Origin of the sequence: Photorhabdus hindustanensis (genome assembly GCF_002968995.1) — a bacterium.
GTDB lineage: Bacteria > Pseudomonadota > Gammaproteobacteria > Enterobacterales > Enterobacteriaceae > Photorhabdus > Photorhabdus akhurstii.
In genome coordinates, this window is the sequence record NZ_PUWT01000018.1 from 115,344 (window position 1) to 173,014 (window position 57,671).

Annotated in this window: 46 protein-coding genes, 3 tRNA genes and 1 pseudogene (2 of these 50 cut by a window edge); 33 read left to right on the forward strand and 17 right to left on the reverse strand. The window is 44.0% G+C overall.

Annotated features, from left to right (window positions below; all coding sequences use genetic code 11):
- The 8 genes from C6H66_RS07630 to C6H66_RS07665 form a co-directional block, all read left to right on the forward strand.
- Positions 1–1,821: the 3' portion of a type I secretion system permease/ATPase gene (locus tag C6H66_RS07630; RefSeq protein ID WP_181150159.1), read on the forward strand. The gene continues 315 nt to the left of window position 1, outside the view; the window shows 1,821 of its 2,136 coding nt (coding positions 316–2,136); its start codon lies off the left edge, out of view; it ends in the stop codon at positions 1,819–1,821.
- 120 nt (positions 1,822–1,941) lie between these two features.
- Positions 1,942–3,357 carry an HlyD family type I secretion periplasmic adaptor subunit gene (locus C6H66_RS07635; protein WP_105395260.1) on the forward strand — a complete coding sequence of 472 codons (1,416 nt, stop codon included), beginning with the start codon at positions 1,942–1,944 and terminating at the stop codon, positions 3,355–3,357.
- A 120-nt stretch (positions 3,358–3,477) separates the two neighbouring features.
- Positions 3,478–4,005: a DUF5625 family protein gene (locus C6H66_RS07640; RefSeq protein ID WP_105395261.1), complete on the forward strand. Its 528-nt coding sequence runs from the start codon at positions 3,478–3,480 to the stop codon at positions 4,003–4,005.
- A 58-nt stretch (positions 4,006–4,063) separates the two neighbouring features.
- Positions 4,064–4,558: a DUF5625 family protein gene (locus C6H66_RS07645; protein ID WP_105395262.1), complete on the forward strand. Its 495-nt coding sequence runs from the start codon at positions 4,064–4,066 to the stop codon at positions 4,556–4,558.
- A gap of 174 nt (positions 4,559–4,732) precedes the next feature.
- The gene (locus C6H66_RS07650; RefSeq protein ID WP_105395287.1) at positions 4,733–5,254 is read left to right on the forward strand and encodes a DUF5625 family protein; all 522 of its coding nucleotides are present in this window, start codon (positions 4,733–4,735) and stop codon (positions 5,252–5,254) included.
- Positions 5,255–5,320: 66 nt separating this feature from the next.
- Entirely contained in the window at positions 5,321–5,851 is a 531-nt protein-coding gene (locus tag C6H66_RS07655) for a DUF5625 family protein (RefSeq protein ID WP_105395263.1), read from the forward strand.
- A gap of 48 nt (positions 5,852–5,899) precedes the next feature.
- Entirely contained in the window at positions 5,900–6,430 is a 531-nt protein-coding gene (locus C6H66_RS07660; RefSeq protein WP_105395288.1) for a DUF5625 family protein, read from the forward strand.
- A gap of 34 nt (positions 6,431–6,464) precedes the next feature.
- A complete protein-coding gene (locus C6H66_RS07665; RefSeq protein WP_105395264.1) occupies positions 6,465–12,602 on the forward strand; it encodes a S8 family serine peptidase in 6,138 nt (2,045 codons plus the stop codon).
- Between the two features lie 527 nt (positions 12,603–13,129).
- On the opposite strand, the gene argA is transcribed toward C6H66_RS07665, so the two are convergent.
- On the reverse strand, positions 13,130–14,464 hold the full coding sequence (gene argA, locus C6H66_RS07670) for an amino-acid N-acetyltransferase (protein ID WP_040153196.1): 1,335 nt from the start codon (positions 14,462–14,464) through the stop codon (positions 13,130–13,132).
- A 246-nt stretch (positions 14,465–14,710) separates the two neighbouring features.
- On the opposite strand from argA, the gene amiC reads away from it, so the two are divergent.
- Complete coding sequence (amiC, locus tag C6H66_RS07675) at positions 14,711–15,955, forward strand: N-acetylmuramoyl-L-alanine amidase AmiC (RefSeq protein WP_105395265.1); 1,245 nt, start codon at positions 14,711–14,713, stop codon at positions 15,953–15,955.
- 77 nt (positions 15,956–16,032) lie between these two features.
- Here amiC and C6H66_RS07680 read toward each other — a convergent pair whose 3' ends face one another.
- The gene (locus C6H66_RS07680) at positions 16,033–16,332 is read right to left on the reverse strand and encodes a helix-turn-helix domain-containing transcriptional regulator (RefSeq protein WP_036812155.1); all 300 of its coding nucleotides are present in this window, start codon (positions 16,330–16,332) and stop codon (positions 16,033–16,035) included.
- A gap of 49 nt (positions 16,333–16,381) precedes the next feature.
- On the opposite strand from C6H66_RS07680, the gene C6H66_RS27600 reads away from it, so the two are divergent.
- Positions 16,382–16,693: a hypothetical protein gene (locus tag C6H66_RS27600; RefSeq protein WP_181150160.1), complete on the forward strand. Its 312-nt coding sequence runs from the start codon at positions 16,382–16,384 to the stop codon at positions 16,691–16,693.
- Positions 16,694–16,825: 132 nt separating this feature from the next.
- Here C6H66_RS27600 and C6H66_RS07690 read toward each other — a convergent pair.
- From C6H66_RS07690 to C6H66_RS07700, 3 genes are all read right to left on the reverse strand, one after another.
- Positions 16,826–16,902 (reverse strand) — tRNA-Met (locus C6H66_RS07690).
- Between the two features lie 29 nt (positions 16,903–16,931).
- Positions 16,932–17,008 (reverse strand) — tRNA-Met (locus tag C6H66_RS07695).
- 28 nt (positions 17,009–17,036) lie between these two features.
- Positions 17,037–17,113 (reverse strand) — tRNA-Met (locus C6H66_RS07700).
- Positions 17,114–17,337: 224 nt separating this feature from the next.
- On the opposite strand from C6H66_RS07700, the gene mltA reads away from it, so the two are divergent.
- Together mltA and tcdA are read left to right on the forward strand one after the other, a co-directional pair.
- Positions 17,338–18,435 (forward strand): murein transglycosylase A, encoded by a 1,098-nt coding sequence (mltA, locus tag C6H66_RS07705; protein WP_105395266.1) that lies wholly within the window; start codon positions 17,338–17,340, stop codon positions 18,433–18,435.
- Positions 18,436–18,483: 48 nt separating this feature from the next.
- Positions 18,484–19,296: a tRNA cyclic N6-threonylcarbamoyladenosine(37) synthase TcdA gene (gene tcdA / locus C6H66_RS07710; protein WP_046396052.1), complete on the forward strand. Its 813-nt coding sequence runs from the start codon at positions 18,484–18,486 to the stop codon at positions 19,294–19,296.
- Here tcdA and csdE read toward each other — a convergent pair.
- Positions 19,268–19,747, reverse strand: coding sequence for a cysteine desulfurase sulfur acceptor subunit CsdE (csdE, locus tag C6H66_RS07715; RefSeq protein WP_105395267.1), 480 nt, complete (start codon positions 19,745–19,747; stop codon positions 19,268–19,270). The genes tcdA and csdE overlap by 29 nt on opposite strands.
- A 4-nt stretch (positions 19,748–19,751) precedes the next feature.
- Positions 19,752–20,990: a cysteine desulfurase CsdA gene (csdA, locus tag C6H66_RS07720; protein ID WP_105395289.1), complete on the reverse strand. Its 1,239-nt coding sequence runs from the start codon at positions 20,988–20,990 to the stop codon at positions 19,752–19,754.
- Between the two features lie 556 nt (positions 20,991–21,546).
- On the opposite strand from csdA, the gene C6H66_RS07725 reads away from it, so the two are divergent.
- The 8 genes from C6H66_RS07725 to C6H66_RS07760 all read left to right on the forward strand — a co-directional run bounded on the left by C6H66_RS07725 (position 21,547) and on the right by C6H66_RS07760 (position 31,611).
- Entirely contained in the window at positions 21,547–22,467 is a 921-nt protein-coding gene (locus C6H66_RS07725) for a transcriptional regulator GcvA (protein ID WP_046394375.1), read from the forward strand.
- Between the two features lie 63 nt (positions 22,468–22,530).
- Entirely contained in the window at positions 22,531–22,926 is a 396-nt protein-coding gene (locus C6H66_RS07730) for a DUF423 domain-containing protein (RefSeq protein WP_036781562.1), read from the forward strand.
- The gene (gene rlmM / locus C6H66_RS07735) at positions 22,919–24,019 is read left to right on the forward strand and encodes a 23S rRNA (cytidine(2498)-2'-O)-methyltransferase RlmM (RefSeq protein WP_105395268.1); all 1,101 of its coding nucleotides are present in this window, start codon (positions 22,919–22,921) and stop codon (positions 24,017–24,019) included. The genes C6H66_RS07730 and rlmM overlap by 8 nt, the downstream gene beginning before the upstream one ends.
- 1,099 nt (positions 24,020–25,118) lie before the next feature.
- Positions 25,119–26,579, forward strand: coding sequence for a serralysin (gene prtA, locus C6H66_RS07740; RefSeq protein WP_265340023.1), 1,461 nt, complete (start codon positions 25,119–25,121; stop codon positions 26,577–26,579).
- Positions 26,580–26,632: 53 nt separating this feature from the next.
- Complete coding sequence (locus tag C6H66_RS07745; protein WP_082300783.1) at positions 26,633–27,037, forward strand: protease inhibitor Inh/omp19 family protein; 405 nt, start codon at positions 26,633–26,635, stop codon at positions 27,035–27,037.
- Between the two features lie 62 nt (positions 27,038–27,099).
- Positions 27,100–28,830, forward strand: a complete 1,731-nt coding sequence (locus C6H66_RS07750; protein WP_046394372.1) for a type I secretion system permease/ATPase — start codon at positions 27,100–27,102, stop codon at positions 28,828–28,830.
- A 76-nt stretch (positions 28,831–28,906) separates the two neighbouring features.
- Entirely contained in the window at positions 28,907–30,235 is a 1,329-nt protein-coding gene (locus C6H66_RS07755) for an HlyD family type I secretion periplasmic adaptor subunit (RefSeq protein ID WP_181150161.1), read from the forward strand.
- Between the two features lie 2 nt (positions 30,236–30,237).
- Positions 30,238–31,611 carry a TolC family outer membrane protein gene (locus C6H66_RS07760; RefSeq protein ID WP_105395270.1) on the forward strand — a complete coding sequence of 458 codons (1,374 nt, stop codon included), beginning with the start codon at positions 30,238–30,240 and terminating at the stop codon, positions 31,609–31,611.
- Positions 31,612–31,626: 15 nt separating this feature from the next.
- On the opposite strand, the gene xni is transcribed toward C6H66_RS07760, so the two are convergent.
- From xni to queF, 3 genes are all read right to left on the reverse strand, one after another.
- Positions 31,627–32,385 (reverse strand): flap endonuclease Xni, encoded by a 759-nt coding sequence (gene xni / locus C6H66_RS07765; RefSeq protein WP_036781543.1) that lies wholly within the window; start codon positions 32,383–32,385, stop codon positions 31,627–31,629.
- A 63-nt stretch (positions 32,386–32,448) separates the two neighbouring features.
- Positions 32,449–33,816, reverse strand: coding sequence for a nucleotide 5'-monophosphate nucleosidase PpnN (gene ppnN / locus C6H66_RS07770; protein ID WP_105395271.1), 1,368 nt, complete (start codon positions 33,814–33,816; stop codon positions 32,449–32,451).
- 122 nt (positions 33,817–33,938) lie between these two features.
- Complete coding sequence (gene queF / locus C6H66_RS07775) at positions 33,939–34,787, reverse strand: NADPH-dependent 7-cyano-7-deazaguanine reductase QueF (protein ID WP_046394368.1); 849 nt, start codon at positions 34,785–34,787, stop codon at positions 33,939–33,941.
- Positions 34,788–34,934: 147 nt separating this feature from the next.
- Between queF and syd the strand changes: the two genes are divergently transcribed.
- Positions 34,935–35,489, forward strand: a complete 555-nt coding sequence (syd, locus tag C6H66_RS07780) for a SecY-interacting protein (RefSeq protein ID WP_046394367.1) — start codon at positions 34,935–34,937, stop codon at positions 35,487–35,489.
- Positions 35,490–35,819: 330 nt separating this feature from the next.
- Here the strand turns inward: syd and C6H66_RS07785 are convergent, their stop codons facing one another.
- Together C6H66_RS07785 and C6H66_RS07790 are read right to left on the reverse strand one after the other, a co-directional pair.
- Positions 35,820–36,953, reverse strand: coding sequence for a hypothetical protein (locus C6H66_RS07785; RefSeq protein ID WP_046394366.1), 1,134 nt, complete (start codon positions 36,951–36,953; stop codon positions 35,820–35,822).
- A gap of 836 nt (positions 36,954–37,789) precedes the next feature.
- A pseudogene (locus C6H66_RS07790) lies at positions 37,790–37,969 on the reverse strand (IS481 family transposase); the annotation flags it as partial.
- A 746-nt stretch (positions 37,970–38,715) separates the two neighbouring features.
- On the opposite strand from C6H66_RS07790, the gene C6H66_RS07795 reads away from it, so the two are divergent.
- Together C6H66_RS07795 and truC are read left to right on the forward strand one after the other, a co-directional pair.
- Positions 38,716–39,048, forward strand: a complete 333-nt coding sequence (locus C6H66_RS07795) for a YqcC family protein (RefSeq protein WP_105395272.1) — start codon at positions 38,716–38,718, stop codon at positions 39,046–39,048.
- Between the two features lies 1 nt (position 39,049).
- Positions 39,050–39,820, forward strand: a complete 771-nt coding sequence (gene truC, locus C6H66_RS07800) for a tRNA pseudouridine(65) synthase TruC (RefSeq protein ID WP_105395273.1) — start codon at positions 39,050–39,052, stop codon at positions 39,818–39,820.
- Between the two features lie 114 nt (positions 39,821–39,934).
- On the opposite strand, the gene C6H66_RS07805 is transcribed toward truC, so the two are convergent.
- Positions 39,935–41,110, reverse strand: coding sequence for a hypothetical protein (locus C6H66_RS07805; RefSeq protein WP_105395274.1), 1,176 nt, complete (start codon positions 41,108–41,110; stop codon positions 39,935–39,937).
- A 500-nt stretch (positions 41,111–41,610) separates the two neighbouring features.
- Between C6H66_RS07805 and C6H66_RS07810 the strand changes: the two genes are divergently transcribed.
- Positions 41,611–42,060, forward strand: a complete 450-nt coding sequence (locus C6H66_RS07810; RefSeq protein WP_105395275.1) for a flavodoxin — start codon at positions 41,611–41,613, stop codon at positions 42,058–42,060.
- 57 nt (positions 42,061–42,117) lie between these two features.
- On the opposite strand, the gene C6H66_RS07815 is transcribed toward C6H66_RS07810, so the two are convergent.
- The 4 genes from C6H66_RS07815 to map all read right to left on the reverse strand — a co-directional run bounded on the left by C6H66_RS07815 (position 42,118) and on the right by map (position 47,173).
- Positions 42,118–42,504 (reverse strand): DUF3461 family protein, encoded by a 387-nt coding sequence (locus tag C6H66_RS07815; protein ID WP_036781518.1) that lies wholly within the window; start codon positions 42,502–42,504, stop codon positions 42,118–42,120.
- A 214-nt stretch (positions 42,505–42,718) separates the two neighbouring features.
- Positions 42,719–43,543 carry a 2,3,4,5-tetrahydropyridine-2,6-dicarboxylate N-succinyltransferase gene (gene dapD / locus C6H66_RS07820; RefSeq protein WP_105395276.1) on the reverse strand — a complete coding sequence of 275 codons (825 nt, stop codon included), beginning with the start codon at positions 43,541–43,543 and terminating at the stop codon, positions 42,719–42,721.
- 47 nt (positions 43,544–43,590) lie between these two features.
- Positions 43,591–46,239 (reverse strand): bifunctional uridylyltransferase/uridylyl-removing protein GlnD, encoded by a 2,649-nt coding sequence (gene glnD / locus C6H66_RS07825; RefSeq protein ID WP_105395277.1) that lies wholly within the window; start codon positions 46,237–46,239, stop codon positions 43,591–43,593.
- Between the two features lie 136 nt (positions 46,240–46,375).
- Positions 46,376–47,173: a type I methionyl aminopeptidase gene (gene map / locus C6H66_RS07830; RefSeq protein ID WP_036812107.1), complete on the reverse strand. Its 798-nt coding sequence runs from the start codon at positions 47,171–47,173 to the stop codon at positions 46,376–46,378.
- A 428-nt stretch (positions 47,174–47,601) separates the two neighbouring features.
- Between map and rpsB the strand changes: the two genes are divergently transcribed.
- The 9 genes from rpsB to bamA all read left to right on the forward strand — a co-directional run.
- Positions 47,602–48,327 (forward strand): 30S ribosomal protein S2, encoded by a 726-nt coding sequence (gene rpsB, locus C6H66_RS07835; RefSeq protein ID WP_036781258.1) that lies wholly within the window; start codon positions 47,602–47,604, stop codon positions 48,325–48,327.
- Positions 48,328–48,477: 150 nt separating this feature from the next.
- Complete coding sequence (gene tsf / locus C6H66_RS07840) at positions 48,478–49,329, forward strand: translation elongation factor Ts (protein WP_046394359.1); 852 nt, start codon at positions 48,478–48,480, stop codon at positions 49,327–49,329.
- Positions 49,330–49,482: 153 nt separating this feature from the next.
- Positions 49,483–50,211: a UMP kinase gene (gene pyrH / locus C6H66_RS07845; RefSeq protein ID WP_036781253.1), complete on the forward strand. Its 729-nt coding sequence runs from the start codon at positions 49,483–49,485 to the stop codon at positions 50,209–50,211.
- Between the two features lie 119 nt (positions 50,212–50,330).
- Entirely contained in the window at positions 50,331–50,888 is a 558-nt protein-coding gene (frr, locus tag C6H66_RS07850) for a ribosome recycling factor (RefSeq protein ID WP_105395290.1), read from the forward strand.
- A gap of 141 nt (positions 50,889–51,029) precedes the next feature.
- Positions 51,030–52,226: a 1-deoxy-D-xylulose-5-phosphate reductoisomerase gene (gene ispC, locus C6H66_RS07855; RefSeq protein WP_036812102.1), complete on the forward strand. Its 1,197-nt coding sequence runs from the start codon at positions 51,030–51,032 to the stop codon at positions 52,224–52,226.
- Positions 52,227–52,509: 283 nt separating this feature from the next.
- Positions 52,510–53,205 carry a (2E,6E)-farnesyl-diphosphate-specific ditrans,polycis-undecaprenyl-diphosphate synthase gene (gene ispU / locus C6H66_RS07860; RefSeq protein WP_236548292.1) on the forward strand — a complete coding sequence of 232 codons (696 nt, stop codon included), beginning with the start codon at positions 52,510–52,512 and terminating at the stop codon, positions 53,203–53,205.
- A 9-nt stretch (positions 53,206–53,214) separates the two neighbouring features.
- Entirely contained in the window at positions 53,215–54,063 is an 849-nt protein-coding gene (cdsA, locus tag C6H66_RS07865) for a phosphatidate cytidylyltransferase (RefSeq protein WP_105395278.1), read from the forward strand.
- 28 nt (positions 54,064–54,091) lie between these two features.
- The gene (gene rseP, locus C6H66_RS07870) at positions 54,092–55,447 is read left to right on the forward strand and encodes a sigma E protease regulator RseP (protein ID WP_105395279.1); all 1,356 of its coding nucleotides are present in this window, start codon (positions 54,092–54,094) and stop codon (positions 55,445–55,447) included.
- Between the two features lie 34 nt (positions 55,448–55,481).
- Positions 55,482–57,671 carry the 5' portion of an outer membrane protein assembly factor BamA gene (gene bamA, locus C6H66_RS07875; protein ID WP_105395291.1) on the forward strand. The gene runs 204 nt beyond the window's last position, so only the first 2,190 of its 2,394 coding nucleotides appear in the window; the start codon lies at positions 55,482–55,484; its stop codon lies off the right edge, out of view.

Here is a 57,671-nt window from a genome sequence, read left to right on the forward strand (position 1 = left end):
TCGGCGCGTCCCGAAGTTATCAGCTTCGAGCAGCTTGAGCAGCGTTGGACAGGGCAACTGGTGCTTGTGCGTTCCAGTAACAGTCTGTCCGGAGAGACTTCTCGCTTTGACTTCACTTGGTTTATCCCGGCTATCGTCAAATATCGCAAGTTGTTGGGGGAAGTTTTGCTGGGGTCTTTTGCCTTGCAGCTGTTTGCCTTGGTGACGCCGTTGTTCTTTCAGGTGGTTATGGACAAAGTACTGGTGCACCACGGCCTAACCACACTGGATGTTGTCGCGGCAGGATTGCTGGGCATCATGCTGTTCGAGTCGGCTCTGAGCGGTTTGCGTAGCTATGTGTTTGCTCATACGACCAGCCGTATTGATGTGCAGTTGGGATCGAATCTTTTTCGGCACTTGATTAATCTGCCGCTGGCTTACTTCCAGGCCAGGAGAGTCGGTGATTCTGTGGCTCGTGTACGCGAACTGGAAAACATCCGCAGCTTCCTTACCGGCAACGCCATTACCTTGATGCTCGACGTGCTTTTTTCTCTGGTGTTCATCCTTGTGATGTTCTATTACAGCGGCTGGCTGACTCTCGTTGTGGTGTTATCATTGCCGCTCTATGCACTCGTTTCGGGGTTGGTTACACCTCTCTTGCGTAAGCGATTACAGGATAGCTTCACACGCAACGCTGAGAATCAGGCATTCCTTGTCGAAACGGTCAATGGCATCGATACCCTAAAGTCAATGGCGGTTGAACCGCAGGCCATCCGCAAGTGGGACAATCAACTGGCGGCTTATGTTGCCGCAGGTTTCAAAACACAGACCTTATCCACCCTCGCCAATGAAAGCGTCTCGCTTATCGGCAAGTTAGTGACGGTCGCCACACTCTGGTTCGGCGCCCGCCTCGTGATAGAGGGGCAGCTGTCGGTGGGGGAACTGATCGCATTCAATATGCTGGCTGGCCGTGTCAGCGGCCCGATCATGCGCCTGGCGCAACTGTGGACCAGCTTCCAGCAGACCGGGGTCTCGGTGCAGCGTCTGGGAGACATCCTCAATTCCCGTACTGAATTGTCTCAGGCTACACGTAGCACAGTACCGCCGCTCAAGGGGCGGGTAGAGTTCGAACAGGTGCATTTTCGTTATCGGGCTGATGGTTCTGAGGTGTTGCACGGCGTCAATTTGGTCATTGGCGCGGGAGAAATCATTGGTGTGGTGGGCCGCTCCGGTTCCGGCAAAAGTACTCTGACCCGCTTGTTGCAGCGGCTCTATGTTCCAGAGCGCGGACGGGTCATGGTTGATGGCATGGACTTGGCATTGGCTGATGTGTCCTCGCTGCGCCGGCAGATTGGCGTGGTGTTGCAGGACAATATGCTATTCAACCGCAGCATTCGTGAAAACATTGCCTTGAGTGATCCGGGTGCGCCGCTCGAAGTGGTCATGCATGCCGCCCGCATGGCTGGTGCCCATGAATTCATCCTTGAACTGCCCGAAGGTTACGACACCATTGTGGGTGAGCACGGCGCGTCACTTTCGGGCGGTCAACGGCAACGGGTGGCCATTGCCCGAGCTTTGATCGGCAATCCTCGCATTTTGATTTTTGACGAGGCGACCAGTGCGCTGGACTACGAATCTGAACGGGTGGTGCAGCAGAACATGCAAAGCATTTGCAAGGGGCGTACGGTCATCATTATCGCTCATCGGTTGTCCGCTGTACGCGACGCGCATCGTATCCTTGTGATGGATCGCGGGCAGATCGTTGAACAGGGAGCCCACGCCGAGTTACTGGCGCGTCAGGACGGCCACTATTCACGACTGTATCGAATGCAGCAAGGCTGAAAGGTTTCCATTTCCAGAACGTACGATGAAAACGCTAATAACGTAATCAATGGTTAATAACACAATCAGAGGTGATGTGACCAAGATAAACATACTCCGATTCAAGGAAAATAACTTCGAATGAGCGCCACCCTTTCCTTATTGCAGCGTTATCGTCACGCATGGCGTGAGTCTTGGCGCCAACGTAAAAACATGGACGTGTCGCCGCGACTTGCTCATGAATTACAGTTTTTACCGACGGCTTTGGAGTTGCAGGAAACACCTGTTCACCCAGCGCCGAGGATTTTCACCTGGGGCATTATGGGTTTTGCTGTATTGGCGTTGCTCTGGGCCTACATTGGCAAAATCGAGGTAGTGGCTATCGCTCCGGGAAAGGTTGTTCCCAATGGCAAGACCAAGTTGATTCAACCCAGTGAAACGGCGGTGGTCAGAGCGATCCACGTCAATGACGGTCAGACGGTGAAAGTTGGTGAGTTGTTAGTCGAGCTCGACCCGACGGCGGCGAGCGCCGACGTCAGCCGGATTCAGAGCGAGCTGCTGGCTGCTCGTATCGACAGTGCGCGGAGTGCCGCCATGCTCGACGCGATCAATCAACAAAAGTCGCCGGCTTCGCTGGTAGGAACGATTGACAACGCCAACCCTGAGCAGGTGCTCAGTGCCCAACGCTGGCTTCAAGGACAATACCAGGAATACCGCAGCAACCTGGAGTTGGTGGATGCAGAAATCCTCCAACGCAGCGCCGAAATCCAGTCAGCCCAATCCCAGGTGGCTAGCCTGCGAAAAACGCTGCCGATTGCTACACAATTGGCCGAGGATTACCAACGATTACTGACGAAACAGTATGTGTCGCGGCATGAATATCTGGAGAAAGAGCAGACGCGACTGGATTTGCAACGCCAGTTAAGCGTACAACAGGCCAGTGTCTTGCAGTACACCGCCGCTCAGGACGAGGCGCGGCGTCGGCGTGAAACTGTTGTCGCGCAAAATCGTCGCGCCATGCTCGACCTGCAACAGGAAGCCAACAAAAAAGCGGCGACCTTGATTCAGGAGCTGGCGAAGGCCCGTTATCAGGAAACCCTGACCAGTCTTAAAGCCCCGGTGGCCGGCACAGTTCAACAACTCGCTATCCATACCGTTGGCGGCGTGGTGACGCCGGCTCAGCCGCTGATGGTCATCGTCCCCGCGGACCAACCGGTAGAAGTGGAGGCCATGTTGGAAAACAAGGATGTAGGTTTCGTCCATGTTGGTCAACCGGTCACCGTCAAGGTGGAAACCTTCACTTTCACCAAGTATGGCACCGTTGACGGCGAAGTGCTGAACGTATCGAACGACGCTATCGAGGACGAAAAGCGTGGACTCATCTATAGCAGCCGTATTCGCTTGAAGTCTGATCACGTGCTGGTCAATGGTCAGCGAGTCCCACTGTCTCCGGGCATGTCGATCACGGCAGAGATAAAAACTGATCAACGACGAGTAATCGATTACTTCTTGAGCCCATTGCAGCAGCATCTGGATGAAAGTTTGAGAGAACGGTGAGAAAAAGGAGGTTCGTGAGGGTAGCTCTGTGAACCCGGTTCGCCATATTCACCGTTTTCCGGGTTTGAGATAAATGACCGTTAATGTTTTTAGCAGCCTTACTTTATTTGGAGTGATGAAATGAAAGTATTACGTATACACGAAAGGTTCAAAAACTGGCGCAATATGATTATTTTCATGAGCTGCACCTTGTTAATGGCATGCTCTAAGCCGATGGATATATATAAACCGATTGATGTGTCGCATGCTGGGAAATCCGTAGAGATTAATTTTGAACTCAGCAAGCGCAAAGCTGGTAATTATCAGTTTGCCCTGCTATTTGCCAATGGGGATGATTTTGCTGAAATGCAAAGGCGGGATAAGTTGTTCGGAAATATTGATAAGGATGGGGTTGCTGTCCCCGTTTCGCTTCGTCTGGTTAAAGACGGTAAGGTTTTTTTTGATAAGGAAATAAATACGGTGGGAAGCGAAGGAATACAATCCTTTTATTACAATGAGAGAAGGATAAATACGACGGTGCGCGATATTAAAACACTTGTATTACCCCCCGGACGTTATTCTGTTGTCATTACCACTTTGGAGGATGTGCCTGATTTTAATGGCATTCAGAGTTTTGTACAGCTCACGTATTTTAATCCGAAGATTTAGGAAGGTTTAAAATGGTATCAGTACAAACAAAGGAAATATCAAAATTTGGAGTGACGAAATGAAAGTATTACGGGTACATGAAAGGTTAAAAAACTGGCGAAATATTATTATTTTTATGAGTTGCGCCTTATTAATGGCCTGCTCTAAGCCGATGGATATATATAAACCGATTGATGTGTCGAAGTCTGGTCAGTCAGTCAAGATTGATTTTGAAATCAGTAAGGTTAGAGATTATCAGTTTGCTCTACTGTTTGCAGCTGGGGATGGTCATGATGAAATGGAAAGGCGATTTAAGTTGTTCGGTGATATTGGTAAGGATGGGGTTGTTATTCCCGTTTTGCTTCGTTTGGTTAAAGACGGTCAGGTTCTTTTTGACGGGGAAATAAAAACGCTGGGGACTGGTTGGGAGCACACCATTCATTATAGAAAGAGAAAGATAAATACGGCAGTGCGCGATATTGAAATATTTAAGTTACCCCCTGGACGTTACTCTGCGGTAATTACCACCCTGGAGGATGTGCCTGCTTTTCATGGCATTGAGAGTTTTGTATAGCTCACGCATTTTCCGAATGTTTAAAATAGTATCAGTATATACCACATAAATTTCAAGTTGCAGCTCGCAAGATGAAAGTTGCTTATTATTTCCCTGAGCTACGGAGAGATAATAAATGCATATTCAGGTATGACAAGTATAAACAAAGGAAATATCAAAATTTGGAGTGACGTAATGAACGTATTACAAGTACACGAAAAGTTCAAAAAATGGTACAAGATGATTATTTTTTTAAGTTGTGCCTGGTTGGCGGCTTGCTCTGAGCCCATTGATATATATAGGCCGATTGATGTGACGCAATCTGATCAATCAGTCAAGATTGATTTTGAAATCAGCAAGATTGGAGATTATCAGTTTGCCCTGATGTTTGCTACTGGGCGTGGTCATGATGAAATGGACAGGAGATTTAAGTTGTACGGGGATATTAATCACGATGGGGTTGCCATTCCCGTTTCGCTTCGTCTGGTTAAAAACGGCGAGGTTTTTTTTGACGAGAAAATAAACGTAGGGGAATGCTGTTGGGGGCGAACCGTCTATTACAAAGCAAGAAGGATAAATACGGCAGTGCGCAATATTAAAATACTTGAGTTACCCCCCGGACGTTACTCTGCTGTCATTACCACCTTGGAGGATGTCCCTGCTTTTAATGGCATTGAGAGTTTTGTTGAATTCACCTATTACGATCCGAAGATTTGATTCGTATCTGTAAAAAACAAGTATGGGAAAGAAATTTCGCAGCCTTACTTTATTTGGAGTGACAAAATGAAAGTATTACGTATACATGAAAGGTTTAAAAATTGGCGCAGCATTATTGTTTTTATGAGTTTCACCTTATTAATGGCCTGCTCTAAGCACATTGAGACTATACGCAAACCGATTGATGTGTCGCATTCTGGTCGAACCGTCGAGATTAATTTTGAACTCAGCAAGAGACAGGCTGGAGATTATCAGTTTGCCCTGCTGTTTGCTACCACGGATGATTATGATGAAATGAAAAGGAGATTTAAGTTGTTCGGGAATATTGATCATGATGGGGTTGCAATCCCCATTTCGTTCCGTCTAGTTAAAGATGGTAATATTTTTTTTGACAAGGAAATAAACGTAGTGAGGCTTGATGGTGTGCAAGCCTTCTATTATGAAGAGAGAAGGATAAATACGGCTGTGCGAGAAATTAAAACACTTTCGTTACCCTCCGGACGTTATTCTGCGGTAATTACTACATTGGAGGATGTCTCTGCTTTTAATGGCATTCAGAGTTTTGTACAGCTCACATCTTTTAATCCGAAGATTTAAAATGGTATTAATATAAACAAAGGAAATATGAAAATTTGGAGTGAGGAAATGAAAGTATTACGTATACATGAGAAGTTAAAAAAATGGCGAAACATTATTGTTTTTATGAGCTTCACCTTATTAATGGCCTGTTCTAAGCACATTGATACTATATACAAACCGATTGATGTATCGCATGCAGGGCAATCCGTCGAGATTAGTTTTGAACTCAGCAAGAGAAAGGCTGGAGATTATCAGTTTGCTCTGCTGTTTAATAAAGGAGATGATTATGAGGAAATGAAAAAACGGCTTGAGTTGTTCGGGGATATTTATAAGGACGGGGTAATAACCCCTATTTCACTTCAGATAGTTAAAGATGGTAAGGTTTTTTTTGATGAGAAAATAAATGCTGGTGGATATGGCTGGGGACGTACCTTTGATTACGAAGAAAGAAGGATAAATACGGCGGTGAGAGAAATTAAAACACTTTCGTTACCTCCCGGACGTTATTCTGCGGTTATTACCACTCTGGAGGATGTCCCAGCCTTTAATGACATTCAGAGTTTTGTACAGCTCATATATTTTAATCCGAAGATTTGAAATGATATCAGTATAAACAAAGGAAATATGAAAGATGGCAAAGAACTATACCGTAACATATAAAGTTGCTCCGATGGGGGCGAAATATATTTATCAAGCCGATAAAGGAAAACACAAAGCTGGAGATGTTCATTCTTCATTTGGCGGCCATATGTGGTATGTGTTAAATGACGGGAACGGAAATGAAAAAAGTTACGGTTTTGAGTCTGCGTATGATCAAATGCTTGGTGAAGGACAAATAACGCAGTTTGATAATGCGGCCTACCAAGAGACCTCTTACGAAACCACCGTAGAGTTGACTGAATTTCAGTACAACAGGTTAAAAGCTTTTTCAGAAGACCCATCGTTAGTTGGATTTGATGAAAAGCATTACAACGTAGCCAAAAACAGTTGCGTGGATTTCGTATTTGCGTCATTAAAAGCCATTGGCTATAACGAAAAAGGTTCCAAGGGAGAATTGTTCCCTAATCATAATCCTATGCATTTGCGTGATATGTTGCAAAATAATGGAAGGAAAATTATTCGTGACAACTTGAGTCTTTATATTCGTCATAGTGATTTTTATTATCTTGACGATGAAAGTGGTCGGGCATGTTTATGGCTTAGGCCAGAGGATACGAAAATCACCCTACCGATGAAGCCATTGATTGACATCGATATCGTGTCCACGCCAAAACCTCTGCGGCATATTCAGGGTGAAAACAAAGCTCAGCAGGATGTTGCTAACGGGTTTATACAAAATTCCGCAACACATAAAATATCTGCCGTCGGGGATATGCTCAATAAAACAGACTTCGCTTCCACCCAGATGGCGGGTCTTGCCACCGGTGGTATTCGTCCCGGTGAAATGCAGCTTGACCCCAATGTCAAACCCAACAGCTATCTGTCGGAGTTCTACAAGCCTTTCTACCAACCCGGGGACACTAGCAAGTTGAACTTTGGCCTACGCAACGCCGTGACGTTGAACGGCTTGTCGGCGATGACAACGTTTAACACTTATGTTGACCCGCTGTTATTGGATCTGAGCGGCAATGGTGTGCATATGACGGATATCCGTGACGGCGTGCTGTTCGATATGGATAACAGTGGCACGCTTAAGCGTAGCGGCTGGGCGGATCGCAATACGGGAATACTGGTGATCGACGATGGTAGCGGTCAGATAAAAAATGCCAGCCAGATGTTTTCCGAGTACTACGGTGGTAAGGCCGGAATAAACGGTGCCGCTGGCGAAAAAAAATTCAAGGATGGTTTCGGGGCTTTAGCCAGTGAAGATGCCAATAAAGACGGAGTGATTGATCAGAATGACCCGATCTGGAGCAAGCTGCGGGTCTGGGTTGACAATACCCACGATGCAAAAGTCGATGCGGGTGAACTCAAGACACTGGCGGAATTGGGTATTAGCCAGATAAACGTCCGGGCTTCGAACAAAACAGACGCCCGTGATGGGAATAAGATCATTGCCAGTGGGTCGTTTACTATCAATGGTAAAACTCAGGAAGTGCTGGCTGTCGACTTTCTTGGTGATACCGTTAGCAACACCCTGAGCACTCAGGGAACTGGCACGAAAGTGACTTCCACCGCCAACGATATTACAACCACAGCTTACGCCAGCCAGAGTGAAACAGATGAAACCTTAGATGCGGGGCAACTGGGGGTGAGCAATCTGTATGGTGGCAGCGGCAATGATACGTTGATTGCGGCAAAAACCGGTAGCTGGCTGGTCGGGGGCGCAGGGAGCAATACCTATGTTGGCGGTACCGGCGATGATGTTTTTGTTATCAGCGCTTCTGACGATACGAAAAATATTCACGGCAATGGCGGGCACGATACGGCGATCATTGTCGGTAACCAAGGCGTGGAACTGAACATGGGTCAAGCCAGTTTAACCATCGCCCAAGGCGGGAGCGGCAACGATACTATCATAAGCGGTAGTGTCAACGGTGTCTTTATCAAGGGTGGCTCCGGCAATTCGACTCTGATAGGTGGAATGGGTAATGATGTCCTGGTCGGCGGCAGTGGGCACAACACCATCATTGGTGGTAGTGGCAAATCGGTTATCTATGCCGGTCCCCAAGGCGACACAATCTATGCTTCCCAAGGCGGCAGCATCATTCACGCTGGCGGCGGCGATGATAAGATTTTCGGCGGCTTTGGTGACGACGTGATCGAAGTGGGTCACGGCAATGCTACGATTGATGGGGACGGCGGGATCAATATCGTCAGCCTACACGGTAACCACGGCGACTACCAAATTACCCGTACCGACAGTGGGTATGTGGTGACCGATAAGGTCGCCGGGCGTGACGGCACGGTAACGCTGAAAAATATTCAGAAACTCAATTTTTCAGATATTTCGGCGGTTGATTTACAAACACCCAATGCGATGCCTGTCGAGGATGTTCTCACTCACGACAAGGACGGCAAGGTTTTTGATCGTACTCAGCCACATCTGATTGCCGCAGAAAGTCTGTTGGCTAACGATCAACATCTTAACAGTCAGGGTGCTCTGCGCATTGCCAATGTTGGGGATGCGATAGGCGGTACGGTCAAACTCACAGCCCAGGGCGATGTCTTGTTTACGCCGGATGCAGATTACACCGGTGTCATTAGCTTTAAATATGGTGTAACTGACGCAGCCGGGAATCCGTCAGCATCGGTAGTCGATCTGAGTAGTGGGGAAACCGCGCCGATGCGTGCCGTTGCCACATTACTGACCCCGGAAGTCCCGCTCGATCCATTAGCTGCTCAACAATGGTATTTGAGCGATGCCAACATTCTGCCGGTCTGGAAGGACTATACCGGCAAGGGCGTACGCATTGGTCAGTTCGAGCCGGGCGGTAAGTTTGCTACCGCGCCTGAAATATTTGATATTAATCACCCTGACCTTGCGGCGAATGTCGACAAAGCCTGGTTGCAGACTCAACAAACCAATGGCGCCTTGCCGAATGTGGTCTCCAACCACGCGACAATGGTGGCGGGTGTGATGGTCGCGGCGAAGAATAATACAGGTGGCGTCGGGGTTGCCCATGATGCTACGTTGGGCGGCTATTATCTGGCTAATGACGGCGCCGATCTTGCGGGACTGGGGCATATGGTCAGTTTTGACATTGCCAACAATAGCTGGGGATTTGCCAACGATTTCGCGCTCAGCAGCTTTCAGGGCGGTTCCATAAATACTGCCGCGTCGCTGAGCCTGAATGCGCAGTATGCGGCGGCTAATGGTCGTGGTGGGTTGGGTACCGTCATCGTGGCGGCGGGCGGCAACCATCGTGCGGAAGGCGGCAATGCCCAAGGGTCGCTGACCAATAACAACCGCTTTTCGGTGGAAGTCGGTGCAATCAACGCACAAGGAGATTTGTCGACTTTGCAGATTGGCTCCTCACCCTTCTCCAATCCGGGAGCCAGCCTGTTGGTTTCGGCGCCGGGCAGCAATGTCGTGTCTACCAGCTATATGCTGAAAACCGAACGTGGCTCAACTTTCGGCAATGACTATACCAGCATGCAAGGCACCAGCTTTGCCGCTCCGATAGTCTCCGGTGTTGTTGCGTTGATGCTTGAGGCCAACCCGAACTTAGGCTATCGGGATGTGCAGCAGATCCTTGCTCTATCCGCTCGCAAGATCAATGACCCATCTACCGCATGGAACGATAATAGTAGCCATAGCTGGAATGGCGGCGGTATGCATACCAGCAACGATTACGGTTTCGGTCAAATCGATGCGCGAGCCGCTGTTCGCTTGGCTGAGTCTTGGATGACTCAAAGCACCGCTGCCAACGAGTTCGTCTATAGCGCATCCAGCGGCCCTCTGGGGAAAACCTTGGCGGCGGGGGAAACGCTAACATCGTCCATCGCCATGAATGCCGGTCTGAATGTCGAACATGTCGAGATCGATTTTGACGCTCAGGTAGGCCGTCTTGGCGATCTGACGCTCAAACTGATCTCTCCTGATGGCACTCAGAGCATATTGCTCAATCGTCAGGGTAAGGTTCCAGACGGTATGCCGGGCGCGAGCGCGACCGCGACCGATTTGGGTAGTAGCCGGTCGGGGACGTTCAAGTACAGCTTTATGTCGACCCATGATTTTGGTGAACGCTCGGCTGGCAACTGGACCCTACAGGTGAGCGATGCGAATTCCGGCCTGCCGGTCACATTAAATGCCTGGTCGCTACGTTTGTACGGCAGCAAGAGCACCCCGGATGACACTTACTTTTACACCGACGAATATATTCAGTCAGTGGTCGGGCAGGCCAACCGCGCGGTATTGGATGATGCGGTGAATGGCGTGGCGGGAGGGCGTAATACCCTCAATGCGGCGGCTGTTTCGCGGAATACCTCGGTCAACTTGCTGACTGGTGTTGCCAACATTGGCGGCACAGCGTTGACGATAAAGAATCCGTCGGGCATTCAGAACATCGTCACCGGCGATGGCAACGATATGCTGGTTGCTGGTAATGCCGATGCATTGCTTGATGGCGGGCGTGGAAACAACACACTGGCAGGCGGCGCGGGCAAGGACTTCTTTGTAGTCCACCGCCGTGAAGCGGGTAGCGATGTTATTAGCAACTTTGAAGCGGCTCGTGGCGAGATCATCGATCTGGTCGGATTTCGTGGAAAAACGTTTGCCGATCTGTTGCTGACGCAGCAGGGGGCGGATGTTAAGGTCGAGCTGGGTAAGGGGCAGAGCATTGTCCTGAAAAATCAGACACTCGCCGGGATTGGTGCGGCGAACTTCAAGTTCCAGGACACCTTTATCGCTCCGGCGGCTTACACGAGTAGCGACGCCTCAACGCTCCAGCCACAAGAAGGCTTGGGAACCGTGATCCTTAAGGGCGGCGGCAAGGGCGTCATGCTTACTAGCGATGCTCAGGGTCAGATGAAATTTAGCTTGAATGGGACTATCTATAGTCATGACAGTGCGGCGTCAGACGTTTTTGTGGTGGCAGCCCAACCGGGTGTTAAGGACTACAAGAATGCATTACGTGGGTTCCGTCACGGCATTGATAAAATTGATTTGCGTCAAACCGGCGTCACTGATTTCAGCCAACTCACCATTGCTAAGAGTAATCGTGGCACGATCAACGGCCTGTCACAAATTCATGGCGTTGAAGTTATCTTTAATGGGGCCAGCGGTACTGATTCAAACGTGAAGTTGCTGTATCTCGATACCCTGGACATTTCGCAGGTCGATGCGGCCGACTTTCTTTTTGCGGAGCCTATGCCGGATTTGGTCCCAACGGTCAAGCCAGTGGTGACGCAATCTCCTGATAAACCGACGGTGACTTTCCCGGACGCATTAACGCCTATCACTATTCCTAAGCGGGAACCGATTAGTATCCCTCCTTTTGAACTACACCCAACGCCTAGCGTTCCGAAAATTAAGCCAGCAGTGGAACCTACACCGGTGACTACTGACCCTAATTCCATTACGGTCCAAAGAACCTTTGGCAAGGTTACTTTGGGGGACGAGAGCAAGACTGTCAATGTGAAAGCTGTAGGCGTCAAAATGGTTGCGGGTAACGGTGACAATACAGTCAATGTGGCAGAATCGATGTCAAATATTACGCTGGGTAATGGTAATAACGTCATTGTCGGAGATATCAACAAACTCACAGTCGGACATGGCAACAATAGTATCACTGATACAGGAGGAGGGGCGACAATGAAGGTGGGGGATGGTAATAACCATATAGTAACGAGTGGTACCATGTCGCGAGTGGAAGTTGGGAATGGTGATAACCATATCGTGACCAGCGGTACTATGTCGAAAGTGAAAGTCGGGGATGGTAATAACAATATTGTGACCAGTGGTACTATGTCGACGGTAGAAGTCGGGCATGGGGACAACGATTTGGAATTTAGTGGTGATATGGGGCGGTTGGTATTCGGAAAGGATATCAGCCCTGAGCGTCTGTGGTTCCAGCATGAAGGGCAGGATCTGCAAATTTCGGTCATTGGCAGCAAGCAGGAGGTAACACTGCATAATTGGTATGCCAGTCCTTCCGAACGCCCCGGCAGCATCATGGCTGGTGACGATCATCGGTTGACGGACCGTAATGTTGAAAATCTTGTCCAGGCTATGGCTGCTTTCGCGCCGCCGACACCTGCGACCGCAATGCTCGGCGATGTCGAGCAACAGCGGCTGCAACCTGTGCTGGCAGCCAACTGGCACTGATCGGTAACAAGGCCCGCGATGGTTATCGCGGGTCTCATAAATAGGTGAATCGCGCCGTTTAAATGTAAGCGCCCTAGATGAGGACGCCTGTCTTTCGACGGGCAAAATGTCTAACTTTTGGGGTTCACTTCAATTGGACCAGGGTTTACGGGGTAATTGTTAAACACAGATGGATGTCGGATAATGGATTGTTTTATCAGTCCGTTGCAGGTTTGTTTGGGTGAAAGTTTAAGGGAATACGAACATGTTTGCTTCCAGATTAACGATGTTGCACTTGTATCATAGTAATTATGGTGGTTAGCTGATTATGTGAATTTACCATTGGTTTGCATTATACCATTCAAAGTACCGATATTTCGCAATAAGCAACGTAGATATAAAATACCATTTACAAAATTAAAGATAAGAATTATTCATTCGATTAATCACTGAATTAACAGACTAAGGTAGAGGTAGGATGCCGTAGGTTTAATATCATTACCGCTGAGTTTAAGGGTAATGTAAACCTTTCGGCATGAATACATTTATTACTGTGGTTCCAAACTTAACATAAGGATTTTAGAACGGCGCTGATAGTTGTATAACACTTGTTTCTGAATCGGTAGCATTGAGAGTTCTGCGGGTTCAAAACCTCGCTCCTGGAACCAATGAATGCTACGGGTAGTCAGAACAAACAGTTTTTCCAGTCCGAACTGTTTGGCGTGCTCCGCAATGCGATTCAGTAATACTTCACCTCTTAAAGAGCTGCGGTATTTAGGGTGAACCGCTAAACAAGCCATTTCGCCAATTTTCTCCTCAGGATAAGGGTAAAGCGCAGCACAGGCGATAGTCAGGTTATCGCGTTCGATAATGATGAATTTATCAATTTCTCTTTCAAGTTGTTCTCTTGAACGGCGAACCAGAATACCTTGTTGTTCCAGTGGGCGAATAAGTTCGAGAATACCACCAATATCATTGATATTAGCTCGGCGTATTTGTTCTGCGCTTTCCATCACTATTTGAGTGCCAATACCATCTCGGGAGAATAATTCTTGAAGTAGAGAACCATCAGCCTGATAACTTAATAAATGGCTGCGACGAACGCCACGACGGCAAGCTTTTACTGCACTCCGTAAAAAACGGATTGTACCTGAATAGTAGTCACCTTTAACTTCTAGCTCTTTAATCAGCTCTGGTGCTTGATTAAGGAAAACTTCCGATAGAATTTTTCCGTCTTTGTCTTGTACGCCTTGAGTAGAACAGAAACCAATCAGTTTTTCAGCCTGTAATTTGATAGCTAATTGGGTGGCGACATCTTCAAATGGCAAATTAAAACTCTCTCCGGTGACAGAAACCGCGACAGGGCCAATTAGCACGATTGCGCCATTGTCTAATTGACGATTTATGGCATTCTCATCGATACGGCGAATTTTCCCGCTGTGGCAATAATCCACACCATCATCAACACCAAGAGGTTGAGCAATAATGAAGTTACCGCTGACAACATTAATATTGGCTCCTTGTAACGGGGTATTATTCAAGTTCATAGAAAGACGTGCGGTAATATCCAGTTGCAGCAAACCAGCAGATTGTTTGACTAATTCTAATGTTTTATTATCGGTTACACGGGTATGTTTGTGGTAAACCGGTTTGTAATGATGGTCTGCAAGATTTTGTTCAATTTGAGGTCTGGCGCCATAAACGACGACTAGGCGGATGCCCAAACTATGCAGTAATCCTATATCGTTGATAATGTTAGAGAAATTTTCATGAGCAATAGCTTCTCCACCAAGCATAATCACAAAGGTTTTACCACGGTGTGCATTGATGTACGGAACAGAATGACGAAATCCTTCAACTAATTCGGTGCTGCGTTCTTTCATAACAGACTCTCGATTGAATTTTTATTCGTAATTTATGCTTTTTTATTCCTTTTGGGAGAAAATGGCAAGAGGCAATTCAGATAAAAACATTTTCATATACCTGTAGACGTTAATAATTTGCAAAATATAAAATGCTGTTTATTGATGACAGCATAATGCTGGTTGGTTAAAGTTTTTCATTTGATCGTTTCATTTGGTGAATATCACCCTGAATATTTGTATTTTATGAATGGAATATATAAGTAGATGAGTCATTCAGATCATAATCTGTCGCGACGTCGTTTGTTGCAGGGAGCCGCAGCGATGTGGTTACTTAGTGTTAGTCAGGTGGGTTACGCAGCGTCAGCAAAAGTTATAGCAGTACGTATTTGGCCGGCATCCAGTTATACCCGTGTGACTCTTGAATCTAATATTCCACTCAAATATCGCCAGTTTGTGTTAAAGAACCCAAATAGAATTGTCGTTGATCTTGAAGGTGTACAACTAAATCATACCTTGAGCGGAATGGATGGGCAGATTCAATCCCGCGATCCTTATCTTAAATTGGTCAGGGCGGGGCAATTTAATCCTAAAACCGTTCGTCTGGTGTTCGAAGTTAAACAAGCTGTCAGCCCGCATATGTTTACTTTGAAGCCAGTGGCAGAATTTAAACATCGTCTGGTATTGGATATTTATCCCGCTGCGGGGGCTAATACGAATGATGATCCATTGCTTGCTCTACTCGAAGAGTACAATAAAGGTCATTTGGCCGAGGATCTGCCAGTGGAAAGGCCAAAGCCAGGCAAAGCAGGTAAAGACAGGCCGATTATTATCATGCTTGACCCTGGACATGGAGGGGAAGATCCCGGCGCTATCGGTAAATATAAAACTCGTGAAAAAGACGTTGTTCTGAAAATCGCCCGTCGATTGAAAACGCTTATTCAACGTGAACCGGGTATGAAAGTTTATATGACCCGTAATGAAGATGTGTTTATCCCATTAAAAGTTCGGGTGGCAAAAGCGCGTAAAATGCGAGCTGATCTATTCGTTTCTATTCATGCTGATGCTTTTGCTAACCGAGCGGCCCGTGGTTCTTCGGTTTTTGCGCTTTCTACTAAAGGCGCAACCAGTAATACCGCACTTTTTCTAGCCCAGACGCAAAACGAAGCTGATCAAATTGGCGGAGTAAGTAAAAGCGGTGATAAGTATCTGGATCACACGATGTTTGATTTGTTACAGACTGCGACAATCAATGATAGCCTTAAATTTGGTGGTGAAGTGCTCAAGCACATGGGCAAGGTGAATAAACTGCATAAAAACCGGGTGGATCAAGCTGGATTCGCGGTACTGAAAGCGCCGGATATCCCCTCGATTCTGGTAGAGACTGCTTTTATTAGCAATTTGGAAGAGGAGCGGAAACTGAAAACCGCGCGTTTCCAGCAGCAAGTAGCAGAGTCAATTTTTGCGGGTATCAAAGCTTATTTTAAGAATGGCGGTAGTTTGGCAATTTGAGCTTGCCGCTATGGGTAATTTTTGCTGTTAAACAGGGAAGGAGGCTATTTTCCTTTAGCCTATACTCCCCGCCCTATTTAGTGGGTAGTGATAGGTTGAACTGCCAGGCGCAAGCCCATGACACGCAGAATCGCGCTTAGACTTCTAACTTCCGGGTTGCCCTCGGCTGACAAGGTGCGATAGAGCTGGTTCGGATTCAACTCAGCTTCCTTGGCCACGTTACGAACTCCGCCGAAAGCCTTGGTCATTTGGCGAAGGGCAATCAGTAACTCGGCTTGTTCGCCATCTTCAAGGATGCTGTTTAGTAGCTCAATCGCGTAAGCCGGGTCTTTGCGGAACACCTCGGCCATTGCGTCGTCGTGTGATCTATCTTTCATTATTTGTTCTCCTATCTGTTTCTGCTCTTCCATTCACGCCAGTATTCACATGCTCTGGCTATGTCTGCGTTTTGCTTACGTTTGTCGCCGCCACAGAGCAGAAGAACTACAGTTAAGCCAGATTTGGCGTAATAGACCGATACCCCGGCCCTATGTCAATGCGCAGTTCCCAGACACCCTCGGACAAGGGTTTGTGATCGCCAAAGTTACCCAGTTCCATGCGCATAATGCGTCGGTCAATGGCAATTTGAGCCTTGGTGTCACGTATTTGTTCTCGCTATTCTTCAAAGACATCACGTCCGTTGTTGTCGATATAGTGTCGTATCTCATTCATAGCTTTGTTATCGTTTATAAACGATAATCTGTCAAGCCAGAAATGACTATATGTGGATATTTATCATTAAACTGAGAGCAGATACGATGACGAAAAAATTATCTAAAAGTCATTATGAAGTTGCTTTTGGGAGTTTATATGCTGAAACGCATAGAGAATTGGTTGCGGGGGCCGGATTTGAACCGACGACCTTCGGGTTATGAGCCCGACGAGCTACCAAGCTGCTCCACCCCGCGTCCGTTTTGATATTTTGAGTAGCGAAAATTGGTTGCGGGAGCCGGATTTGAACCGACGACCTTCGGGTTATGAGCCCGACGAGCTACCAAGCTGCTCCATCCCGCGTCCGTTTTATCGAACTACTTTATTGTGTTGGTTGCGGGGGCCGGATTTGAACCGACGACCTTCGGGTTATGAGCCCGACGAGCTACCAGGCTGCTCCACCCCGCGTCCGATGCGGGCACTATACTCGGGATAAGAGCCGTTGCAAGTTTTTTTTATTAAAAATTGTTTGTTTCGTTACTTTTTTGATGGGTTACTCTGCATGTTGGAGTTTTTTTATTCGTTTGTGTCGTTGTTTTGTTAAGTTATTTTTTTATGGTAGGTTTCATTATTTTTATTGGTTTGGTATGGTTTGCCGTTGGGTCATGTTGGCAAGTATAGAGAAGACAACAATGAAATACTGGGGTAAGTATCTGCTGTGTGGAACCGTGATTTCACTGTTAGTTGGATGTCATTCTCGCCCAACAGCACAGGGTCAACAATATAGAGATGGTCGTATCGCCCAGGATTTACGGCTGGTTAATCAACCCAATGCTCAGGGTAAGCCAGTTAATGCAAAGGATTTTTCAGAGCAGGTCGCTCTGATTAATCAGGTTGCTCCTCGTCTGTATAATCGTAATAGCTTAACTTTTGACGCTGTTCAAAACTGGATGTTAGCGGGTGGTGAAACCAGTAAGTTGAATCTGTTTAATTTACGCGCTTACCAGATGGAAGGTGTCGATAATTACGGTAACGTCCAATTTACCGGCTACTATACGCCAGTGTTGCAAGCTCGCCGCGTTAAACAGGGGGAGTTTAAATATCCTCTGTACCGGATGCCGCCTAAGAGTAAATATCGCTTACCAAGCCGAACCGAAATATATAATGGTGCTCTTAGCCCCAGTTTGATTATTGGTTATAGTCGTTCACTGATTGATAATTATATTATGGAGGTGCAGGGTAGTGGTTATGTCGATTTTGGTGATGGCGGGCCACTGACTTTTTTGGGTTATGCCGGTAAGAATGGGCATATTTACCGGAGCATTGGCAAGTTGCTGATTGAGCGTGGAGAAATCGCGCAAGAAGATATCTCTATACTAGCGATTCGTAAATGGACGGAATCTCACAGTGAGGCAGAAGTTCGTGCATTATTGGAGCAAAACCCATCATTTGTTTTCTTTAAACCTGAAAATTTTGCGCCGGTACGGGGGGCGAGTGGTGTTCCTTTAATTGCAAAAGCCTCTGTAGCTGCTGATAAAAGGCTTATTCCACCAGGAACAACGCTGTTGGTAGAGATTCCTTTGTTGGATAAAGAGGGTAAATTTACCGGTCAGTACCAAATGCGCCTGATGGTTGCGTTAGATGTTGGCGGCGCAATAAAAGGCCATCATTTCGATATCTATCATGGTATTGGCGATGTGGCAGGCATAAAAGCAGGTTTCTATAACCACTACGGTCGGGTTTGGGTGTTAAAAAAAGCGCGGCCTACCATGCTGATGGTAAGTCAGTGATTGCTATTCAAAAATTTTATAACAGGTTTTCAGGGTTGATATTCAGTAATGCAAACTTCTCTTTCTGATGCATATATGCAGCGCTTTGCCGGGACTGCCCGTTTATATGGACAAAAAGCGCTTTCTTTGTTTTGCTATTCTCATGTTTGTGTTGTGGGTATCGGTGGTGTGGGTTCTTGGGCGGCGGAGGCTCTGGCTCGTACAGGAATCGGTGCTATCACTTTGATTGATATGGATGATGTTTGTATCACTAATACCAACCGCCAATTACATGCTTTAAAACAGCATATTGGGCAACCAAAAACCGAAGTGATTGCCGAACGTATTCTGGCAATTAATCCAGAGTGCAAAGTGACTTGTGTTGATGATTTTCTCACACCCGATAATGTTGAAGAGATGATGGCTGCTGGATTCAGTTATGTGATTGATGCTATCGATAGTGTCAGGCCAAAAGCGGCTCTGTTGGCTTATTGCCGTCGCCATAAAATTCCGCTGGTGACAACCGGTGGCGCAGGTGGGCAACTTGATCCGACACAGATTCAGGTTGTTGATTTGGCAAAAACGGTTCAGGACCCTTTAGCGGCTAAACTGCGCGAAAGGCTGAAATCTGATTATCGTGTTGTGAAGAATGGTAAAGGTAAATTGGGTATTGATTGTGTGTTTTCAACTGAGCAATTGGTTTATCCGCAGAGTGATGGCTCTGTTTGCGCCGCGAAAAGTACCGCAGAGGGCACTAAGCGTATGGATTGTGCTTCTGGTTTTGGTGCCGCAACGATGGTCACGGCGACATTTGGGTTTGTTGCGGTTTCCCATGCCCTAAAAAAGATGGTAGCTAAGGCGCAACGTCAGGGTGATCTTTGATATAAGATTTTGCGGCGTTTTGCACGGTATTAATCAGCGACTTGACGCCATTCAACCGTGAGCCGCTTATCTGTTGTTCCAGCCCAAGTTGATGGAATAGCGCCAACAGGTTGGTTGCCAAAATTTGTTCCGGTGTTTTTCCTTCTACGGCAGTCAGGAGCACTGCTAGCAGACCTTTTACAATGCGGCCTTCGCTGTCGCCATAAAAATGCAAATGGCCATCTGGCAGTAATTGATACCCTAACCAAACCCGGTTTTCACAGCCGGACATTTCGGTATCTTGCTGTTTTAAGTTTTCAGGCAGTGCGGGCAGTTTCTTTGCCAGTAAGATTAACTGGCGATAATGATCTTCCCATTGGCGACATTGGTTAAAGGTTTCAATGAGCTGTTGTTGGCTGATTTCCCGGCCAAATGGGTGTGGTGCAATCCGGTTTTCAGCGGTTTGAGTCATAATGTCATTCATCCTGTAATAGAGAAAGGCCAAATTTTACTGCTTGAATTAAGGCATCGGCATCCTGCCGGTTGTTGTAAGGCATAAAGGAGGCGCGCAAACAGCCTCTGATACCTAAAGCTTCGATCAGTGGTTGGGCACAGTGCTGACCGGAGCGTAAGGCAATATTTTGTTCTGCCAGAATAGCTGCCAGATCACTGTGATGAATGTCGGTAAAATTAAAAGCCAATAAGCTAGAACCGGCAATACGATAGCTGATAAATCCGGGTAAAGCGGAGAGTTGTTCTTCGGTATAATCGGCAAGTGTGACCGCATGGGTTTCGGCTTTGGCAATATCAATATCTTTCAACCATTCCAGCGTGGCAGAAAAACCAATAATACCAGCAACATTCGGTGTGCCTGCTTCAAACCGGAAAGGCACCGCTTCTGGTATAAAATCGCTGAATGAAGTGTGGGAGAGCATTTTCCCGCCGCCTTGCCAGGGAGACATGGCATTAAGTAATTCACTTTTACCATAAAGTACACCAACGCCGTTCGCGCTATAGAGTTTGTGAGCAGAGAATGCGTAGAAATCGATATCTAATTGTTGGACATCAATGGGATTGTGAACAACGCCTTGTGCGCCATCGACAACGACCAGACAACCGTGTTGGCGTGCTATTTCTGTTATTGCAGCGAGATCAACTGTTCCGCCAGTCACGTTGGACATTTGGCTGATTGCTATCAGTCGACTATGTTTATTTATCAGTTCAGGCAGAATGTTGATATCAGGCACTTTACCATTGCCTAGAGGCCATTTAATAACCTTGGCGCCGGCTTGTTCTGCCAACATTAACCAAGGGATCAGGTTGGAATGATGTTCCTGTTCACTCACTATAATTTCATCACAAGGCTGGAGATGAGTACGGAAATAACTTTGAGCAACTAGATTGAGGGATTCCGTTGTTCCTTTTGTCCAGATAATATCTTCAGCTTGTGGGGCGTTGATGAGTTCGGCAACCTGTTGCCGGGCCTGTTCATAGCGGGATGTGATTTCCAGCGCTGCTTGGTGTTGGCTACGATGTACGGTAGCGCTACTGTTTTGATAATAATTTTGTGTTGCCTTTATCATGGCTTGTGGTTTGAGTGCGGTGGCGGCACTATCCAGAAATACTGTCTGTTTTTGTGTAGAAAATTGTTGTGATGGAAGCTGTTGTAGCGCTGGAAATTGCTGGCGGAACTGTTCTGGTTCGAACTTTTTCATAGATATATTAATTTTGTTTTGGTGGTGATGGTGCTTAACCATTTGTTTCTGGCTGAAAATGGATATACCTGTCATCTTTCAAGTTGCCTCTTTGTTGGCTGCACTCACTCACCCCGGTCACATAGTTATCTATGCTCCCGGGGATTCGCTCCCTTGCCGCCGCGATGCATCTTGAAATCCATAGGGTATAGGTTATTACATTGAATAATATTGCCATGTTCGAGTCTTTATGCCAAAAAAAAAGCACCGCAACTGCGGTGCATTAAAAAATCACTATGGACAGACAGGGTAAATGTACAGGAAGTGAAAAAAAAACAGTAGCTTAAGCTACAGGGTCTGGTTTCCCAGACAACTTGCAAACACAACATCACAACCACAAAGCCAAAAGTTTCATAGCGTTAAGCTGATTCACTTTTCGTTCCGGCTTAGGAAGTGGCGCCACTATAGGGATTTACTGGAGTATCCTCAATGGACAATTTATAATGATTCGGATTACAAAAACTAATAACTAAATATAAAGAGTTACCGGTATCGCCAACATTACATAAGGGCTCACATGTCCAAACGTTTACCACCACTTAATGCGTTGCGGGTTTTTGATGCCGCAGCGCGCCATTTAAGTTTTACTAAGGCGGCAGAAGAATTATTTGTGACTCAGGCCGCAGTTAGCCATCAGATGAAAAGTCTGGAGGATTTTCTTGGGTTGAAATTGTTTCGTCGTCGCAATCGCTCACTATTGTTGACTGAAGAAGGTCAAAGCTACTATTTGGACATTAAAGAGATATTCACGGCGATAAATGAAGCAACACGTAAACTTCAAGCCAGAAGTGCCAAAGGAGCTTTGACGGTTAGCCTCTCACCTAGCTTTGCTATCCAGTGGCTGGTTCCAAGGCTGTCCAGTTTTAATTTAGCGTATCCTGGCATTGATGTCAGAATACAGGCGGTAGACAGAGAAGAAGATAAACTTGCTGATGATGTTGATGTTGCCATATTTTATGGCCGTGGAAATTGGCCGGGGTTACGTACTGATCGTCTTTACGCAGAATACTTGCTTCCCGTTTGTTCTCCTTCGTTACTGACTGGAGATAATCCTTTGAAAACCCCCGCCGATTTGGCGCGTCATACGTTGTTACATGATTCTTCTCGTCGTGACTGGCAAGCGTATGTGCGCCAGCTTGATATGCAGCAGCAGATAAATGTTCAGCAAGGACCAATATTTAGCCACAGTGCAATGGTGATCCAAGCCGCTGTTCACGGGCAGGGTATTGCACTGGCGAATAATGTCATGGCTCGGACTGAAATTGATGCGGGGCGCTTAGTTTGCCCATTTAATGATGTGTTAGTGAGTAAGAATGCATTTTACCTTGTTTGTCATGATAGTCAGGCTGAATTGGGGAAAATTGCCGCATTCAGACAGTGGGTTTTGGCACAGGCAGCCAGTGAGCAGGAGAAATTGGGCTTTATTACCAATGAGTAAGAACGGAATAAGGCATTCGAGCTGTAATAGCTCTCAAAGAGAATATGAGAAAGGGAGATAACAGTGAATAGTCGTCTAATGCTTATCTTTGCTGGTTTCAGTGGTTTTTTCTATGTGGCATTTGGTGCTGTAGGGTCACATTTATTATCTCCGATGATGGAAAAATATCAGATAAGTTGGATTGATCTCGGTCTGCAATATCAGGGGATTCACACTCTGGCAATGATGGCGATGTCTGCCATGCTAATGCGTAAAGTTGTGCTCTGGTTTTACTGGAGTGGCGTCTTTTTTGCAGTAGGTATTTTGTTGTTTAGCGGCAGTCTCTATTGTATGGCCTTATTGCAGGTTAAATTTTTCACTTACATTACGCCAGTTGGAGGATTTAGCTTTCTTATCGGCTGGTTTTTAGTATTAATTGGCGCTTTGCGTCTAAGGAAATCGGCGCTTCGCCATGAATAAAATTGCTTTATATTGCCGCCCTGGTTTTGAAAAAGAGTGTGCAGCAGAAATCACTGATAAAGCGGGGCAAAAAGAGATTTACGGTTTTGCCCGGGTGAAAGATAACAGTGGCTATGTCCTGTTTGAGTGTTATCAACATGAAGATGCTGATCGGCTGATTCGTGAAATCCCATTTCGCGAGCTGATTTTTGCCCGTCAGATACTGGTTGTGGGTGAGTTATTGCGAGATTTGCCTCCTGAAGATCGGATAAGTCCGATTATTGGTATGCTGCATGGCGTCATTGAGCGTGCAGGCGAGTTACGGGTTGAGGTGCCTGATACTAATGAAAGTAAAGAATTATTAAAATTCTGCCGAAAATTTACTGTTCCGTTGCGTAATGCTATGCGGCAGGAAAAGATCTTGCTGATTCGGGAAAATGTTAACCGCCCGGTAATACACGTTTTCTTTATTGCTCCGGGTTGCTGTTATGTTGGTTATTCTTACAGTAACAATAACTCGCCATTTTATATGGGTATTCCTCGGTTGAAATTTCCTTCGGATGCGCCAAGTCGTTCAACATTAAAACTGGAAGAAGCGTTTCATGTTTTTATCCCATATGATGAATGGGAAGAGCGATTAGCTAGCGGTTTATATGCGGTTGATTTAGGTGCGTGTCCGGGGGGTTGGACTTACCAACTGGTGAAACGTAGTATGATGGTGCATGCGGTAGATAATGGCCTAATGTCGAAAAGTTTGATGGATACGGGGCAAGTTAAACATCACAAAGTTGATGGTTTTAAGTTTGAGCCTTCGACAAAAAACGTTTATTGGCTGGTATGCGACATGGTGGAAAAACCAGCAAAAGTGACGCAGTTAATGGCAGATTGGTTGGTTAATGGCTGGTGCCGGGAAGCCATTTTTAATCTTAAATTACCGATGAAAAAGCGTTATGAAGAAGTTGCTCATAATTTGCAGAAAATGAACTTGCAATTAAAAGAGGGTGGTGTAAATGCACAAATTCAGGCAAAACACCTTTATCATGACAGGGAAGAAATAACGGTGCATGTCCGTCGTATCTGGTCTGCTTATGCCGCTAGCCGGAATGATTACTAATTCACGGTTGTTCATCACTATATTTAGAATAAACCAATAAAATAAGAATTCCTAAAACGCCTCAGTTATATTCTGAGGCGTTTTTTTTCAATATTGAATGACATTTTTGCATTTTATCTCTCATTACTGTGTGGCTTAAAGTGAGTGTATTAGAAGGATTTAATCCATTTTTTCAGTTAAGAAAGTATCATATAATACGCTATTATGAGATGGTTATGGTTTAATGTGATAATGAACATTGTATGATTTATGTCTTAAAATTGTTGATTTTTTACTTGACTTAAGGTAAATAGCAAAACTAACATATTATTATAATCGTCTAATTAAATTGTGATTTAATGTTAGATAATTTAACGAAATAATTTTGTAAAATGAAAAATAATGAAAGAGATTGTCTTTTAATTAAAGTTTTAAGTGTGTAATTTAATTTTGATATTAAATTTACGTTTTAGATTTAATGTATTTTTTAATTAATTAGCTTTGTTGATAATATTATTGGATGTTGAAAAATTACGAATATAATTTAATTATATTGGGAAAAGTGCTTTAGAATAAAGTAAATATTAACTGCTCTGTGATATATGTTTTTTATTGATTTAATTAAGTTGCTATTAATTTGTTTAATAATATATAGGTGTTTACTGGTTTAGAGTCTTTCCATATATGTCATATCGTTCAATATTTCAGTCGAAGGTGGTAGATTATTCTGATTTTGCCTATTCATATAACGGCTTGGGATAATTGCTGATTAAAATTATCAGTAATAATGCTATAAATTTTTTAAAGTTTACTTCATGGATAGTTAAATAAATAGATAATTAATTCGTAAGAAAATACCGCTATGAAATTAGCGGTATTCTTTTCGCCTTAAATAGTTATGTTATATAAAACAATCGCTTATTTGTTTTATGTTATTTTTATCACGTTTATATTAAAAAAATATGTTAATTGCTTTTTACATAATTAACTTTAATGTTACGTTTATGTGAAAGGGATTTTAGTTGTTAATTTGTATGACCAGGGTCGGTCTGTGGTTTTCAGGTTTTATTGACTTGTATTTAATAAAATAAAAAGATTTTTATATCTAAGTCCTGAATTTATGGAGAAATATATGTCTTTAAAGAAGAAAATTTCATACTCGGAAGACAAAGACGTTAGTGGTTCAGAGAAGGCAAATGAGTTGCTGAAATGGTTACAGGCTTATATACCAGGTAAAGATTCTAATATTGTTGTTGAACATGAGCCCAGTAAAGATGCTGCTAAAGAATTAATCCGGGGTGATTATCGTTGGGGGCATAAGGACGACGATAAATCTAAAGCTTTCCCATTAAAGTATACTTTTCTGGAGAGTGAGCCGGATGATATGCCGTGGCATATTTCTAAATTTTCAGCATTTAATGAAGAACAAAGAGCTGCTGCGAAACTGTCAATACAATCTTGGGCTGATGTGGCTAATATCAATTTCGTTGAAACTACTGATGTCAAAGAGGCAAATATCACTTTTGGGTTCTTTGATGTTAGTTTGACGGGGAGTTATGCATTTGCTTATCTGCCAAAGCCAGAGAAGACGCAGTTAGGGACTTGGTATAACGCCAAAAGCCGTACTTTCTCAAACAATGATATTGATGTGAATGGCTATGGCCGTCAAACGTTTACTCATGAAATTGGCCATACTCTGGGGTTGCAACATCCGGCTGATTATAATGCGTCTGATAAGGTAAGCCCAACTTATAAGAACAGCGCTACTTATTTTGAAGATAGCCGTGCTTATACCGTCATGAGTTATTTCAGTGAGAAAAATACGGGTCAGGACTTTAAAGGTATTTATTCTTCTGCTCCATTACTTAACGATATTTCTGCCATTCAGGCGGTATATGGCGCGAATAATACAATCCGTGCTGATGACACAGTATATGGCTTTAATTCCAACACAGATCGTGACTTCTATACCGCAAAAGATGAGAACAGCAAACTGTTGTTCACCGCTTGGGATACTGGTGGCAATGATACGTTTGATTTCTCTGGTTTTACTCAGGATCAACGCATCAATCTGAATGAAGCCTCTTTCTCTGATGTCGGTGGACTGAAAGGTAACGTCTCTATTGCCCGTGGCGTCACGATTGAAAATGCGATTGGCGGCAGTGGTAATGATGTTTTGATCGGGAATGATGCCGCCAATACTCTGAAAGGTGGAGCGGGTGATGACATCATTTACGGTGGCTTGGGAGCGGATAATCTTTGGGGCGGGGAAGGCAAAGATACCTTTGTCTACCTGAGCGCCAAGGAATCACCGCCGCTTGAGCGTGATTGGATTCATGACTTTGTTTCAGGTGAAGACAAGATTGATGTGTCATTGTTCGATCTGGGTGAAGCCGGGAAGGGGGGCGTCAAGTTTGTAAGGGAATTCACGGGTGAAGTCGGAGAAGCGGTGCTTCGTTATAACACGGTTGATAAGGTGAATGATTTTGCCATTAATTTGGGCGGTAAATTTTCCTATGATGATTTTTGGGTGAAGATTGTCGGAGAGCCAATATTAGAGTCTGATTTCATTCTTGCATAACACAACAACACAACCGCATCTGATTTGGATGCGGTTATTCGTTTGGAGGCGGCATGGTTTTTGCAGCTTGGTATCTGAAATTTGCATTCTTTGTTGCTCTTGCATTCAGCATTATCGGAGGAAGTATGGCAAGTAGTCTTGATCTCCCACACGCCAGTGAATTGAAAGGCGTATGGCAACTGTCGGATAAACGTCAACAATGTGATGTGTCATTGACTGACCAACCCTTACCGGAGGGATCAATTTGGTCACTTAATGGTGATAACGATTGTTTGGCGTATATGTTTGGCGAAGTGCCTGCCGGTTGGCGGCCTACTCCTGATGGCCTCACAATTACTGATGAACAGGGTAGTGGTTTGGCTTTCTTTGCTAATGAGCCAGATGGCTGGTTTGCCCGCTTTGCCAGTGGTCGGGAATTAATGATGAAGCCCAATAAGACTAATAAGAAAAATGAATAATAAAGGGAATATTAACATCAGATAGTTATATTTTTAAAAAAATAAAAATAAGGAAATATAGTGTGAAATTACTGCTCCCGAAGGATGAAATTACTGATGTCATTCGTGCTCGTAGCCGGGTATTTTGGGCTATCGGGTTGTTCACTGCCTTTATTAACCTGCTGATGTTAGTTCCGTCTGTTTATATGTTGCAGGTTTATGACAGAGTATTGCCGTCGGGCAATGAAATCACTTTGCTGATGTTAACTCTGATTACCCTCGGCATGTTTGCCATGATGGGAATGCTGGAATATATCCGTAGCATGATTGTCATCCGCATTGGTAGTCAGCTTGATATGAAGCTGAATAACCGGGTTTATACCGCATCTTATGAATCAAATCTGAAAAATGGCACCACTGATGCAGGTCAGATGCTTAATGACTTGGCAAATATCCGCCAGTTTCTGACGGGTAACGCCTTGTTTGCCTTCTTTGACGCCCCTTGGTTTCCAATCTATCTGCTGGTCATTTTCCTTTTTAACCCTTGGCTTGGTCTGTTATCACTGGGAGGTGCGCTGGTATTGATTGCCTTGGCTGTGCTGAATCAGTGGTTATCAAGTCAGCCGTTATCCGAAGCCAGTAAACTTTCTCTACGTTCAGCGAGTCTTGCCAGCACCAATTTACGTAATGCCGAAGTCATAGAGGCGTTAGGTATGTTACCGGTGCTCCGCCGGAGATGGTTTGGATTACATGAGCGTTTCCTGGATTTCCAGCGCATTGCTAGTGAGCGGGCTTCAGTGATTAATTCAGTCACTAAAACAGTGCGTTTGGCCTTGCAGTCATTGATCCTTGGATTAGGGGGCTGGTTAGCGATTGGTGGGCATATTACGCCGGGCATGATGATTGCGGCTTCAATTTTGATGGGACGTGCACTTTCGCCGATTGAACAATTGATCCAAGCCTGGAAAGGCTGGAGTGGCGCTCGTTTGTCATGGCAACGGTTAACCAACTTGTTGGAACAACAACCGGAACGCAAACCGGGCATGTCATTGCCCGCGCCAAAAGGAAATTTGTCCGTGGATAAAGTTTCCGCAGCGCCTCCGGGAAGAAACAATAAGGTTGTGTTAGAGGATATTAGCTTTTCGTTGGATGCCGGTGATGTGATGGGATTAATTGGACCTAGTGCATCTGGGAAATCGACTCTTGCTCGATTACTAGTCGGAATATGGCCTGCACAGGAAGGGGTTGTTCGTCTGGATAATGCAGATATTTATCAGTGGAATAAAGATGAACTAGGCTCTTCAATCGGTTATTTACCACAGGATATTGAGTTATTTGGCGGCACGATCGCTGAAAATATTGCTCGTTTTAATGAAGTAGAACCAGAAAAGGTGGTACAGGCGGCAAAGAAAGCGGGCGTTCATGAGCTGATATTAGAACTTGATAAAGGCTATGACACCGTAATTGGTGCTGGAGGTGTTGGGTTATCTGGGGGGCAGAAACAGCGAATTGGCCTTGCGCGTGCACTATATGATGAGCCGTCATTGGTGGTGTTGGATGAACCTAATTCCAGCCTGGATGAGGCAGGAGAAAGAGCATTGAATGAGGCGATTTCTCAGCTTAAAGCGCAAGGAAAAACGGTGATTGTCATTACTCACCGTACCTCATTGTTATCACAGACAAACAAAATATTGTTACTGGTTCAGGGGAAAATGAAGATGTTCGGTTCATCTCAGCAGGTGATAGCCGCTTTATCACAAAGAAATAACAGTCAGGAACACTCTGCAACCAAAGCCGTCGCGCAGGCATCATAGGTAACAATAGGTAAATGTGCATTTAATTATAATAATATCAAATAGCTGAGACGGAGATTTCTGTCCGGGAGTGGATATGTCTGATCAGATTACGCCGGTAAGAGATGAAAAAGGATTATTGCCTTTGGAAGAAAGGCATTTTTTACGACTAGGATGGTTAGTGATTGGTGTGGGGATCTTGGGATTTCTCATTTGGGCAGCATTAGCGCCGTTGGATAAAGGGGTGGCGTCTTCGGGTGTGGTGGTTGTGGATGGTAATCGTAAAACAGTTCAGGCCCCGGCAAGCGGTATTATCAGCCAGATTAAGGTTGTTGAGGGAGAAACAATAAAAGCGGGTCAGACACTCGTCCAGCTCAGTCAGGTACAGGCAAAGGCACAGGTCGATGCGATTCAGGATCAACTGTATACCACGTTGGCAACGGAAGCCCGTTTATTAGCCGAGCAGCATGGTGATGAAGTGTTAATTTTCCCCGACATATTACAGCAATTACAATCTGAACCGCGGGTGAATGAGATAACCGAACTGCAAAAACAACTTTTTAAATCACGCCGTGAAGTATTGAGAAGCGACCTGGAAGGGCTTGAGCAGTCCGTCGAAGGAATAAATTTTCAAATTAAAGGGCTGAAATCTTCCCTTCTCAGTAAGCGCATGCAGCAGGGGGCGCTTAAGGAGCAGATAACAAATCTAAAATCTTTAGCGGATGAGGGCTATTTTCCGCGTAATCGTTATCTGGAACTTCTGCGTGAACAGGCTGAACTAAACAGCAGCACGGCGGAAATGGCAGGACGAGCGGGTCAGCTTGAAAAACAGTTACAGGAAACACAACAGCGTATTATTCAGCGCAAAGCAGACTATCAGCGGGAAGTGCGTACGCAATTAGCGGAGGTGCAGGTTTCCGCCAGTGAATATAGAAATAAGTTGGATACCGCACAGTTTGAACTGACTCATACCTCAATTGTCGCGCCGGTTGACGGTACTGTTGTGGGGTTGAATGTTTTTACCCAAGGTGGGGTTGTTGCCCCCGGCGAAAAACTGATGGAAATTCTGCCGACCCAAGTGGCGCTTGAAGTGGACGCTCGTGTGGCGGTTAATTTGGCGGATAAGATTAGTAAAGGGTTTGATGTGGACCTGATGTTCACCGCTTTTAACCAGAATCGTACGCCAAAGGTTGAAGGTAAAGTCGCGATGGTTTCCGCGGATAGGTTGGTCGATCCAGTAACCAGTCAACCTTATTATCATATGAAAGTGGTTGTCTCTCCTGAGGGAATGGAAAAATTAAAAGGGTTGGATATCAGGCCAGGGATGCCGGTTGAGGTGTTTGTCAAAACGGGTTCCCGCTCTCTGTTAAGTTATCTGTTTAAGCCATTGTGGGATCGGGCTTCAACATCGTTGATAGAGGAGTGATTATGAAATTGAATAATGCTTCTTTATCCATTGGTTTGCTGATTCTTTTTAGCGTCAGTTTGTTCTCTTTTCCTACATGGGCATTGAGTTTGACGGAAGCCTATGCGCTGGCGTTAGAAAATGATCCCACTTTTCTCGCTGCCGTGAAAGAGCGGGAAGGCGGTGAAGAGTATGAAAAGCTCGGCAGGGCAGAACTGTTCCCTAAGGTAATGATGTCTTATCAGAATTCACCACGGAATTGGCAACATATGGAGTCTGTTGGCTATGACTTCTGGGGCAGGAAAACAACTAGCAGCCGGGATCGCCAATATAACAGTTATAACGCGGCTATTGTGTTGACACAGCCATTGATCGATTTTGAGATATGGGCTCGTTATAAAGCCAGCCAGGCTCACACTTTGATGAGCAATGAGCGTTTTCGGGCAGATTTTCAGCAACTGGCTGTTCGGGTCGTGAATGCTTACGTAGATGTGGCTTATGCACAGGATCAAATCGATTTAGTGATAAGCCAGAAAATGGCTTATGAAAAGCAACTGGAACTGAATAAGAAATTGTTTACTTCTGGTGAAGGGACACGTACTGATGTGGTGGAAACGCAATCCCGTTACAGTCAGGCGATTGCCGATGAGATAGCCGCCAAAGACGATTTGGATGCGGCGATCCGAAGTTTACAGCTCATTGTGGGTGTTCCTCTCCCTATTGATTTGCCTGTGCAACGGCTATCAGATAAAAAGCGTTTTCAGATATTGAGGTTGTTGCCTGAGCGTTATGAGGAGTGGGAAAAATTGGCATTGGCTAACAACCCGGTTTTGGCTGCTTCTCGTCAGGAAGTGCAAGCCGCGTACCATGAAGTGCAGCGTAACCGGGCAGGCTATTTACCCAAGCTGGAGTTCTACGCTTCCCATTCTGAAAACGAATCCAGTAGCGATAATACCATAGATCAAAAATATCGAACCGATACCATTGGCTTGCGGATGAGCATGAATATCTATAATGGTGGCGCGACGTCTGCTTCTGTACGTCAGGCGGCGGCCAATTATGGCAGAACTAAATATGATCTTGACGCTCAGGCCGGAGAAATCCTCAATGCATTACGTCGCAATTATAATCAGTACTTAAATAGTGAAAAACGGATTAGTGCTTATGAGATGGCGGTTGAATCAGCTAGCTTGCAGGTAGACGCGACCAGTAAAAGTGTTGCGCTTGGACAGCGGGTCAATGTGGATGTCTTGAATGCTGAACAGCAGTTATATACCGCTCGACGTGATCTCTCACAAGCAAAATATAATTATATTAAGTCTTGGATCGGCCTGCTTAATGAGGCCGGAGAATTAAAAGGCGAACATCTGGATAAGATAGCTAAGTATTTTCGTTAGGTTGAAGTATTTCCGTTAGGTTAATGTTGTCAGCCGGAGTTGTTGCAGATTACCATTTAAAGCTAGATCGGTACGTAATGATGCAACTTCCCGGCTGATAAACGCCATTTCTTTATTGGATTCTAGTTTATTGCGCCATTTATCGGGTTGTTGGTCGAGGTTCTGGAACAGATTATCCAGTGTACCGGCCTGTTGCAGTAAAGTGGCGGCGGTTTTCGGCCCGATCCCCTGAATCCCCGGAATTTTACTGCTGCTTATCCCCGCCAGACCCCAATAATCAGGTAGTTGTTCTGGTAAAACGCCAAACTCTTGCTGAACAAATGGCATATCCAACCAGCGTTTTTGAAAGTAGTCACGGATACGGATATTGGGTGAAAGTAGCTGGCAATACCCTTTATCAGTAGAAACAATTGTCACGTTGTGACCAGCAGAAGTCACTTTTACCGCCAGTGTCGCTGCCAGATCGTCAGCTTCGTGTCCCTCGGCATGCCAGCAGGCGACCCCTTGTTGCTCAAATGATGCTCTTATTTGTGGCATTTCTTGTTGCAGATTGTCAGGCATGGGCGAACGGCCGGCTTTGTAGTCAGGTAATATCTGATGACGCCAACTGTGACTGCGATTCTCTTCATCGAATACTGCGACGGCATGTGTGGGATGAGTATGTTGGATAAGCTGCCTTAGCGCATGTTCACAGGCAGGAATGCATGGACTGCCCTGCACAGCATGAATGCGTCGGATAAGGTTAAGAGCATCAACAATAAGAAGGTGTATCATATGGAATCACTTTAAATGGCACAATGCTCCATCCGTGGAGCGCGAATATTTTTTCAGGTAACTTTATTTAATAATTTCGTAGCAAGGCTCGTAGGCAGTGCCTCCCGGTAGTTTCATTCGATGCTGTTCCACAAAGTCTTTCAATAGCTTATCCATATGGCGCATTATTTTAACATCCCCGTGGATTTTGAATGGACCCTGTTTTTCAATCGCTTGAATACCCACCTCTTTCACATTACCGGCAACAATCCCGGAAAAAGCCCGGCGCAGTGACGCTGCCAGTTTTTCAGATGGTTGATCAGAATGGAGATTAAGATCAGCCATGTTTTCATGGGATGGTTCAAACGGCTGTTGCAAATCATAATTGATCTTCATTGACCAATTAAAACTATATGCATCACCGGTACTGTGGCGGCTATCTCTCACTAATGGCATCGCTTCTTTCATTATTCTGGCAACTTCGGGCGCATTATCAATGATGATGTGATAGTAGCGTCGTATATCTTCGCCCAAGGTATGAACAATAAATTCGTCCAGAACCTGGAAATAGTCCTCACTCTCCTTTGGTCCGGTAAGAATTAATGGCAGTATTTGCTCCTGATTTTCCGGGTTCATCAGAATGCCTAGCAAATAAAGTAATTCTTCCGCTGTACCGACGCCACCAGGGAAAATAACGATACCATGAGCAATACGAACAAAAGCTTCCAGACGTTTTTCTATGTCTGGCATGATAATCAGCTCATTCACTAATGGATTTGGAGGTTCAGCCGCAATGATTGAGGGTTCGGTGATACCAATAAAACGGCTATTTTTATAATTCTGTTGGGCATGGCCGACAGCCGCGCCTTTCATCGGTGCTTCCATTGCGCCGGGGCCACAGCCAGTACAGATATTCAGTCCACGTAACCCAAGCTGATTACCGACTTTACGGCCATATTGATACTCTTGCTTACTAATTGAGTGGCCTCCCCAACAGACGATCATGTTGAGATCGTCATCGGTATGCAGCGCTCTGGCATGGCGCAGAATAGAGAATATTCTGTTGGTGATATGCGCACTATTCTCTGAATCGGAATAATCCGGTTGTCCTGGATCGGTAATTTGTGTATGGACAAACAAGATATCCCGCAGCACTGCGAACAGGTTAGCTTGTAGTGAATGAATAATTTTTCCATCAACGAATGCGTCTTCTGGTGGATCTATCAGTTCCAGTTTTACTCCACGCTCACGGCGCAGTACGTTAATTTCAAAATCGGTGTATTTAGAGAGCAGCTCTTTACTATTATCGGTTTGGCTACCTGAATTGAGTACGGCCAGTGAGCAATTACGGAACAGGCGATACAGATCACTTTTTGCGGTACTCTTTAGCATATCTACTTCAAGTTGAGATAATAAATCCATTGAGCCGAGTGGGTTGATATGTGTGATCAAGAATGACTCCTTGTATACCGTGTATGGATTACATATCAATAGCACTAAACTGAATGTATTACATACCCTATTTCAGCTTATTTTTCAGAAATTGCGCTTAGGAAAACAGATTTAAAGCAGATCTATTGACGTGCCAGTCTGCCTATAGCTGGAATAAAGCTTGCACTATTTGTGCGCCACGGGTTGATATCTAATCCCCCACGACGGGTATAACGAGCGTAGACTGAAAGCTTTTCTGGTGCACATAATTGTTGTAAATCGTTGAAGATACGTTCGACACATTGCTCGTGAAACTCATTGTGATGCCGGAATGATATTAGGTAGCGTAACAATGCTTCCCGATTGATTTTTGCCCCTTTGTAGTGAATCTGGACAGATCCCCAGTCAGGTTGATGGGTGATCAGGCAATTAGATTTCAGCAGATGGCTAACCAAAACTTCTTCTACCAGCGGGCCTTGTGCTGCATCTTGCAGATAATGACGATTGAAATCATATTCAGTCACTTCAATGTCCTGATCGTCAATACATTCGCCTGTAAAAGTGGAGATTGGCTGATTATTGAAATGATCTAAATGATGAAGAGTCACTTCCACCTTGCCTTTAGCACAAGCAGCCAGATCGCGCTGTAGTGTTTCTTCAACGACTTGCCAGTTTTCAAAGCGAGTTTGGTTAAAACTGTTCAGATAGAGCTTAAAACTTTTAGATTCAATCAGGTTTTTACTTGTTGCATTTAAACTAACATGCCCGACAGCAACTTGTGGCAAACCACGGCTATTTAGCCATGACAGTTCATATAGCGTCCAGATATCAGCGCCATGAAACGGCAAATTATCAGGGAAAATTTCCAGCGGTTCACGGTTCATATTGCGGGGTACAGCTTGCAATAAGCTGGCATCATATTGGTCACGATATAAAGTGGTTTTACCCAGAGTAAGTTGCTCAAGAGCTTGGTGATCCCGATATAACGACATGTTATTCCTCAAAATCTGATAGTAGTGATTGCTTAAGTTTAGCAAGTTAGGGAGTTTGTCTGAATTTTATTTGTTCGCTCAGTTTACTATCTTTGGTTTATTATAAAATTGTTAAGTACACCCTAACAGTTACCGGTTGAAAATAATATGATTTCTAATGTTACAGAAGCGTTGTCTAATTTTACTCGTTGTTATGTTGATTTGTGGCAAAAGGAAACCGGAGCCCCTCCTGCCAGCCGTGAACTTTATGGTGTGCCATCACCTTGTATTACCCAGACTGGTGACAACATGGTTTATTGGCTTCCACAGCCTTTTCCTTTAGAGGATAAGCTGAATAGCGTCGAAGTTGCACTGGATATTCAATTACAACCGGCAATTCATGATTTTTATACATCACAATTAGCCGGTGATATGACGGTAACATTTGAAGGTCAGCGGTTTAGTTTGATTCAGGTTTGGAGTGAAGATGACTTTATCCGTTTACAGGAAAATCTGATAGGACATTTGGTGACGCAGAAGCGGCTGAAACTGTCGCCAACGGCGTTTATTGCGACGATGGAATCGGATGATATGGGGATGATTTCTCTGTGTAATTTGACCGGTGAAGTGATCTTGGAACAATTTGGCAGCCATAAACGAACGCGGTTATTTACCGACTTAATTGGGTTTCTTGGTGCAATTGAGCCTGTCTTTATTCGTTAGGTATAACGACTTGCAATTGAAAACCGCTCGACCTGCAATTAACAGCGGTTTTCAGTTCATATTAAGTGATTCTCACCGAGCTTCCAACCCAGAATAAATGACAATAAATCTACATTATTTGCCTCTAATCTGCATTCCATCCCGACCAACCTAGATTATTTGCAAATGAAAAAAATGCTCCATTATCGCGTCAAGGTTCGATGTAATGGGACGTAGAAAAATGAACCCTGTAAAAGAACACCAAATGTCACAATTTTTGGCAAAAAATATGCAAAGTCATTAATGTTCAACGAATCCTCGTTTGCTGGAGGCTGATGCTCGTCACTTGGATTATTTAATGACATCGTAGATCGATTTTTCATTCAGGAAATTGGAGGCCAGTCCTGAAGCCGGTGAAAATGGACTCCCCTTTACTGAAGAAAAGTTGGCGTTACTTGTGCCATGAGAAACTTGGCGCTCCCCTTTATTGCTTTCGGTAATTAAAGTATAAGAATTACTATGCATTTTTGTATACAGGTCTGCATTTCTTTCCATGGCTTTATGGAGTTCCAGTAGCTGCGCATCATCCAAATTAAGCTTTTTATCCAGATTGCATCCCCATCTTGTCAAGCATACTTCGGCAAAATGACGGACAATCATTCCTGGTTCATACAAAACTTTGCCACTGCTGATCCCATCAAGGGATGCGTTACCGACAAGTGTAGAGTGCCGGCCGGGCATTGGATAAATATGTACAGCCGTTGATTTATCCGTTTCCGGGATCACGCAAGAAAAACCTTTTGAACGTTCATCCTTTGCATAAAATGCCACGTATTCTCTGACGTTCTTCCCTAAAGAAACCCTTTCTCGTTGGAAATTCCCTAGGCCAGGTACTGGGTCTATTACAAAAATATTTACCGGGATCGCTTCTAAGTCAGGATCTTCAAGCATCGAATTGGCGAGCATATGGCAACTTATTCCTCCCCGACTCCAGCCTATAAGGTTGACCTGTGTTGGAAGTATTCCGTCCTTACGAAAAGTTTTAATAATTTGCTGCTGTAGTTGTTGCTGCGTAACTTTTCGTTTGCCATAGTCATAGTGTCGCCAGAAAAAGGAACCTGTGACTTCAACATCCTTAATTGGAATTCCCGATTCTTTGAGCTTATTATATTGTTGTTCAGTTAACTTTTCGCGTTGCCAGCCGAAACTACCTTTAATAATATGGGTGGCATGCTTGACATTTTCTTCCCAGCCGTAGCCGAGTGTTTTGCCTGCCCAGTCGTAATGTTCCCCGCTTTTTTCCCAAAGTTCATCATCCTGAAGGTTGCCGCTACCTGGGCCATCGATGATTAACCATTCGGCAAACTCGCGTCCCAAGTTATGGGACGCCAGAGTGGAAACCAATTCCCCGTTCCAATAATTAGGGTTTGAATCATCAAACTTGGTGGCTGCTGTCCCGCAGAAATAAATCGTCATTACTGTCATAATAACCTCTGTTGTCTTATCTGTGTGTCAGACTCTGCCTGGTAAAGCGTCTCCCCGGCGGGATATAAAGCTTAATCGAAATTATTTCTGCACAGCCGGCGACCATTTGGCAGAATGGTTGTTAAGTGAGAACCATATAGTTTATTGCCGCCCTTTTTCCCGGCCCGCAATATCTACAAGTGAAAACTTATATCGACTCGAAAATAATCGACTTTAAGCCATACTTGTTCTAGGGAATTAATGTCCTTTAAAATGGGCACTGGGATTTTTTCCTCCGTGTATAAGGTGGAAAATAATTAACCACAGTAAAATATATTTTGATTTTAAATTATTAGGGACTTACAACATGATTAATGCCAATTGTTTTTTCTATTATTTTATTTACCTATTATATTAATAGGCTGCGATGAAATTTTTAATAACATTAATATTTTTATTAAAAAATTCAATAAACTAACCTTTGCTCATCTAATTAAATTTTAAGTTGACTATTGATGATAAGTTTTATCCTTAATTCTCAAAAAGACATTACTATTTTTATCTGTCATGTCATTAATTAAGTATAGCTAAAGATCTATTTATTTCCACTAAATTTTAAGATTATTTAATAACATCCTATTAACCTTCATGTTGATATATGGAAAGCCAATAAAGTTATTTGGTTTTCAAAATAAAGTTAGTGAATCATTGTTCTATTTGCATCGATAAGAAATATAAACAGGATAATATTATGTCATGCTTATTATTATTATTTTTAATAGAATTAACCATCCTAACAATCGTCATATTTAGGTGTATTCGCAATTAATCTTGGAATTATTTTAGTATTGATGGTTTATTAGACGCAGGGCCGACTCGGCATCCTCACCGTAAATGCAGAGGTATTCCTGATAAGCTGTGCCGCTCCGATCATCCATCCCACTGAACAGCATCAAGGTAGGTTAGCCTTTATCCGGATCAATCCACTCCAGTACATCAATGTGTTTCAGATCGGAAGGTGACATATCAAACTGCCAGTAACCCAGTGTTGCGGGTTGACGGTCTATCGTGATGAGCGCGATTCTTTATCTACAAAACAGTGACTTACTGGATGGCGTATGGGGAGCTGTACAACGGTAAACACACCTCGCTTACGCTCTGACACGGGATTCATTTTCTGCGAGGCCACAACAGGTTATAGATTTCATTTTCAGTTATTGTGGGTTGAAAAACACGATAAATGCAGGTTGCTACAGTCACGCCCGGATTTTTAACTCTACATTTGTGAGATATCTCTTACACTTCATGTAAGAGATATCATTGTTTACTTTTGTGAGTTTCACATTAGTTTATTATTTTCATTTTATTTCAATAGGCTATAAATAATTACAGATTTTATTCCTTATCCTCACTTACTGGTTCCATTATGTGTAGCTTGTTTCATCGAACAAATTAATTCATGCTGTCCTCAGCAGGAAAGGAATCATTACGCACAATTTCTCAAGGACAGATAAGTGATGATGGTCAGGATGACACAATGCATAACAGGATCGTATGCAACATAAATAAAATGATGGGTAAGGGATAACCAACAGGGACAATTTGTCAAGGAGTGAGCAGGGAGCATATTATTAGCGGGACTGCTATAAAATCAACTTAAGGGGAGCGCTTGTTCGCTCCCTTCTCTTATTTGGTGGAGCAAGCAAATTTTCAGCTTAAGGGGTATCGATGGTATTCTTGCGAACTTGGTTGTTTTGAGTAAAAACTGAGTCAGGCTGAAAATATGAGTATTGCAAAACAAATTCTGCATAAATTACAGTTAATTGAAGAAGCCATGAGGGAAATTGACCTGTGGCAGAGCCATCCGCCTAAACCCGAAGCTTTCGAAAGTATTGAGCCATTTTCCATTGATACGATGTTAGCTGAAGAGTGGTTACAGTGGGTATTGATTCCGAGAATGTATGCATTATTGGAACAGGGATTGGCGTTGCCTACGGCATTTGCTATCGCGCCTTACTTTGAGGAATCCTATAAAGAAGATACTACCGAGCGTTACCAGCGACTGCTTGAACATCTTCGTGAGTTGGACCGCTTATTTATGCAGGATAACGTCTGATATGTTGGAAGTATTATATCAGGATGATTATATTGTGGCAGTTAACAAGCCCGCGGGATGGTTAGTTCATCGTAGTTGGTTGGCGCGTCACGAAACTCTCTTTGTCATGCAGACATTACGTGATCAGATTGGTCAGCATGTTTTCCCGGTACACCGTCTGGATAGACCAACGTCAGGTGTATTGCTGATGGCGCTTTCCAGTGATGTTGCCCGTCAGCTTTCTCAACAGTTTGAATATCATCAGTTACAAAAAACTTATCATGCCGTCGTGCGCGGTTATGTGTTGGAAGCAGCTATTATTGATTACGCTCTGGTTGAGGAGCTGGATAAGATCGCGGATAAATTTGCACAGGGTGAGAAAGAGGCTCAGCCCTGCGTGACTTATTACCGACCACTGGCAACGGTGGAATGTCCGGTAGAGATAGGTCGTTACCCTACATCACGTTTTAGTTTGTTGGAATTGACACCGAAAACAGGCCGAAAACATCAATTAAGACGCCATATGGCACATATTCGTCACCCAATTATTGGTGATACGACACACGGCGATTTACGGCAAAACAGAGGAGTTACCACTCATTATCAAACCAGTCGATTGATGCTTCATGCCAGTTGTCTTGAGTTAGATCACCCTGTTACGGGTGAAAAATTATCGCTTACGGCAAAATGGGATGCGTCATGGCAGCATTTAATACAACAATTTGGCTGGCAAGGTATTATCCCGGATTTGGAGTGTGATGAAGCGAGTAAAATAGAAAGTTTCGTAGATTAGGATATTTTCAAAGAATACTCATTAGTCTTTATCTCTTAATTGAGATAATTAAGAGATAAAGGCAACATTTATATATTGTTAGTAAAGATTGGTAATATATGAATTTATTGGTTTTTACTGGTCAATGTTATTATTTGAATTGATTCTTGAAAGAAAAATAGTTGAGATAACTATTGAAGAAATTAATAATATTATAAATACAGCAATGATTTTTTCAACGCCAACACCTGAACAAATAGTATAAAAAAGAATGATCATAGTAATAAAGACATAAATACCTGATTGCATACCCAAAGTATAAAGAGAGTTTTTTGAATACAATCCCAAATAAGAGAAAAAAACAGGTTGCATAATGGTATTAGCTAAAAATACCATAATTGTGAATAGCAAATAGAGTATGCCAGAATTTGTCATAATGCTAAGTAAACAGAATCCGAGAGAAAATAATTGCATGATATTACCTATCATGATTCTTTTGGTTAAAAGTGCGGATTTAATGATTTTCATGATCCCAATTGCACAGGGGAACCATATAACCACTAATATGATATACATTTGAGTCATGTCAATATGTTCAAAATATTTTGTTCGCATTGCTGGCATAATCATTAAGGATAGAAAAAAGCAAACATTGATGATAACTAAACTGGAAAAGGCAAATAAAATAACTAATTTATTGGTTGTTTTCACAGAATCTTTAATATCCTGTTTTTGTTTTTTTAAATTATGTCTTTTAAAACCAGTGAAATAGATAATTGAAGCAATAAAATAAATAGAAGCAGCAAAAAAATCTGCTGATGTGTGGGAATTTAGACTTAAAAGAGAGAAAATAACTGGAATTAAAAATGGCAGGCTTAATAACGCCAGGATTAAAATAGAAAAATCACTATTAGTTTTCTTTTCATTTCCTGCGGTTATAAGGATATTTCTTCCCATTATGACAATAAATCCACTTATTACTCCCCATAATATTCTATGCAGAGTATCCAACCAAACTGGAATAAGTATTGTTTCTCTTGCAAAGAGAGTGCAGTTTATCGTTGCTAATAATAAGAAGAAGCCAAAAATATTTCTTTCAAAAAAAACAATATTCATTTTTCGAATAAAAAAGGATATGGTCATACACCCCAGAGATAATCCCAATAAATAGGAAAAAACAGGAACGTAAGCGTTTAAAATCATGCCTCCATCTTTAAGCACGGTATCTACCCAAATCATTAGACCCGATGAGCCGATAATATTTGCGGTACTTAATAGTATACTCAGCACAACAGCTCTATTGTTAAACATGGTGATCGTTTTCCTTTATTTAGTGCTTATTTGTGCCATTCTATTAACCTCATAATACTATTTCTCATCTTGAAATAAAGTATATGGTCATTTTTCATATTAATATCAATAATATCAGTTAAAGTTGTTTAAAAAAATGATTTTAATACTGAATTATTATTGGTTAAATAACTTGATCTAAGACGACATAACTTCTGTTACTTTATCTTGGTTGTCACAGAAAACGAGGCTTTTGATGATTATCTGTTACCGTTTTATGTAGAATAACCACAGTTATTGATCGCTACGTCTGTTCGTAATTAGTTTAACAGATATATGATTAGTCATTAGTGCTGATGGGATACTGTTTACATGACAGAATGAGCTTAATAGTGGCAATATTTGATTTGATACGACGACTTAGCTGGTAAAGGTAATTATCCCTGATTTGGGAAGGGTTGAGTTTTCTGCTGTTGCCAGCGAGGATAACTAATAATTCCTTTAAAAAGAGATAATAAGTTATGGCAAAGATAGGTATTTTTGTTGGTACTGTTTATGGTAACGCGCTTGCTGTTGCAGAAGAAGCACAGCAGATCCTTGAACAACAAGGTCATGATGTAGAAGTCTTTGAAGAAGGGGAGCTGGAACAGTGGCAATCCTATCTTAATCAAATGGTTTTAGTTATCACTTCAACTACCGGGCAAGGAGATTTGCCCGATAATATTCGGCCTCTTTACCATTCCCTGCGAGATGAATTGGGGTATCAGCCTGAATTACGCTATGGCGTGATCGCTTTGGGTGATAGCAGTTATGAAAATTTTTGTGGTGGTGGGCGTACTTTTGATGAGTTGCTACAAGAACAAGGGGCGATAAGAATCGGTGAAGTTTTGATGGTGGATGCGGTGGAAGAAGCTGAACCGGAAGTTTTTGCTCAGCCTTGGATCAAGCAATGGGGAGAGTTAATTGAATAATCTCAATACACCGCTTATACCAAATAAGATATAGGCGGTGTAATTAATAGAACCGTTTTATTTACGGGTTAGTTTTTCCAGATCGGCTTCAATCTCGGCAATCTTGTTGGCAACAACGTGTTCAAGATGACGTAAGTCATCAAGAATTTTGTGTTTCAAATCGACTTCTGCTTGGTCGCGTTTGCAAATTTGATCTAACTCTTCAATCACATAACGTAGGTTAGTGTTGATTTCGTTGATCTCTTTGTATCCTTGCTCTGTATTGTTTGCAGTTACAGTCTTGCGTTGACGCGGATATTTGAATTTCACGCTTTTAGCAAAGAATTCACCTTTATCCTTGCGGAAATAGATTTTCAGAATATCGTTGTTAGCTTCCTGACGTAGACTATAGCGGTCAATTTCTTCGGGATATGTGATCCCCAGGCTCTTTAAGTTATCGTACATAGCACCACCTTAAGGGTATTTTTCCCAGTAGGTTATTTTATGTGTCATTTTGAATCCGGATTTTCGCTAAACGCCTTACGTACTCTGTGTACGTTTCGGGTTGTGCACGTTGTCCGCATTCAAACTCCCTATATTAATAACACTGACTGAGGTCGGTAATGATGATAAAAAGCAAAAAAATAGCGGACTTATTTATTATCCGCTATTTTAAAGTTTAATCTATCGCTCTGAGTAGTTCATTAATGCCCACTTTTCCTCGTGTTTTGGCATCCACTTTTTTGACAATGACAGCACAATACAAGCTGTAACTACCATCTTTTGATGGGAGGTTGCCAGAGACAACAACGGAACCGGCAGGGATGCGGCCATAATGGATTTCGCCTGTTTCACGATCATAGATTTTGGTGCTTTGACCGATATAGACACCCATTGAAATCACTGAACCCTCTTCGACAATGACACCTTCCACAATTTCAGAACGGGCGCCAATAAAGCAGTTGTCTTCAATGATGGTTGGGTTCGCTTGCAATGGTTCCAATACACCGCCGATGCCGACACCACCGGATAAATGGACGTTTTTACCAATTTGGGCACAGGAGCCGACAGTCGCCCAGGTATCTACCATTGTCCCTTCATCAACATAAGCGCCGATGTTGACATAGGAAGGCATCAGTACGCAGTTACGGGCAATGAAGGCCCCTTGACGTGCTGCCGCAGGAGGCACTACGCGAAAGCCCTCTTTTTCAAATCTTGCCTGATCATAGCCAGAGAATTTCATCGGAACTTTATCGAAATAACGGCTTTCTGTGCCATCGATGATCCGATTTTCATTAATACGGAAAGAGAGCAGTACAGCCATTTTTAGCCATTGATGAGTGACCCACTGACCGTCAATTTTCTCTGCAACGCGAAGTTTTCCACTATCCAGCAGGTTGATGACTTGAGTAACTGCATCCCGTATTTCATGGTTGACTGTTGCTGGAGTAAGCGTTGCGCGGTTTTCAAATGCACTTTCGATAATGGATTGTAATTGCTGCATTGCATCGGGTTCCTTGGTTATCGTCCGAATCATGGGCTTATATTGAGTTATATTTTATCCTTTGGATTTAGGGTTGCTGTCAACCTTTCTGATAATTCTTCTCTGACTTTTTTATTTAATGCTTTGTGGTCTTTATCCGCCAGAACAAAAAAATCTTCGACACGTTCACCGATGGTGGTGATATGTGCGCCATGTAGTGAAACCCCCATTTCAGCAAAAATATTACCGACTCTTGCCAGTAATCCCGGTTGATCCAGGGCAAATAGTTCCATATAGGTTCGTCGTTTGTTATGGGTAGGTAAGAAGGTCACTTTTGTTGGTACGTTGAAGTGGCGCAGTTTAGTTGGTAATTTTCGCGTTTTCGGTGTTTTGGTATGAGGGTCCAGAACGACTTGTAAAAGTGCGTTACGTATTATTTCGTGGCGATCCAATGCTAGAGGATGACCATTGGGTTCCAATACCACAAAGGTATCCATTGTCATACCATCACGATTGGTAAATATTTGAGCATTATGAACACTCAGGTTACGTCTATCCAGTTCGCCGACAACTGCCGCAAACAGGGAAGGGCGATCTAAGCTCCAGATAAAAATTTCTGTACCGCCGCGGGTTGGCTTGGTACTTATCAGTATCAGTGACTCTTGAGAATCATGTTGCACTAGATGACGGGCGTGCCAGGCAAGTTGTTTTGGCGTATGGCGAAGGAAATAATCTGCATGACAACGACTCCAGAGCTGATGAAGTTTCTGTTCGTTAATATTATTTTGGCGTAACAGAGCAAGTGCCTGAAAACGGTTGTGGCGGATACGTTCACGAAAATCTGGTGTATTTCCCTGGCGTAATTGATGCTCTGTAGAAAAATAGAGCTCCCGTAACAAGCTCTGTTTCCAACTGTTCCATAGATTGATATTGGTTGCGCAGATATCAGCGACTGTCAGGCAGATTAGGTAGCGTAACCGGGTTTCATTGAGGATTTGATGGGCAAATTGCTTGATGATTTCTGGGTCCTGAATATCTCGTCGTTGAGCTGTGACTGACATTAACAGATGATGACGAACCAGCCAGGCTACCAAATCAGCTTCTCGTGAGTTAAGCCCGTGTTGCAGTGAAAACGCTAGCGCATCGTCAGCGCCAAGTTCAGAATGGTCGCCAGTACGCCCTTTGGCGATGTCATGAAATAGCGCAGCAAGACGTAGAAGCTCAGGTTGAGGCAGACGAGGGTATAGCTCAACACAGAGTGGATGGGCTGGACGGTTATTCTCATCGGCAAAACTTTCCAATTTTCTCAGTACGCGGATGGTATGTTCATCGACGGTATAGGCGTGAAACAGATCAAACTGCATCTGACCGACAATATTGCCCCAAAGCGGTGTGTAAGCGCCAAGAACACTGTGACGATGCATGGGCACAAATGCGCTTTCAACCGCCCTGGGGTGACGTAGAATATCCATAAAGATTTGGCGAGCCTCCGGCAATTCACACAATGGCTGAGACAGGTTGCGGCGCGCATAACGGAGGTGGCGTAACGTAGTAGAATAAATGCCTTGAACTTCCTCATATTCTGCCATGCGATAAAACATCCGCATAATAGCTGCGGGTTCTTTGATAAACAGGGTTTCGTCGATTAGATCAATAAGTTGCCCCCGTAGCTGGAATTCACTGTCCAGTGGGCGGGATTTTTCATTGGTTTCCAGTGCCAGAATAGCTTCATCAAACAGTTGCAGTAGCATATTGTTGAGTTCGCTAACGCGGCGTGTCATCCGATAGAAATCTTTCATCATTCGTTCTACCGGTTGATTACGTTCCCCTTGATAACCTAATAATTGAGCAATACTGAACTGGCGATCAAATAACAAGCGATTATCATAACGGTTGACTACCAGATGAAGAGCAAAGCGGATACGCCAAAGGAAGCTTTGGCATTCATTTAATTCATTACGTTCTTCCGCTGTTAGGAAACTAAAGTCGACCATTTCATCTATGGAGGTTGCACCAAAATGGCGACGGGCAACCCACAGTAGGGTATGAATGTCTCGCAACCCTCCGGGGCTGCTTTTGATATCAGGTTCCAGATTATAACTTGTACTGTGATAGCGCTGGTGGCGTTCGTGTTGTTCAGCAATTTTGGCATCAAAGAAGTCAGTAGAAGGCCAAAAACCATCACTGAAGGTATGTTGCTGTAATTGAAGAAAAATGGCTGGATCGCCGCAAATTAATCGTGATTCGATTAAATTCGTCGCGATAGTTAGATCTGACAGCCCTTCCAGCAAACACTCTTCGAGTGTGCGAACACTATGGCCGACTTCCAGTCGGATATCCCATAGCAAAGTGATAAATTGTCCAACATTCTGAGCTTGAGGCGGTGTGAGCGACTGTTCGCTGAGTATTAGTACGTCAATATCAGATAGCGGATGCAGTTCCCGTCGGCCATATCCGCCGACGGCAATCAATGAAAGTGATGAAATCTTATCAAATCCATAGGCATGCCATAATTGTTGTAATAACTGGTCTATGTAATCACTGCGTGCAGAAATCAAGGCTTCTGCGGAAATCCCCGCTTTAAATGCATGCTCTAGCCAAAGTTGAAATTCTTCGAGGTGCTGTTTCAACACAGGGTAGCGAAGTTCTTCACTAGAAAAATCAGCGGGAGAAAGTGGCGGGATAGGGGCCCGAATTGTGGCGATATCTGCTGGCATAAGCATAAACCTATGAGAAGGGCGAATCATAAGGCCAGATTACTGAGAAAGTAGGGGGTTAAACAAGAGGATATTGCAGAGAAGAGATGAGAAGCCTTGTATGATTTCAGCAAGGCTTCGTAGTTTGCTATTTTAATTATTCATTTACCAAGACTGCGGAAAGCTCTGGCTCTTCTTCTTTACGCAATGTCATGATTTCACAGCCGTTATCAGTAACAACAATGGTATGTTCATACTGTGCGGACAGGCTGCGGTCCTTCGTTTTGACTGTCCAGCCATCTTTCATGGTACGGATGCGGTAGTCACCGGTGTTAACCATTGGTTCAATAGTGAAAGCCATACCTTTTTGCAGAACAACACCACCATCATCGGCGTCGTAGTGCAGTACTTGTGGTTCCTCATGGAAGCCTTCGCCGATGCCGTGACCACAATATTCACGGACCACAGAAAAATCGTTGGCTTCAACAAATTGTTGGATGGCTCTACCAAGAGTGCGTAGACGAATGCCGGGTTTCACCATTTTTAAGGCCAGATAGAGGCTTTCCTGAGTGATGCGGCATAGGCGCTCGCCCTGGATGGTTGGTTTACCGACAATGAACATTTTTGATGTATCACCGTGGAAGCCCTCTTTGATGACAGTCACATCGATATTAACAATATCGCCATCTTTCAATGCCTTATCATCACTTGGGATACCGTGACACACTACGTCATTAACAGAAATACAAACGGATTTTGGGAAACCGTGATAACCAAGACAGGCAGAGACAGCTTGTTGTTTATTGGTAATGTGATCGTGACAGATACGATCTAATTCACCTGTTGTTACACCGGGTTTGACGTAAGGTTCAATAATTTCCAACACTTCTGCCGCCAGTCGACCGGCGACGCGCATTTTTTCAATATCTTCAGAGGTTTTAATTGAGATTGCCATGAAACTTGTCCATTCAATGCCAGCGAATCTGCTGGTTGTATGTTTTTCAACAAGGAAAAAATTATTGAACTAATGGTATCAGCCTACAGAATATCTGCCAATAACAGTTGGCAGCCCTATTTCCCTCGTTACCTTTTTGCCTATCAAGAATACCTTCCGTAACCCTGCCTTTCTTTTCACATTGAGCTATCGGAAAGTGACAACAAAAGTTGGTGTCTTAGGTGGGTTTATGATATAAAGCGCGCCGGCGTTCTCTGTATTTGCCACTGAGGCAAAACAGAGTGGCGTTAAATATACTCACTGTGTAATAACACACACGAGTCGGCACATACACCGGGGTGCTCTCATGCAGAACATGCAGCTAAGGAGTCGGTGTTATGGGGCTCGTGGAGGCATAACCCCAACTTAATATTTTACAGAGGTTTACAATGGCAACTGTTTCCATGCGCGATATGCTGCAAGCGGGCGTTCACTTCGGTCACCAGACTCGTTACTGGAACCCAAAAATGAAACCATTCATCTTTGGCGCTCGCAATAAAGTGCATATCATCAACCTGGAAAAAACTGTTCCAATGTTCAATGACGCGTTAGCTGAACTGAACAAAATTGCTTCACGCAAAGGCAAAATTCTGTTTGTTGGTACTAAGCGTGCTGCGAGCGAAGCGGTTAAAGAAGCAGCTCAGAGCTGTGATCAATACTTCGTTAATCACCGTTGGTTAGGCGGTATGTTGACTAACTGGAAAACCGTTCGTCAGTCCATCAAACGTTTGAAAGATTTAGAAGCACAGTCTCAGGACGGTACTTTTGACAAACTGACCAAGAAAGAAGCGTTAATTCGTTCTCGTGAACTTGGTAAGTTAGAAAATAGTCTGGGCGGTATCAAAGATATGGGCGGCTTACCTGACGCTCTGTTTGTTATCGATGCTGAACATGAACACATTGCTATCAAAGAAGCAAACAACTTGGGTATCCCAGTGTTTGCGGTTGTTGATACTAACTCTGATCCAGATGGCGTTGATTTCATCATCCCTGGTAACGATGACGCAATCCGTGCAGTAAAACTGTATCTAGGTGCTGTTGCTACTGCTGTTCGTGAAGGTCGTTCTCAAGATCTGGCTGTTCAGGCAGAAGAAAGCTTTGTAGAAGCTGAATAATAAGGCAAGCTCATTATTGAGCCCTTATTAACCAGGTATTGAAATATATTGGTTAGGGGGGCCTGTTATGGCCCCCTTTTACGTATCTAATATAAGAACTATCCATGCGGAATACTCTCTTCCTGCGGGATACATCGAGGAATAAAACAAATGTCTGGAATTACCGCTGCTTTGGTAAAAGAACTGCGTGAGCGTACTGGCGCAGGTATGATGGAATGTAAAAAAGCGCTGGTTGAAGCTAATGGCGATATCGAGTTAGCGATTGACAACATGCGTAAATCAGGTCAAGCGAAAGCGGCTAAGAAAGCAGGCCGTGTTGCTGCTGAAGGTATCATCCTGGCAGAAGTAGCTGCTGATGGCAAATTCGGCGCTTTAGTTGAGCTGAACTGTGAAACTGACTTCGTTGCTAAAGATGCTGGCTTCATCGCTTTCGGTAAAGAAGTTATGGCGGCAGTATTGGCTGATAAAGTCTCTGATATTGAAACGCTGAAAGCTAAGTTCGAAGAGCAGCGTACTACACTGGTTGCTAAAATCGGTGAAAACATCAACATTCGTCGCGTTTCTGTATTAGAAGGCGAACAACTGGGTACTTACCTGCATGGTGCGCGTATCGGTGTTCTGGTTGCGGCTGAAGGCGCTAATGAAGAGCTGATTAAGCATGTGGCTATGCACATCGCTGCAAGCAAGCCAGAATATGTTAACCCAAGCGATGTACCTGCTGACGTTGTTGAGCGTGAGCACCAAATCCAACTGGATATCGCAATGCAGTCTGGTAAGCCACGTGAAATCGCAGAGAAAATGGTTTCTGGCCGTATGAATAAATTCACCGGCGAGATCTCTCTGACAGGTCAGAATTTCGTGATGGATCCGAGCAAAACTGTCGGCGATCTGCTGAAAGAAAACAATGCTAAAGTGACCAGCTTCATCCGTTATGAAGTGGGTGAAGGTATTGAGAAAGTTGAGACTGATTTCGCAGCAGAAGTTGCTGCAATGAGTAAATAGTCTTAATTTTTACAAACAGGGCCGCCAAATGGCGGTTCTGTTTTATCTAATCTAAACCGCCTATTCCAGTAGGCGTTGAGTTTTTGCATCTGGTCAGAATGACCCGGATGTATGTCAATCCCCAATATACTTTTCTGCTTAGGACAGAACATCATGGCAACCAATGCAAAACCCGTATATCAGCGTATCCTGCTTAAACTCAGTGGCGAAGCCCTGCAAGGTGCAGAAGGTTTTGGTATAGATGCCAGCGTTTTAGATCGCATGGCTCAGGAGATCAAAGAACTGGTTGAGTTAGGCGTACAGGTCGGTGTCGTCATTGGCGGTGGTAATCTGTTTCGTGGTGCTGGCTTGGCAGAAGCAGGAATGAACCGTGTAGTCGGCGACCACATGGGCATGTTGGCAACAGTAATGAATGGTCTGGCAATGCGGGATGCATTACACCGCGCCTATGTGAACGCCCGTCTAATGTCTGCAATTCCTTTAAATGGCGTTTGCGATAACTATAGTTGGGCAGAAGCAATTAGTTTGTTACGTCATGGTCGTGTTGTTATTTTCTCTGCCGGTACCGGCAATCCGTTCTTTACTACAGATTCGGCAGCGTGTTTGCGTGGTATTGAGATTGAAGCCGATGTTGTGCTAAAAGCAACTAAAGTAGATGGTGTTTATTCGGCTGATCCGGCTAAAGATTCGGAAGCGGTATTGTTTGATAAGCTCTCCTATCAGCAGGTATTAGAGCGTGAATTGAAAGTTATGGATTTGGCGGCATTCACGTTGGCTCGTGATCATAGCTTACCCATTCGCGTATTTAACATGAATAAGCCGGGGGCGTTACGTCGTGTGGTGATGGGGGAAAATGAAGGTACCCTGATTTCTCATGAGTAATGTTCAAAGACACCAGAGATGTTTGGCGGTATGATGAGTCGCCTGATACGCCAAATTTAACAAATCATGGTCATAATGATTTATGGCTTGAAAACAACCAGTTCCCAAGGGTTTGTAACGTGATTAATGAAATCAAAAAAGACGCACAAGACCGTATGGAAAAGAGCGTCGAAGCACTTAAAAACCAAATTAGCAAGGTTCGTACTGGCCGAGCTTCTCCTAGTCTGCTGGATGGTATCACTGTTGAGTATTATGGTGCGCCAACGCCTTTGCGTCAGCTTGCTAACGTTGTTGCTGAGGATGCACGTACCCTGGCTATCACGGTATTTGATCGTACTATAACGCCGGCGATTGAAAAGGCAATCATGGCTTCTGATTTAGGGCTGAATCCATCTTCTGCGGGGACAACAATCCGCGTTCCTTTGCCACCGTTGACAGAAGAGCGCCGTAAAGATTTGATTAAGGTGGTTCGTGGCGAAGCTGAGCAGGGGCGTGTCTCTGTGCGTAATATTCGTCGTGATGCTAACGACAAAATCAAAGCGCTGTTGAAAGACAAAGATATCAGTGAAGATGATGAGCGTCGTGCGCAGGATGATATTCAAAAGCTGACGGATAATTTCATCAAAAAAGTTGATGAAGCTTTAACGAAGAAAGAAGAAGAACTGATGGAGTTCTAATCTCTTTCGTGAGATATATTGAGCGCTGCTATCTTGCGGCGCTATTTTTATTCGGCATTTCTCTGAAGTCATGAGCGTTCATAGCCAGGCAAATCAGACAAGTATTAATACACACCAAATAAAACAATTCAGAGCATCAGTATGAAAAGGTTGACCATCCTTGGTTCCACAGGTTCCGTAGGCAAAAGTACACTTACTGTAGTTCGCAATCATCCGGATAAATTTAAAGTAACAGCGCTTGCCGCAGGAAAAAATATCCAGGTTATGGCTGAGCAATGTCTGGAATTTCGGCCTCAATATGCTGCAATGGCGGACGAAGTTTCCGCAAAAGAGTTGCGTCAGTTGCTCATTGAACAAGGCTGTAAAACCGAAGTATTTTTCGGGGAACAGGCTGCGTGTGATTTGGCTGCGTTGAATGATGTTGATCAGGTTATGTCTGGGATTGTTGGTGTTGCCGGTTTATTACCAACGCTGGCGGCCATCCGTGCGGGTAAACAGATTTTACTTGCTAATAAAGAGTCGCTGATTACCAGTGGTCGGTTTTTTATGGATGCGGTGGCGCAACATAATGCTCAACTATTACCCATTGACAGTGAACATAATGCTATTTTCCAGAGCTTACCTGAAGTCATACAGCGAAACCTTGGACGCGGAGATCTAAAACAACACGGAATTGCTAATATCATTCTGACAGGATCTGGCGGGCCTTTTCGTCATACTCCTTTGGAGCAATTGGCTTTTGTTACACCGGACCAGGCTTGTGCTCATCCGAATTGGTCGATGGGGCGTAAGATTTCGGTAGATTCTGCGACAATGATGAATAAGGGGTTGGAATATATTGAGGCGTGTTGCTTGTTCAATGCATCTGCGGCGGAAATGGAAGTGGTAATCCATCCTCAATCGGTTATTCACTCTATGGTCCGTTATCAGGATGGCAGCGTTATTGCTCAATTAGGAACGCCGGATATGTGTACGCCAATTGCCTATGCAATGGCGTACCCAAATCGTATTGCTTCTGGTGTTGAACCTCTTGATTTTTATTCTTTAGGTACACTGACGTTCTCGAAACCAGATTATGAACGGTATCCATGTTTGAAACTGGCTATTGAAGCTTGCCACGCAGGCCAGGCTGCAACGACAGCCTTGAATGCAGCGAATGAAGAGATCGTTAAGGTTTTTTTACAAAATGGAATCTCTTTCACAGATATTGCAATTATAAACCGGCAGGTTGTAGAAAAATTAAATTTACCGGAACCTCAGAGCATTGAGGAGGTCTTACAGATTGATAATCTCGCAAGAGAGTTGGCTATGAAGACTATTCGTTCATTTATCAGGTAGTCTTGGATTGGCAAATGGGTATTTGTCCGCATTTTTACCTGATGGTATAGTTTGCGTATAACTGTTGGTTGATATAATTAACGGTCCAGATTTTGGAAGTTCTCTTCCAGATAATTAGGCTTTTACCCAGGCCGTGGATACCAGACACGGCTTTTTTACGTTTGGATGCCTGAACTTGTAAGAGAATTACCCTGACCAGTAAAGGATTAATTGAGTGATATTATCCAGCAATCATCATCAGAACGATTTATCGTCATTATTACCTAAACATGTTGCCATTATTATGGATGGTAACGGCCGTTGGGCAAAGAAGCGAGGGAAATTAAGAGCCTTTGGTCATCGTGCGGGGATTAAAGCGGTACGGAGTGCGGTGAGTTTCTCGGCTAAACATAAAATAGAGTCACTGACGTTATACGCTTTCAGTAGTGAAAACTGGAATCGACCGGAGCAAGAAGTCAGTTCTTTAATGGAATTATTTATTTTTGCACTAGATAGCGAAGTCAAAAGCTTACATAAGCATAATATTAGATTATCTGTTATTGGTGATATCAGCCGGTTCAGTGAGCGTTTACAGGATCGTATCTATCGCTCAGTTAAGTTGACTGCTAATAATACGGGGCTGCGACTTAATATTGCTGCAAATTATGGTGGTCGTTGGGATATTGTTCAAAATGTTCAGAAAATTGCTCAGCAGATTAAAGATAATTCCCTTGAGCCACAGGATATTACTGAAGAATTAGTTAATAATTATATGAATCTAAGCCAGCAGCCTCAGGTTGATTTAGTCATCAGAACCGGAGGTGAGCATCGTATCAGTAATTTTCTGTTATGGCAGATAGCTTATGCAGAATTCTATTTTACCGATATACTCTGGCCTGATTTTGATGAAACTGTTTTTGAAGGTGCAATTAATGCCTTTGCTAAAAGAGAACGCCGGTTTGGCGGAACAATACCAGACGATGCCGATGTGGGATCATAGGAGGAACTCTTGCTGAAGTACCGCCTTATAACGGCTGTGATATTAATCCCTCTTGTGATTGCCGCTCTGTTTTTGCTGCCGCCAGTAGCGTTTGGGCTGGTTATTATCGCTGTTTCAGCCCTTGCCGCATGGGAATGGGGGCAATTTGCTGGCTTATTCAGCCAAACGAAACGGGCTATTCTGGCGGCTCTGTTTGCTATTGGTTTATTAGCCCTACAGTATACTCTGCCAGATTTCACTGATTTGATTGGACAGCCGCAAATCACTTTTGCCCTATGGGGGGGGATGATTTGGTGGATTGTCGCGACGCTTCTGGTTGTTACCTACCCTTCTTCCGCTGCAATTTGGAAGAAATCCATTTTATTGCGCCTTTTGTTTGGTATCCTGACATTAGTGCCGTTTTACTGTGGAATGATGGTCTTACGGACTCAGGGATATGGTGATAATTCATATTATGGAGCATGGTGGTTACTGTATGTCATGTTGCTGGTATGGGGGGCGGATTCTGGCGCTTATCTTTTTGGACGTACTTTAGGTAAACGTAAAATGGCGCCGAAAGTTTCTCCAGGAAAAACGCTGGAAGGATTTATCGGAGGATTAATGACAGCGGCCATTATTTCATGGTTGTTTGGGAAATATGCTCCAGTACCTGCAATGCCTGAAAAACTTATGTTGTGTTCTGCTATTGTTGTTATCGCTTCTGTATTTGGTGATTTAACTGAGAGTATGTTCAAACGTGAATCAGGTATTAAGGATAGCAGCCAGCTAATTCCGGGGCATGGCGGTGTTATGGATCGTATTGATAGTTTGACTGCTGCGATCCCTGTCTTTGCCGGCATGATATTGCTGGTGTTTTGATCTCTCTGTTTGACGGCGTTTAAAAAATATGATGGGAATTCTCTGGAATCTGGCGGCTTTTATTATTGCGCTAGGCATATTGATCACTGTGCATGAGTTCGGTCATTTTTGGGTAGCCAGAAAGTGTGGTATTCACGTTGAACGTTTCTCCATTGGTTTTGGTAAAGCGCTATGGCGGCGTATGGATCGCCAGGGAACGGAGTATGTTATAGCCCTTATTCCACTGGGGGGATATGTGAAAATGCTTGATGAGCGTGTTTCACCTGTTTCTCCTGAACACCGTCATATGGCATTCAATAATAAAACACTTGGTCAACGTGCTGCGGTTGTCAGTGCCGGGCCAATTGCTAACTTTTTATTGGCGGCTGTGGTTTATTGGTTAGTTTTTATTATTGGTGTGCCGGCAATACGTCCTGTTGTTGCGGATATCAAATCAGATTCTATCGCTGCGCAAGCAAATATTTCATCGGGAATGGAACTAAAATCCGTAGATGGTATCGAAACGCCTGATTGGAATTCAGTTCGTTTTGCTCTGGTGGGCAAGATAGGTGACGATAATATGACCGTTCAGGTTATCTCTCCTGGTTCATCATATCCGGTAGAGAAAATTCTGGATTTGCGGCAATGGAACTTTGATCCTGATAAGCAGGACCCTGTGTTATCTCTAGGGATTATGCCTGTCGCTCCTCATTTGGATTCTCTGGTGGAAAAAGTTATCCCTGGCTCCGCAGCAGAAAAAGCGGGTTTGCAAAAGGGGGATAGGATAGTTAAAGTCGGTGATCAGGAAATAGATGCTTGGCATACGTTTACATCCTTTGTCAGTAATAATCCGAATGTCCCGTTGGAACTTTCCGTGGATCGGGCTGGTCATATTATTTCTCTCTCTATGACGCCGGAAGTAAAACAACAATCCGGTGGTAGGAAAGTTGGTTTTGCCGGTGTGGAACTGCGAGTTGTGCCATTAGCCGATGAATATAGAATCGTTCAGCAATATGGGCCTTTCTCTGCCATGTATCAGGCTGGAGATAAGACTTGGCAACTGATGCGATTAACTGTCAGTATGATTGGTAAGCTGATCGTTGGTGATGTGAAAATTAACAACCTGAGTGGGCCTATCTCTATTGCCAAAGGGGCGGGGGTGTCGGCTGATTCCGGCTTGGTGTATTATTTGATGTTTTTGGCGCTGATAAGCGTCAATCTTGGGATTATTAACCTAATCCCATTACCTGTGTTAGATGGTGGACATCTGCTCTTCTTGTTTATCGAAAAGATAAAAGGTGGGCCGGTTTCCGAGCGTGTACAAGACTTCAGCTATCGCATTGGTGCCATGATACTGGTGTTATTGATGGGGCTTGCACTTTTCAATGATTTCTCCCGTTTTTAAAGCGGAAGACTGGTTAGGAAGACGCATTACAACGATGGCGATGAAAAAGTTACTCATAGCGTCGCTGCTGTTCGGCAGCGCCACTGCATACGGTGCAGACGGATTCGTAGTTCAGGACATTCACTTTGAAGGTCTTCAACGCGTCGCCGTAGGTGCAGCATTATTGAATATGCCAGTTCGCGTAGGTGATACAGTCAGCGATGAAGATATCGGTCGTACCATTCATGCACTATTTGCTACTGGTAACTTTGAAGACGTTCGTGTCCTGCGTGATGGCAATACACTTATTGTTCAGGTAAAAGAACGGCCGACTATTGCCAGCATCACTTTCTCCGGCAATAAATCGGTGAAAGATGACATGTTGAAACAAAACCTTGAGGCATCTCATGTTCGGGTCGGAGAAGCCCTTGACCGCACGATGCTGTCCAATATCGAAAGAGGATTAGAGGATTTCTATTACAGTGTGGGGAAATACAACGCTAGTGTAAAAGCGGTTGTTACGCCACTGCCACGTAACCGTGTCGATTTAAAACTGGTTTTTGCTGAGGGTGTTTCGGCAAAAATCCAGCAAATTAACATTGTCGGTAATAAATCATTTTCTTCTGATGAGCTATTGAATCGTTTCCAACTTAGAGATAATGTGCCGTGGTGGAATCTGACTGCCGATCAGAAATATCAGAAACAAAAACTGACTGGTGACCTTGAAGCATTGCGCAGTTTTTACCTTGATCGCGGTTATGCCCGTTTCAACATTGATTCGACTCAGGTCAGCTTGACGCCAGATAAAAAAGGTATTTATGTCACGATAAATATGACCGAAGGGGATCAATACAAAATATCAGGTATTGACCTAAACGGTAATATGGCGGGTTATCAGTCAGAAATTACTAAGCTGGCTGCCATTGAGCCTGGATCTCTGTATAACGGGACTCAGGTGACTAAAATGGAAAATGACATTAAGAACTTGCTTGGTCGCTATGGTTATGCTTATCCACGAGTGATGACGCAACCTGAAATCAATGATCAAGATAAAACAGTAAAGCTGCATGTCAATATTGATGCGGGTAACCGTTTCTATGTTCGTAAAATTCGTTTCTCTGGTAATGACACCACTAAAGATTCTGTTCTGCGTCGTGAAATGCGTCAGATGGAAAGAGCTTGGTTAGGGAGTGATCTGGTTGAACTGGGTAAAGAGCGTCTTAACCGTTTGGGGTATTTCGAAACGGTAGATGTTGAAACTCAGCGTGTACCAGGCAGCCCTGATCAGGTAGATGTCGTTTATAAAGTGAAAGAGCGCAATACCGGCTCTTTGAACTTTGGTGTTGGTTTTGGTACAGAAAGCGGTGTTAGCTTCCAGGTTGGTGCTCAGCAAGATAACTGGTTAGGTACAGGTAATGCTGTGGGGATTAATGCTAGTAAGAACGATTATTCAACCTATGCAGAGCTCTCCTTCACTGATCCATACTTCACAGTTAATGGAGTGAGTCTTGGTGGCCGGGTATTCTACAACGATTTCAGAGCCGATGATGCTGAATTATCCGGCTATACCAACCAAAGTTATGGTATAGATGGTTTCCTCGGTTTCCCGGTTAATGAAAATAACTCCCTGCGTTTTGGGTTAAATTATGTGCATAACTCACTGTCTGATATGCTTCCTCAGGCAGCTATGTGGCGCTATCTGAATTCTATGGGTGAGAAACCAGATTATAAAAGTAAAGCTGAGTTCAAAGCGGATGACTTTGCTTTGAATATAGGTTGGACATATAACAATCTTGACCGTGGCTTCTTCCCAACATCCGGCGTGAAATCGACTCTGAATGGTAAAGTGACTATTCCTGGTTCGGATAACGAATTCTATAAAGTGACTCTTGATACTTCTGCGTATTATCCGATTAATGACGATCATACTTGGGTGATTTTGGGGCGTGGTCGTTTAGGTTATGGGGATGGATTAGGCGGTAAAGAGTTGCCATTCTATGAAAACTTTTATGCAGGTGGCTCCAGTACGGTTCGCGGTTTCCGTTCTAACAATATTGGGCCTAAAGCGATTTATCTGAATGGAAAAGATGATCCTAAGAAAGATAGCCCATCTCGCGATGCTGTGGGGGGGAATGCAATGGCGGTAGCTAGCCTTGAGCTGATTACTCCAACGCCGTTCCTTGATAGTAAGTATTCGAACTCTGTCCGAACTTCATTCTTTATTGATTCAGGTACGGTTTGGGAT

What these genes read in the sequence shown, in the direction of transcription:
- C6H66_RS07635 (WP_105395260.1), top strand. Translation starts at nt 1,942, where the DNA reads ATGAGCGCCACCCTTTCCTTATTGCAGCGTTATCGTCACGCATGGCGT.
- C6H66_RS07640 (WP_105395261.1), top strand. Translation starts at nt 3,478, where the DNA reads ATGAAAGTATTACGTATACACGAAAGGTTCAAAAACTGGCGCAATATG.
- C6H66_RS07645 (WP_105395262.1), top strand. Translation starts at nt 4,064, where the DNA reads ATGAAAGTATTACGGGTACATGAAAGGTTAAAAAACTGGCGAAATATT.
- C6H66_RS07650 (WP_105395287.1), top strand. Translation starts at nt 4,733, where the DNA reads ATGAACGTATTACAAGTACACGAAAAGTTCAAAAAATGGTACAAGATG.
- C6H66_RS07655 (WP_105395263.1), top strand. Translation starts at nt 5,321, where the DNA reads ATGAAAGTATTACGTATACATGAAAGGTTTAAAAATTGGCGCAGCATT.
- C6H66_RS07660 (WP_105395288.1), top strand. Translation starts at nt 5,900, where the DNA reads ATGAAAGTATTACGTATACATGAGAAGTTAAAAAAATGGCGAAACATT.
- C6H66_RS07665 (WP_105395264.1), top strand. Translation starts at nt 6,465, where the DNA reads ATGGCAAAGAACTATACCGTAACATATAAAGTTGCTCCGATGGGGGCG.
- argA (WP_040153196.1), bottom strand. Translation starts at nt 14,464, where the DNA reads ATGAAAGAACGCAGCACCGAATTAGTTGAAGGATTTCGTCATTCTGTT.
- amiC (WP_105395265.1), top strand. Translation starts at nt 14,711, where the DNA reads ATGAGTCATTCAGATCATAATCTGTCGCGACGTCGTTTGTTGCAGGGA.
- C6H66_RS07680 (WP_036812155.1), bottom strand. Translation starts at nt 16,332, where the DNA reads ATGAAAGATAGATCACACGACGACGCAATGGCCGAGGTGTTCCGCAAA.
- C6H66_RS27600 (WP_181150160.1), top strand. Translation starts at nt 16,382, where the DNA reads ATGCTCTGGCTATGTCTGCGTTTTGCTTACGTTTGTCGCCGCCACAGA.
- mltA (WP_105395266.1), top strand. Translation starts at nt 17,338, where the DNA reads ATGAAATACTGGGGTAAGTATCTGCTGTGTGGAACCGTGATTTCACTG.
- tcdA (WP_046396052.1), top strand. Translation starts at nt 18,484, where the DNA reads ATGCAAACTTCTCTTTCTGATGCATATATGCAGCGCTTTGCCGGGACT.
- csdE (WP_105395267.1), bottom strand. Translation starts at nt 19,747, where the DNA reads ATGACTCAAACCGCTGAAAACCGGATTGCACCACACCCATTTGGCCGG.
- csdA (WP_105395289.1), bottom strand. Translation starts at nt 20,990, where the DNA reads ATGAAAAAGTTCGAACCAGAACAGTTCCGCCAGCAATTTCCAGCGCTA.
- C6H66_RS07725 (WP_046394375.1), top strand. Translation starts at nt 21,547, where the DNA reads ATGTCCAAACGTTTACCACCACTTAATGCGTTGCGGGTTTTTGATGCC.
- rlmM (WP_105395268.1), top strand. Translation starts at nt 22,919, where the DNA reads ATGAATAAAATTGCTTTATATTGCCGCCCTGGTTTTGAAAAAGAGTGT.
- prtA (WP_265340023.1), top strand. Translation starts at nt 25,119, where the DNA reads ATGGAGAAATATATGTCTTTAAAGAAGAAAATTTCATACTCGGAAGAC.
- C6H66_RS07745 (WP_082300783.1), top strand. Translation starts at nt 26,633, where the DNA reads ATGGTTTTTGCAGCTTGGTATCTGAAATTTGCATTCTTTGTTGCTCTT.
- C6H66_RS07755 (WP_181150161.1), top strand. Translation starts at nt 28,907, where the DNA reads ATGTCTGATCAGATTACGCCGGTAAGAGATGAAAAAGGATTATTGCCT.
- C6H66_RS07760 (WP_105395270.1), top strand. Translation starts at nt 30,238, where the DNA reads ATGAAATTGAATAATGCTTCTTTATCCATTGGTTTGCTGATTCTTTTT.
- xni (WP_036781543.1), bottom strand. Translation starts at nt 32,385, where the DNA reads ATGATACACCTTCTTATTGTTGATGCTCTTAACCTTATCCGACGCATT.
- queF (WP_046394368.1), bottom strand. Translation starts at nt 34,787, where the DNA reads ATGTCGTTATATCGGGATCACCAAGCTCTTGAGCAACTTACTCTGGGT.
- syd (WP_046394367.1), top strand. Translation starts at nt 34,935, where the DNA reads ATGATTTCTAATGTTACAGAAGCGTTGTCTAATTTTACTCGTTGTTAT.
- C6H66_RS07785 (WP_046394366.1), bottom strand. Translation starts at nt 36,953, where the DNA reads ATGACAGTAATGACGATTTATTTCTGCGGGACAGCAGCCACCAAGTTT.
- C6H66_RS07795 (WP_105395272.1), top strand. Translation starts at nt 38,716, where the DNA reads ATGAGTATTGCAAAACAAATTCTGCATAAATTACAGTTAATTGAAGAA.
- truC (WP_105395273.1), top strand. Translation starts at nt 39,050, where the DNA reads ATGTTGGAAGTATTATATCAGGATGATTATATTGTGGCAGTTAACAAG.
- C6H66_RS07805 (WP_105395274.1), bottom strand. Translation starts at nt 41,110, where the DNA reads ATGTTTAACAATAGAGCTGTTGTGCTGAGTATACTATTAAGTACCGCA.
- C6H66_RS07810 (WP_105395275.1), top strand. Translation starts at nt 41,611, where the DNA reads ATGGCAAAGATAGGTATTTTTGTTGGTACTGTTTATGGTAACGCGCTT.
- C6H66_RS07815 (WP_036781518.1), bottom strand. Translation starts at nt 42,504, where the DNA reads ATGTACGATAACTTAAAGAGCCTGGGGATCACATATCCCGAAGAAATT.
- dapD (WP_105395276.1), bottom strand. Translation starts at nt 43,543, where the DNA reads ATGCAGCAATTACAATCCATTATCGAAAGTGCATTTGAAAACCGCGCA.
- glnD (WP_105395277.1), bottom strand. Translation starts at nt 46,239, where the DNA reads ATGCCAGCAGATATCGCCACAATTCGGGCCCCTATCCCGCCACTTTCT.
- map (WP_036812107.1), bottom strand. Translation starts at nt 47,173, where the DNA reads ATGGCAATCTCAATTAAAACCTCTGAAGATATTGAAAAAATGCGCGTC.
- rpsB (WP_036781258.1), top strand. Translation starts at nt 47,602, where the DNA reads ATGGCAACTGTTTCCATGCGCGATATGCTGCAAGCGGGCGTTCACTTC.
- tsf (WP_046394359.1), top strand. Translation starts at nt 48,478, where the DNA reads ATGTCTGGAATTACCGCTGCTTTGGTAAAAGAACTGCGTGAGCGTACT.
- pyrH (WP_036781253.1), top strand. Translation starts at nt 49,483, where the DNA reads ATGGCAACCAATGCAAAACCCGTATATCAGCGTATCCTGCTTAAACTC.
- ispC (WP_036812102.1), top strand. Translation starts at nt 51,030, where the DNA reads ATGAAAAGGTTGACCATCCTTGGTTCCACAGGTTCCGTAGGCAAAAGT.
- ispU (WP_236548292.1), top strand. Translation starts at nt 52,510, where the DNA reads ATGGATGGTAACGGCCGTTGGGCAAAGAAGCGAGGGAAATTAAGAGCC.
- rseP (WP_105395279.1), top strand. Translation starts at nt 54,092, where the DNA reads ATGATGGGAATTCTCTGGAATCTGGCGGCTTTTATTATTGCGCTAGGC.